At 68.6% G+C, this 54,674-nt stretch carries 63 protein-coding genes (2 of these 63 running past the window's edge); 37 read left to right on the top strand and 26 right to left on the bottom strand.

The window, feature by feature from the left end:
* Positions 1–191: the 3' portion of a zinc-binding dehydrogenase gene (locus B9C43_RS08030; RefSeq protein WP_084425287.1), read on the top strand. Its footprint begins 742 nt before the window's first position; only the last 191 of its 933 coding nucleotides appear in the window; its start codon lies beyond the left edge, outside the window; the stop codon is at positions 189–191.
* Here B9C43_RS08030 and B9C43_RS08025 read toward each other — a convergent pair.
* The gene (locus B9C43_RS08025) at positions 188–1,168 is read right to left on the bottom strand and encodes a sigma-70 family RNA polymerase sigma factor (RefSeq protein ID WP_143446178.1); all 981 of its coding nucleotides are present in this window, start codon (positions 1,166–1,168) and stop codon (positions 188–190) included. The genes B9C43_RS08030 and B9C43_RS08025 overlap by 4 nt on opposite strands.
* Before the next feature lie 144 nt (positions 1,169–1,312).
* On the opposite strand from B9C43_RS08025, the gene B9C43_RS08020 reads away from it, so the two are divergent.
* Entirely contained in the window at positions 1,313–2,044 is a 732-nt protein-coding gene (locus B9C43_RS08020; protein ID WP_084425286.1) for a DUF899 domain-containing protein, read from the top strand.
* A gap of 220 nt (positions 2,045–2,264) precedes the next feature.
* Here B9C43_RS08020 and B9C43_RS08010 read toward each other — a convergent pair whose 3' ends face one another.
* Entirely contained in the window at positions 2,265–3,239 is a 975-nt protein-coding gene (locus tag B9C43_RS08010; protein WP_084425285.1) for a helix-turn-helix transcriptional regulator, read from the bottom strand.
* Positions 3,240–3,315: 76 nt separating this feature from the next.
* Here B9C43_RS08010 and B9C43_RS08005 point away from each other — a divergent pair, with 76 nt between their 5' ends.
* From B9C43_RS08005 to B9C43_RS07990, 4 genes are read left to right on the top strand one after another with little or no spacing between them, the layout of a single operon-like run.
* A complete protein-coding gene (locus tag B9C43_RS08005; RefSeq protein WP_033386546.1) occupies positions 3,316–3,654 on the top strand; it encodes a YybH family protein in 339 nt (112 codons plus the stop codon).
* Between the two features lie 59 nt (positions 3,655–3,713).
* The gene (locus B9C43_RS08000) at positions 3,714–4,199 is read left to right on the top strand and encodes a DUF488 domain-containing protein (RefSeq protein WP_084425284.1); all 486 of its coding nucleotides are present in this window, start codon (positions 3,714–3,716) and stop codon (positions 4,197–4,199) included.
* Positions 4,200–4,247: 48 nt separating this feature from the next.
* On the top strand, positions 4,248–5,531 hold the full coding sequence (locus B9C43_RS07995) for an RNA polymerase sigma factor (RefSeq protein ID WP_084425283.1): 1,284 nt from the start codon (positions 4,248–4,250) through the stop codon (positions 5,529–5,531).
* 30 nt (positions 5,532–5,561) lie between these two features.
* A complete protein-coding gene (locus tag B9C43_RS07990) occupies positions 5,562–6,044 on the top strand; it encodes a GyrI-like domain-containing protein (protein ID WP_143446177.1) in 483 nt (160 codons plus the stop codon).
* A gap of 13 nt (positions 6,045–6,057) precedes the next feature.
* Here the strand turns inward: B9C43_RS07990 and B9C43_RS07985 are convergent, their stop codons facing one another.
* From B9C43_RS07985 to B9C43_RS07975, 3 genes are all read right to left on the bottom strand, one after another.
* Complete coding sequence (locus B9C43_RS07985) at positions 6,058–6,567, bottom strand: DUF3558 family protein (RefSeq protein ID WP_160096400.1); 510 nt, start codon at positions 6,565–6,567, stop codon at positions 6,058–6,060.
* A gap of 82 nt (positions 6,568–6,649) precedes the next feature.
* Positions 6,650–7,471, bottom strand: coding sequence for a pentapeptide repeat-containing protein (locus B9C43_RS07980; RefSeq protein ID WP_200825451.1), 822 nt, complete (start codon positions 7,469–7,471; stop codon positions 6,650–6,652).
* Between the two features lie 40 nt (positions 7,472–7,511).
* On the bottom strand, positions 7,512–7,925 hold the full coding sequence (locus tag B9C43_RS07975) for a VOC family protein (RefSeq protein ID WP_084425280.1): 414 nt from the start codon (positions 7,923–7,925) through the stop codon (positions 7,512–7,514).
* Between the two features lie 89 nt (positions 7,926–8,014).
* On the opposite strand from B9C43_RS07975, the gene B9C43_RS07970 reads away from it, so the two are divergent.
* The 3 genes from B9C43_RS07970 to B9C43_RS07960 are packed head-to-tail and all read left to right on the top strand — an operon-like array spanning position 8,015 to position 10,103.
* Positions 8,015–8,530: a nucleoside/nucleotide kinase family protein gene (locus B9C43_RS07970; RefSeq protein ID WP_084425652.1), complete on the top strand. Its 516-nt coding sequence runs from the start codon at positions 8,015–8,017 to the stop codon at positions 8,528–8,530.
* Positions 8,531–8,565: 35 nt separating this feature from the next.
* Positions 8,566–9,087, top strand: a complete 522-nt coding sequence (locus B9C43_RS07965; protein WP_084425279.1) for a GNAT family N-acetyltransferase — start codon at positions 8,566–8,568, stop codon at positions 9,085–9,087.
* 17 nt (positions 9,088–9,104) lie between these two features.
* Entirely contained in the window at positions 9,105–10,103 is a 999-nt protein-coding gene (locus tag B9C43_RS07960; protein ID WP_084425278.1) for a TetR/AcrR family transcriptional regulator, read from the top strand.
* On the opposite strand, the gene B9C43_RS07955 is transcribed toward B9C43_RS07960, so the two are convergent.
* A complete protein-coding gene (locus B9C43_RS07955; RefSeq protein ID WP_143446176.1) occupies positions 10,080–10,886 on the bottom strand; it encodes an alpha/beta hydrolase family protein in 807 nt (268 codons plus the stop codon). The genes B9C43_RS07960 and B9C43_RS07955 overlap by 24 nt on opposite strands.
* A gap of 92 nt (positions 10,887–10,978) precedes the next feature.
* On the bottom strand, positions 10,979–11,596 hold the full coding sequence (locus B9C43_RS07950; protein WP_084425276.1) for a DsbA family oxidoreductase: 618 nt from the start codon (positions 11,594–11,596) through the stop codon (positions 10,979–10,981).
* A gap of 64 nt (positions 11,597–11,660) precedes the next feature.
* Between B9C43_RS07950 and B9C43_RS07945 the strand changes: the two genes are divergently transcribed.
* Positions 11,661–12,005, top strand: a complete 345-nt coding sequence (locus B9C43_RS07945; RefSeq protein ID WP_327221924.1) for an early set domain-containing protein — start codon at positions 11,661–11,663, stop codon at positions 12,003–12,005.
* On the opposite strand, the gene B9C43_RS07940 is transcribed toward B9C43_RS07945, so the two are convergent.
* Positions 11,994–12,932 (bottom strand): zinc-binding dehydrogenase, encoded by a 939-nt coding sequence (locus B9C43_RS07940; protein ID WP_084425275.1) that lies wholly within the window; start codon positions 12,930–12,932, stop codon positions 11,994–11,996. The genes B9C43_RS07945 and B9C43_RS07940 overlap by 12 nt on opposite strands.
* An 82-nt stretch (positions 12,933–13,014) precedes the next feature.
* On the opposite strand from B9C43_RS07940, the gene B9C43_RS07935 reads away from it, so the two are divergent.
* Genes B9C43_RS07935 through B9C43_RS07925 form a run of 3 tightly spaced genes read left to right on the top strand, consistent with a single transcriptional unit; the run spans position 13,015 to position 15,378 of the window.
* On the top strand, positions 13,015–13,800 hold the full coding sequence (locus B9C43_RS07935; protein WP_084425274.1) for a MerR family transcriptional regulator: 786 nt from the start codon (positions 13,015–13,017) through the stop codon (positions 13,798–13,800).
* On the top strand, positions 13,797–14,654 hold the full coding sequence (locus B9C43_RS07930; protein ID WP_084425273.1) for a hypothetical protein: 858 nt from the start codon (positions 13,797–13,799) through the stop codon (positions 14,652–14,654). The genes B9C43_RS07935 and B9C43_RS07930 overlap by 4 nt, the downstream gene beginning before the upstream one ends.
* Complete coding sequence (locus B9C43_RS07925) at positions 14,647–15,378, top strand: class I SAM-dependent methyltransferase (RefSeq protein ID WP_033386514.1); 732 nt, start codon at positions 14,647–14,649, stop codon at positions 15,376–15,378. Before B9C43_RS07930 ends, B9C43_RS07925 begins: the two co-directional genes overlap by 8 nt.
* A 3-nt stretch (positions 15,379–15,381) precedes the next feature.
* Here B9C43_RS07925 and B9C43_RS07920 read toward each other — a convergent pair whose 3' ends face one another.
* Positions 15,382–15,870, bottom strand: coding sequence for an FBP domain-containing protein (locus tag B9C43_RS07920; RefSeq protein WP_084425272.1), 489 nt, complete (start codon positions 15,868–15,870; stop codon positions 15,382–15,384).
* A gap of 65 nt (positions 15,871–15,935) precedes the next feature.
* On the opposite strand from B9C43_RS07920, the gene B9C43_RS07915 reads away from it, so the two are divergent.
* On the top strand, positions 15,936–16,499 hold the full coding sequence (locus B9C43_RS07915; protein ID WP_033386510.1) for a TetR/AcrR family transcriptional regulator: 564 nt from the start codon (positions 15,936–15,938) through the stop codon (positions 16,497–16,499).
* Here B9C43_RS07915 and B9C43_RS07910 read toward each other — a convergent pair.
* The gene (locus B9C43_RS07910; RefSeq protein WP_084425271.1) at positions 16,483–17,487 is read right to left on the bottom strand and encodes an aldo/keto reductase; all 1,005 of its coding nucleotides are present in this window, start codon (positions 17,485–17,487) and stop codon (positions 16,483–16,485) included. The genes B9C43_RS07915 and B9C43_RS07910 overlap by 17 nt on opposite strands.
* A gap of 84 nt (positions 17,488–17,571) precedes the next feature.
* On the opposite strand from B9C43_RS07910, the gene B9C43_RS07905 reads away from it, so the two are divergent.
* The gene (locus B9C43_RS07905) at positions 17,572–18,384 is read left to right on the top strand and encodes a helix-turn-helix domain-containing protein (protein WP_084425270.1); all 813 of its coding nucleotides are present in this window, start codon (positions 17,572–17,574) and stop codon (positions 18,382–18,384) included.
* Here B9C43_RS07905 and B9C43_RS07900 read toward each other — a convergent pair.
* The 3 genes from B9C43_RS07900 to rox form a co-directional block, all read right to left on the bottom strand.
* The gene (locus tag B9C43_RS07900; protein WP_084425269.1) at positions 18,337–19,362 is read right to left on the bottom strand and encodes a coiled-coil domain-containing protein; all 1,026 of its coding nucleotides are present in this window, start codon (positions 19,360–19,362) and stop codon (positions 18,337–18,339) included. The genes B9C43_RS07905 and B9C43_RS07900 overlap by 48 nt on opposite strands.
* Before the next feature lie 258 nt (positions 19,363–19,620).
* Positions 19,621–20,142 carry a putative immunity protein gene (locus B9C43_RS07895; protein ID WP_084425650.1) on the bottom strand — a complete coding sequence of 174 codons (522 nt, stop codon included), beginning with the start codon at positions 20,140–20,142 and terminating at the stop codon, positions 19,621–19,623.
* Positions 20,143–20,270: 128 nt separating this feature from the next.
* Positions 20,271–21,692 (bottom strand): rifampin monooxygenase, encoded by a 1,422-nt coding sequence (rox, locus tag B9C43_RS07890; RefSeq protein WP_084425268.1) that lies wholly within the window; start codon positions 21,690–21,692, stop codon positions 20,271–20,273.
* Between the two features lie 140 nt (positions 21,693–21,832).
* On the opposite strand from rox, the gene B9C43_RS07885 reads away from it, so the two are divergent.
* Positions 21,833–22,477 carry a class I SAM-dependent methyltransferase gene (locus B9C43_RS07885; RefSeq protein WP_084425267.1) on the top strand — a complete coding sequence of 215 codons (645 nt, stop codon included), beginning with the start codon at positions 21,833–21,835 and terminating at the stop codon, positions 22,475–22,477.
* Between the two features lie 4 nt (positions 22,478–22,481).
* On the opposite strand, the gene B9C43_RS07880 is transcribed toward B9C43_RS07885, so the two are convergent.
* Complete coding sequence (locus B9C43_RS07880) at positions 22,482–23,216, bottom strand: MerR family transcriptional regulator (RefSeq protein WP_084425266.1); 735 nt, start codon at positions 23,214–23,216, stop codon at positions 22,482–22,484.
* A 63-nt stretch (positions 23,217–23,279) separates the two neighbouring features.
* Here B9C43_RS07880 and B9C43_RS07875 point away from each other — a divergent pair, with 63 nt between their 5' ends.
* Both B9C43_RS07875 and B9C43_RS07870 read left to right on the top strand, forming a co-directional pair.
* Entirely contained in the window at positions 23,280–23,756 is a 477-nt protein-coding gene (locus B9C43_RS07875) for a DUF6194 family protein (RefSeq protein ID WP_084425265.1), read from the top strand.
* A gap of 46 nt (positions 23,757–23,802) precedes the next feature.
* Positions 23,803–25,329 carry an FAD-dependent monooxygenase gene (locus B9C43_RS07870; protein WP_235038485.1) on the top strand — a complete coding sequence of 509 codons (1,527 nt, stop codon included), beginning with the start codon at positions 23,803–23,805 and terminating at the stop codon, positions 25,327–25,329.
* Here B9C43_RS07870 and B9C43_RS07865 read toward each other — a convergent pair.
* The gene (locus B9C43_RS07865) at positions 25,322–26,101 is read right to left on the bottom strand and encodes an alpha/beta fold hydrolase (protein ID WP_084425264.1); all 780 of its coding nucleotides are present in this window, start codon (positions 26,099–26,101) and stop codon (positions 25,322–25,324) included. The genes B9C43_RS07870 and B9C43_RS07865 overlap by 8 nt on opposite strands.
* Before the next feature lie 96 nt (positions 26,102–26,197).
* Between B9C43_RS07865 and B9C43_RS07860 the strand changes: the two genes are divergently transcribed.
* Positions 26,198–27,073: an alpha/beta fold hydrolase gene (locus tag B9C43_RS07860; protein ID WP_084425263.1), complete on the top strand. Its 876-nt coding sequence runs from the start codon at positions 26,198–26,200 to the stop codon at positions 27,071–27,073.
* On the opposite strand, the gene B9C43_RS07855 is transcribed toward B9C43_RS07860, so the two are convergent.
* Positions 27,057–27,386 (bottom strand): rhodanese-like domain-containing protein, encoded by a 330-nt coding sequence (locus tag B9C43_RS07855; RefSeq protein WP_235038484.1) that lies wholly within the window; start codon positions 27,384–27,386, stop codon positions 27,057–27,059. The genes B9C43_RS07860 and B9C43_RS07855 overlap by 17 nt on opposite strands.
* A gap of 191 nt (positions 27,387–27,577) precedes the next feature.
* Here B9C43_RS07855 and B9C43_RS07850 point away from each other — a divergent pair, with 191 nt between their 5' ends.
* Positions 27,578–28,051: an Lrp/AsnC family transcriptional regulator gene (locus B9C43_RS07850; protein ID WP_235038483.1), complete on the top strand. Its 474-nt coding sequence runs from the start codon at positions 27,578–27,580 to the stop codon at positions 28,049–28,051.
* Between the two features lie 103 nt (positions 28,052–28,154).
* Here the strand turns inward: B9C43_RS07850 and B9C43_RS07845 are convergent, their stop codons facing one another.
* Positions 28,155–28,520 (bottom strand): ArsR/SmtB family transcription factor, encoded by a 366-nt coding sequence (locus tag B9C43_RS07845; RefSeq protein WP_084425261.1) that lies wholly within the window; start codon positions 28,518–28,520, stop codon positions 28,155–28,157.
* Between the two features lie 295 nt (positions 28,521–28,815).
* Between B9C43_RS07845 and B9C43_RS07840 the strand changes: the two genes are divergently transcribed.
* Positions 28,816–29,808 carry a sodium:calcium antiporter gene (locus B9C43_RS07840; protein ID WP_084425260.1) on the top strand — a complete coding sequence of 331 codons (993 nt, stop codon included), beginning with the start codon at positions 28,816–28,818 and terminating at the stop codon, positions 29,806–29,808.
* On the opposite strand, the gene B9C43_RS07835 is transcribed toward B9C43_RS07840, so the two are convergent.
* The 5 genes from B9C43_RS07835 to B9C43_RS07815 all read right to left on the bottom strand — a co-directional run bounded on the left by B9C43_RS07835 (position 29,763) and on the right by B9C43_RS07815 (position 34,947).
* Entirely contained in the window at positions 29,763–30,791 is a 1,029-nt protein-coding gene (locus tag B9C43_RS07835; RefSeq protein ID WP_084425259.1) for a hypothetical protein, read from the bottom strand. The two genes, B9C43_RS07840 and B9C43_RS07835, sit on opposite strands and share 46 nt — an antisense overlap.
* Before the next feature lie 102 nt (positions 30,792–30,893).
* Positions 30,894–31,748: a hypothetical protein gene (locus B9C43_RS07830; RefSeq protein ID WP_084425258.1), complete on the bottom strand. Its 855-nt coding sequence runs from the start codon at positions 31,746–31,748 to the stop codon at positions 30,894–30,896.
* Positions 31,749–31,750: 2 nt separating this feature from the next.
* Positions 31,751–32,266: a SigE family RNA polymerase sigma factor gene (locus tag B9C43_RS07825; RefSeq protein WP_084425257.1), complete on the bottom strand. Its 516-nt coding sequence runs from the start codon at positions 32,264–32,266 to the stop codon at positions 31,751–31,753.
* 39 nt (positions 32,267–32,305) lie between these two features.
* Complete coding sequence (locus B9C43_RS07820) at positions 32,306–34,195, bottom strand: lyase family protein (RefSeq protein ID WP_084425256.1); 1,890 nt, start codon at positions 34,193–34,195, stop codon at positions 32,306–32,308.
* On the bottom strand, positions 34,192–34,947 hold the full coding sequence (locus B9C43_RS07815) for a class I SAM-dependent methyltransferase (protein WP_084425255.1): 756 nt from the start codon (positions 34,945–34,947) through the stop codon (positions 34,192–34,194). The genes B9C43_RS07820 and B9C43_RS07815 overlap by 4 nt, the downstream gene beginning before the upstream one ends.
* 273 nt (positions 34,948–35,220) lie before the next feature.
* Between B9C43_RS07815 and B9C43_RS07810 the strand changes: the two genes are divergently transcribed.
* From B9C43_RS07810 to B9C43_RS07800, 3 genes are read left to right on the top strand one after another with little or no spacing between them, the layout of a single operon-like run.
* Positions 35,221–35,481 (top strand): hypothetical protein, encoded by a 261-nt coding sequence (locus B9C43_RS07810; RefSeq protein ID WP_033386476.1) that lies wholly within the window; start codon positions 35,221–35,223, stop codon positions 35,479–35,481.
* Between the two features lie 16 nt (positions 35,482–35,497).
* A complete protein-coding gene (glmS, locus tag B9C43_RS07805) occupies positions 35,498–37,294 on the top strand; it encodes a glutamine--fructose-6-phosphate transaminase (isomerizing) (RefSeq protein ID WP_033386458.1) in 1,797 nt (598 codons plus the stop codon).
* Positions 37,295–37,344: 50 nt separating this feature from the next.
* Entirely contained in the window at positions 37,345–37,731 is a 387-nt protein-coding gene (locus tag B9C43_RS07800; RefSeq protein WP_084425254.1) for a VOC family protein, read from the top strand.
* Here B9C43_RS07800 and B9C43_RS07795 read toward each other — a convergent pair.
* Entirely contained in the window at positions 37,728–38,531 is an 804-nt protein-coding gene (locus tag B9C43_RS07795; protein WP_200825450.1) for an alpha/beta hydrolase, read from the bottom strand. The two genes, B9C43_RS07800 and B9C43_RS07795, sit on opposite strands and share 4 nt — an antisense overlap.
* Positions 38,531–39,316, bottom strand: a complete 786-nt coding sequence (locus B9C43_RS07790; protein WP_084425253.1) for a DeoR/GlpR family DNA-binding transcription regulator — start codon at positions 39,314–39,316, stop codon at positions 38,531–38,533. The genes B9C43_RS07795 and B9C43_RS07790 overlap by 1 nt, the downstream gene beginning before the upstream one ends.
* 158 nt (positions 39,317–39,474) lie before the next feature.
* Between B9C43_RS07790 and B9C43_RS07785 the strand changes: the two genes are divergently transcribed.
* From B9C43_RS07785 to B9C43_RS07770, 4 genes are read left to right on the top strand one after another with little or no spacing between them, the layout of a single operon-like run.
* On the top strand, positions 39,475–40,353 hold the full coding sequence (locus tag B9C43_RS07785) for an SIS domain-containing protein (RefSeq protein ID WP_033386453.1): 879 nt from the start codon (positions 39,475–39,477) through the stop codon (positions 40,351–40,353).
* Positions 40,350–41,225, top strand: coding sequence for an ROK family protein (locus tag B9C43_RS07780; protein ID WP_143446175.1), 876 nt, complete (start codon positions 40,350–40,352; stop codon positions 41,223–41,225). Before B9C43_RS07785 ends, B9C43_RS07780 begins: the two co-directional genes overlap by 4 nt.
* Positions 41,222–42,082 carry a 1-phosphofructokinase family hexose kinase gene (locus B9C43_RS07775; RefSeq protein ID WP_084425646.1) on the top strand — a complete coding sequence of 287 codons (861 nt, stop codon included), beginning with the start codon at positions 41,222–41,224 and terminating at the stop codon, positions 42,080–42,082. The genes B9C43_RS07780 and B9C43_RS07775 overlap by 4 nt, the downstream gene beginning before the upstream one ends.
* Entirely contained in the window at positions 42,079–42,909 is an 831-nt protein-coding gene (locus B9C43_RS07770) for a class II fructose-bisphosphate aldolase (RefSeq protein WP_033386451.1), read from the top strand. Before B9C43_RS07775 ends, B9C43_RS07770 begins: the two co-directional genes overlap by 4 nt.
* Here the strand turns inward: B9C43_RS07770 and B9C43_RS07765 are convergent.
* The gene (locus B9C43_RS07765; protein WP_200825449.1) at positions 42,879–44,072 is read right to left on the bottom strand and encodes an MFS transporter; all 1,194 of its coding nucleotides are present in this window, start codon (positions 44,070–44,072) and stop codon (positions 42,879–42,881) included. The genes B9C43_RS07770 and B9C43_RS07765 overlap by 31 nt on opposite strands.
* Positions 44,073–44,122: 50 nt before the next feature.
* Between B9C43_RS07765 and B9C43_RS56635 the strand changes: the two genes are divergently transcribed.
* Positions 44,123–44,290 (top strand): hypothetical protein, encoded by a 168-nt coding sequence (locus B9C43_RS56635; RefSeq protein ID WP_160096397.1) that lies wholly within the window; start codon positions 44,123–44,125, stop codon positions 44,288–44,290.
* Between the two features lie 572 nt (positions 44,291–44,862).
* A complete protein-coding gene (locus tag B9C43_RS07760; protein ID WP_033392187.1) occupies positions 44,863–45,150 on the top strand; it encodes a putative quinol monooxygenase in 288 nt (95 codons plus the stop codon).
* Here B9C43_RS07760 and lspA read toward each other — a convergent pair.
* Positions 45,147–45,659 (bottom strand): signal peptidase II, encoded by a 513-nt coding sequence (lspA, locus tag B9C43_RS07755; protein ID WP_033392188.1) that lies wholly within the window; start codon positions 45,657–45,659, stop codon positions 45,147–45,149. The genes B9C43_RS07760 and lspA overlap by 4 nt on opposite strands.
* 236 nt (positions 45,660–45,895) lie before the next feature.
* On the opposite strand from lspA, the gene B9C43_RS07750 reads away from it, so the two are divergent.
* The 7 genes from B9C43_RS07750 to B9C43_RS07720 all read left to right on the top strand — a co-directional run.
* Positions 45,896–48,271 carry a helix-turn-helix transcriptional regulator gene (locus B9C43_RS07750; RefSeq protein ID WP_084425252.1) on the top strand — a complete coding sequence of 792 codons (2,376 nt, stop codon included), beginning with the start codon at positions 45,896–45,898 and terminating at the stop codon, positions 48,269–48,271.
* Positions 48,268–50,928: an AAA family ATPase gene (locus B9C43_RS59570; RefSeq protein ID WP_084425251.1), complete on the top strand. Its 2,661-nt coding sequence runs from the start codon at positions 48,268–48,270 to the stop codon at positions 50,926–50,928. The genes B9C43_RS07750 and B9C43_RS59570 overlap by 4 nt, the downstream gene beginning before the upstream one ends.
* A gap of 43 nt (positions 50,929–50,971) precedes the next feature.
* On the top strand, positions 50,972–51,745 hold the full coding sequence (locus tag B9C43_RS07740; protein WP_084425250.1) for an RNA ligase family protein: 774 nt from the start codon (positions 50,972–50,974) through the stop codon (positions 51,743–51,745).
* A 76-nt stretch (positions 51,746–51,821) separates the two neighbouring features.
* Positions 51,822–52,853 (top strand): AAA family ATPase, encoded by a 1,032-nt coding sequence (locus tag B9C43_RS07735; protein WP_200825448.1) that lies wholly within the window; start codon positions 51,822–51,824, stop codon positions 52,851–52,853.
* A 191-nt stretch (positions 52,854–53,044) separates the two neighbouring features.
* Entirely contained in the window at positions 53,045–53,539 is a 495-nt protein-coding gene (locus B9C43_RS07730) for a hypothetical protein (protein ID WP_084425248.1), read from the top strand.
* On the top strand, positions 53,532–54,581 hold the full coding sequence (locus B9C43_RS07725; RefSeq protein WP_084425247.1) for a sensor histidine kinase: 1,050 nt from the start codon (positions 53,532–53,534) through the stop codon (positions 54,579–54,581). Before B9C43_RS07730 ends, B9C43_RS07725 begins: the two co-directional genes overlap by 8 nt.
* On the top strand, positions 54,578–54,674 hold the 5' end (the start) of the coding sequence (locus B9C43_RS07720) for a response regulator (RefSeq protein ID WP_084425246.1). It continues 578 nt past the right edge of the window; the window shows 97 of its 675 coding nt (coding positions 1–97); it begins with the start codon at positions 54,578–54,580; its stop codon lies beyond the right edge, outside the window. The genes B9C43_RS07725 and B9C43_RS07720 overlap by 4 nt, the downstream gene beginning before the upstream one ends.

Raw genomic sequence — 54,674 nt, 5'->3', positions numbered from 1 at the left:
ACAACGTCGAGATCGTCGGTTCCAACGCGGGCACCAACGACGAACTGCGCCAGGTACTGGCCATGATCGCCGACAGGTCGCTCAAGCCGCTGCTGACCAGGATCGGCTTCGGGGAGATCCCCGACTCGCTGGACCGCCTGAGCAAGGGCGGCGTCGCGGGCCGGCTCGTCGCCGACATGTCCGCTGGCTAAAGGCAATCCGGCAACCCGAACACCTTGAACAGCCGGGTGTCGAAGAACGACGTCGAATGCCGCACGCCGGTCACGGCCAGCTCCAGCAGTTCGAGCTTCCACGGCACGAACAAGCCGGCCTGGCCGGTACTGAGTACAGAGGCCCGGATGTACGTGGCGAACCCAGGCTGACCGTTGCCCGCGATCGGCACCAGCCGCAGGTCGCCCGCGCTCGCTGGGCACCAGTTGGCGACCAGCCGCGCGATGTCGCGCGGGCCGCGGTACCAGCCGGGGAACGGCGGCATCTCCATCACGGCGTCCTGGGTGAACACCTCGATGATCGCGTGGATGTCCTTGGCCTCGAACGCGGCCACGAACCGGTCAAGCAGGTCACGTTGCTGCGCGGTGGTCGGCTCGGCCACCGCGTCGCGGGTGGGCGCGGCCTGAGAGATCTGAGCATGGGCACGCTGCAACGCGCTGTTGACCGCGGCCGGGGTTGTGCCCAGCATCTCGGCGACCTCGGCCGCGCGCCATTTCAGCACGTCACGCAACACGAGCACGGCCCGCTGCCGGGGCGGCAGGTGCTGTAACGCGGCGATGAACGCCAGCCGCACACTCTCGCGTGACGTCACGATCGACGCCGGGTCCAGCAGCGCGTCCGGAATCGGCTCGAGCCACGGCACTTCCGCCTGCTCGACCGGCGCCACCTCCGGATCGCTGCTCTGAGTGCCCAGCCCGATCGGCAACGGCCTGCGCTCCCGTCCCTCCAGCGCGGTCAGGCACGCGTTGGTCGCGATCCGGTACAGCCACGTGCGGATCGACGCGCGGCCTTCGAACGCCGGATATCCCCGCCATGCGTTCAGGTACGTCTCCTGCACCAGGTCCTCGGCTTCGTGCACCGACCCCAGCATCCGGTAGCAGTGCGCGAGCAACTCGGCCCGGTACGAATCCGCCGCACGCTGGAATTCATCGTCGACCGACGTCAGCGACCTGGTCACACCCGTTCCTCCAGCCTTCGAAACAGCCCGTCACCACTACTGACAGCCGCGGCCGCGAAAACTCATCGCTCGCGCGGCGATGAATTCACCGAGCCGGGCGCCTCTGCCCTAGTAGGTATCCACACTGACCGAACGGAGACGCGGATGACAACCGCACTGCCGCCCGTGGTGTCCCAGCAGGACTGGCTGGTTGCCCGGAAAGCCTTACTGGCCAAGGAAAAGGAGGCGCTCAAGGTCCGTGACCGGCTGAACGCCGAACGGCGCAGGCTGCCGATGGTGCGAGTGGACAAGCAGTACGTGTTCACCGGGCCGGACGGCGAGCTGACCCTGGCGGAGATGTTCGAGGGCCGCAGCCAGCTCTACATCCACCACTTCATGTGGCGCGACGACCTCGACTCGGGCTGCCCGAGCTGCACCGCGACGGCGAACCTGAACTTCACCCCGCCGATGCTGGCCCAGCTGCACAACCGGGACATCACCTTCGCCGCGGTCAGCCGCGCACCGGCGGAGAAAGTCCTGGCGTACAAGGAAAAGAACGGCTGGAACTTCCCGTTTTACTCCTCGTACGGCAGCGACTTCAGCTACGACATGCACGCCTCGCTGGACGAGTCCCGCCAGCCGGTCGAATACAACTACCTGTCCAAAGAGGAACTCAACGCCCGTGGCTTCGCCGACGAGATGCTGACCGGCGACTGGCCGGCCAACAGCGTGTTCCTGCGCGACGGCGACGAGGTCTTCCACACCTACACCGCCTACGCGCGCGGCCTTGACCACCTGTTCACGCCGTACAACTTCATCGATCTGACCCCGTACGGCAGGCAGGAGGCATGGGAGGACTCGCCGGAAGGCTGGCCGAAGCAGGGCGCCACGCTGTAAAACCAGCGGCGCATCGCCGAGGTGGCCAAAGCCACCCCGTTTCAGCTATTTCCCCAGCAAAGAGGCGCTCGCGCTGGAAGGCGTGGGGGATGACGACCTGGCGGGCGTCGTGCAGGACCGCCCGCCAGGCCACACACCGCTGCAAGCGCTGCCGGTGACTGGCGAGGCGCACTGGAAATCGAAGCAGCTTTTCCGGCTTCTAGCCGACGAGGGTGCACTCTCAGGGCGAGGCTCCGTAGCAGGCGGCGACCGCGGCGGCGCGGTCACGCATGCAGGTGCGCAACCACTGCGGGGCCAGGGCTTCCGCGTTCGTGGCGAGCTGCCACAACGCCCATTCGGCGTGTCTGGAATCTTGGAACGTCACTTCCAGCCGCAGCCAGCCGTCGGGGTCGGTTTCTTCGGCGCGGACGGCCAGCGCGGTGCCCACTAGCTCCGCACGCCGCGCCGGGTGCACCCGTACCAGCACGGTGACCTGGTCGCCGCCGGTCCGGAACCGAGTGCTGCGTTCCTGCCAGGCCTGGTCCAGATCGACCCGGTCTGGTCGCTGCGCGGGTTCGGCGAGTTCCTCGGCGGCCAAGATCCGCGACAGCCGGTAAGTGCGGTCCGCGCCAGATCTCGTGGCCAGCAAATAGCCATGGCCGCGTACGGTGACCAGGCCGATCGGGTCCACCGTGCGCCACTTCGGGGTTTGGTCCGTGGCCGCGTAATGGATGCGCAGCTTGTGTCCGGCGAACACCGCACGCCGGACCTCGGCCACGACGGAGTCTGGCACCTCCTCCGCGACCAGCCGCCGCGAGAGCAGGTCGGTCTCCGGGTCGATGAGCAATCGCTGTGCCGCGCCGGCCGCGGTCGCCCGATAACTTTCGGGGAGCGCGTCGACCACCTTGCGCATGGCCGACGTGAGCGCCGAGCCGAGTCCGAATGCCTGTGCGCCGCGCCGCGATCCGGCGACCAGCAGGGCAAGTGCTTCGTCATGGTTCAGTCCGGTGAGCTCGGTCTGAAAACCGGGCAGCAACGCGAACCCGCCGTGCCGGCCGCGTTCGGCGTAGACCGGGACGCCCGCCGCGGACAGCGCCTCGATGTCACGCAGCACAGTACGGGTGGACACCTCCAGCTCGCGCGCCAGCGCGGCCGCCGACAGCCGACCATGCTGGCGCAGCAACAGCACCAGCGACACCAACCGGTCGGCGCGCATGCGAGAACTTTACGGGAATACACGACACAGGATGTCGTGATTTGTTGGAAGGCTCATCGGCATGACAAGCAAGACAGTGGCCACTGAGCCGAACGACCTGGGCAAGTACTTCATCGAGCGCGGCAACGCGGGCGATGTGGACGGGCTGGTGGCGTTGTACGAGCCGGACGCCGTGCTGGCGTTCCCGCCGGGCAACCTCGCGACCGGGCATGCGGAGATCCGCAAGGTGTTCGAGGAGTTCGTCGCGGCTGCGCCGGTGCTCACGCCGGGTAAGCAGCATCCAGCACTGGTGAGCGGCGACCTGGCCCTCACGGTGTCCACGTTGACCACTGGGGAGATGACCGTCGAGATCGCCCGTCGCCAGGCGGACGGATCATGGCTTTGGGTCGTGGATCAGCCGGTACTCGTGCCGTAGCGGGACGGCGGTGGGCCGGCACGTCCGCGCCCACCGCCCACACCGAGTCAGGAGAGGTGATGAGGCGTATCGCGACGATCGGCGTCTACGGCTTCACCGCCGCGGCGTTCGTCGAGACGCTCACCGGCGCGGGCGTGGCGCTGCTGCTCGATCTGCGTCAGCGCCGCGGCGTCCGGGGCCCCGAGTACTCCTGGGCGAACTCGGCGCGGCTCCAGCACGCGCTCGCCGCAGCGGACATCGGCTACCAGCACGTGAAGGACCTAGCGCCGACGACCGAGCTGCGCCAACTCCAGTACCGCGAGGACGACCGCCAGGGCGTGGGCAAGCGCAACCGCATCGCGCTGGCGCCGGAGTACGTCGAGCACTACACCCGCGAGATCCTCGACCCGTTCGATCTCGGCGCGCTCGTGGCCGAGCTACCGAGCCACTCGGTGACCGCGCTGCTCTGCGTCGAGCGCGACCCGGAGGCATGCCACCGCTCACTCGTGGCCGCCCGCCTGCGCGCCGAACACGGCCTGCCAGTCACGGACCTCCGCCCAGGTTAAGCGGTGTTCCACGCACTGGCCGCGAAGGATGCCCAATAATGCGGACTCGTGACGGTAACCGAGACACACCGGGCGATTGACGCGGTCTGGCGGATCGAGTCGGCCAGGGTGATCGCCGGCCTCGCGCGGATCGTCCGTGACGTCGGCCGCGCCGAGGAACTCGCCCAGGACGCGCTGGTCGCCGCGCTGGAGCAGTGGCCGCAGCAGGGCGTGCCGAAAAACCCGGGTGCCTGGCTGATGGCAACGGCCAAGCACCGCGCGATCGACCACGTCCGGCGTGAACAGGTACTGGCCCGCAAGGTCCAGGAACTCGGGCACGAGATCGAGACCGGCGGGGTCAACCCGGAACCGGACATCGACGCCGCGCTGGACGACGACATCGGCGACGACGTGCTGCGGCTGGTGTTCACCGCGTGCCACCCGGTGCTGTCCACCGAGGCCCAGGTCGCGTTGACGCTGCGGATGCTCGGCGGGCTGACCACCAAGGAGATCGCCCGGGCGTTCCTGGTCGGCGAAACGACCATCCAGCAACGCATCGTGCGCGCGAAGAAGACCCTCGCGGACAAGAAGGTCCCGTTCGAGATCCCACCGGCGGGCGAACGCGCCGAGCGGCTGGCGTCCGTGCTCGAGGTCATCTACCTGATCTTCAATGAGGGCTACTCGGCCACCGCGGGCGACGACTGGTTACGCCCCACCCTGTGCGAGGAGGCGTTACGGCTCGGCCGCGTGCTCGCCGGGCTGGCGCCGCGCGACGCCGAGGTGCACGGCCTGGTCGCGCTGCTCGAAATTCAGGCCTCCCGGTCGAAAGCACGCACCGACGCCAACGGCGAGCCGATCCTGCTGCTGGAGCAGAACCGGTCCAGGTGGGACCAGATGCTGATCCGCCGTGGCCTGGCCGCGCTGGACAAGGCTATGGAACTCAGCGACGGCGCACCCGGCCCGTACACCGTGCAGGCCGCGATCGCGGCGTGCCACGCGCGTGCCCGCGTCGCCGAGGACACCGACTGGGCGCAGATCGCCGCGCTGTACGCGACCTTGTCCGACCTGATGAGCTCGCCGATCGTCGAGCTCAACCGGGCGGTCGCGCTGTCGATGGCGTTCGGCCCGGACGTCGGCCTGCAGCTGGTCGACATGATCGTCGACGAACCCAGCCTGAAGAACTACCACCTGCTGCCGAGCGTGCGCGGCGACCTGCTGGCCAAACTGGGTCGCTACGAGGAAGCGAAGGCCGAGTTCGACCGGGCCGCGTCGCTGACCGGCAACGAACGGGAACGAGCCCTGTTGCAGGATCGCGCGGCGGCCTGTGCCAGGGGCGAAGCGCCCGAGCGATGAGTTTCGCCCGGCTGTCTCGTCCTAGGAGACGTGAGCATCAAACCTGAGATTGTCGAGCGGGCCGAGCAGCCCTACGTGGGCGTGCGCGGCACCGTGACCATGGAGACGTTCGGCAAGATCGCCGACCGGATGCCGGAGCTGATCGGCTCGCTGCTGCAGCGCGGCGTCGAGCTGGCCGGGGCGCCGTTCTTCCGCTACACGCGCATCGACATGGCCAACGAACTGGAGGTCGAGGCAGGCGTGCCGGTCAACGCCGCCATCCCCGAGCAGGGCGAGCAGTTCAACGGCGTGCTGCCCGCCGGCCGGTATGTCTGCCTGACCCACATCGGTCATCCCGACGAGCTGGTCGACGTCACCGGCCAGCTGCTGACATGGGCCGCCGAGCAGGGTCTGACCTGGGACAACACCGGTCAACAGTGGGGCTGCCGGCTGGAGATCCTGAAAACCAACCCCACCGTCGAACCCGACATGACCAAGTGGGAGACCGAACTGGCCTTCCGGCTGGCCGATTAACCGGCCGCCTGGCCTACCACTTGAGGTTGGCGATGACCTTCGACACCAGTTGCATCGACCGCTCGCATTCGAAGGTCTTCGCCACCTCACGCCCGGTGTCCGCGCTCTGGCTGCTGAACTGCAGCCAGGGTGTGCCGCCGTTGACGTACACCAGGCAGTAGGTGCCGTCGTCGGCCAGCACCGCGGCCTTCTTGCCGGCGACGTCCACCGTCCGCTGCGAGCTGGTCGTGATGTCCGGGAACGCGGGCGTGTTGAGGATGACGCTGAGATACGCCGCGCCGCCCGGCGCCTCCCACCGGCAGCCACGCCCGACGTTGGGCAGGTCGTCCGGTGTGCCGTTGACCTGGGCGCCGACGTGCGCGCTGGCGTCGGAGTCGGTCAGCAGGGTGCACGGGTCGGTCGCCACTTGGACCTGGGCGGGCGGGGGTTCCGCGGGCGCGGGAGGCGGAGCGGAGGACGAGTCGCCGCTACAACCAGCTGCCAGCAGAAGGGCGGCCATGGCCGCCGTGAGTCGTGTGATCACCAGGAGTCCTTGCGTGCAGGGGGTGCAGGGATGGTGTGTTGTCCAGACCATTCTGCACGCGGGGAAAGCACGGTCAACACGATCACCGGCGGCGTTTTCCACTCGGTGCGCGTTTCCAATGAGCCGGTCGCGTCAGCGTCGGCGGCAGCTGGGTCGACGCATCGCCACGCGCCGCGTTGACCTGCGACTGCGTCAGGAAGATGCTGCCGGTCAGGTCGGCACCGGCGAGGTCGGCGTCCCGGACGTCCGCACCGATCAGGTCCGCCAGCCGCAGGTCCGCGCCGCGCAGATCGGCTCCGATCAGCAGCGCACCCCGCAAGCTCGCGCCGCGCAGGTCGGCCTTGCGCAGCTTGGCGCCGATCAGGTCGGCACCGCGCCGGTTCTTGCCCCCGATGCCCGCCCTGACCAGCTCGCTGGCCCGCAGCAGCACGGTGTTGACCTTCTCGCGGTGCGCGGGCACGTCCAGCTCGATGATCGACTCGGCGGAGCCGTGCGTGATCTTCTCGGTCTCCTCGATCAACGCTCTGACCTGGTCGTGCACCGCACGCGCGGCGTCCAGCGCCAGCACCTCGGTCAAGTACCACAGCAGTTCGTGCAGCTGCCGCATCACCGGGAAGACCTGGAACATCCGCTTGGCGCTGCCCGGGGACTGGCGCCAGTCGTTGCCCGCGAAGGTCACCTGCGAGACCTTCTGGCCCGCGCCGAAGCAGTCGAACACGGTGCAGCCGGGAAAGCCCCGCTCACGCAACGTGCTGTGGATCCCGCACCGGTAGTCCGCCAGCAAGTTGGGGCAGGGCTGCCCGCCGTCCTTGGTGATCGCGAAGTCCGCCGAGGCCGCGAACGGCAATGCCACACAGCACAGCCCGAAGCAGCTGGAACAGTCGGCGATGAGGCCGTCGCGCACTGGTCTCCTCAGTCTGGAATTCACTTCGCGAGACGAAAGGTTAGCTCCAGTCCTGCTGTGGCTCGCCGGGACGGTGGAGGCCGAACGTCCATTCGTAGCCCTCGGGGTCCTGCACCCGGCACCGGTAGTTCCACTCCGAGCGACCCGGCTGCCAGATGGTGACCGCGCCTTCGGCCGTGGCCTGCTGGTGGATCCGGTCGACGGCCGCCTCGCTGTCGACGACCAGGTACGTGCCGTGCCCGCAGGTATCGCCCTTGCGCGGGGACCGCTCGTACCCGTCGCGGTCGCTGAACACTATGATCACCGCGTCACCCAGGCGAAGCTCGGCGTGCCCGACACCGCCTTGCTCGTCCGGGAAATGCATGGTCGTCTCGAAGCCGAAGGCCTTGGTCAGGAAGTCGATGGCCGCCTGGCCGTCGCGATAGCCGAAGTACGGCGTCACCTGTGTGGTCATGCGATTAGCCTTCCGGCAATTCAGGCCACTTTCCGACCGTAAAAGAAAATGAGGTGCCCGCGGATCTGGCCGCTGCCAGAGTTCGCCTGATGTACGACGTGTTGCTGATCGGCGGGCCCGCGGGTGTCGGGAAGTCCAGTGTGGGCTGGGAGATCTCAGCCCTGTTGAAGGCGCGCGAGGTCGCGCACTGCTTCATCGAGGGCGACATCATGGACCAGATCCACCCGGCCCCGCCCGGCGACCCGCACCGCTCCCAGATCACCGAACGCAACATCGCCGCAGTGTGGGCCAACTACGCCGCGGTGGGACAGACGCGGCTGATCTACACCAACACCGTCAGCATCCTGGAAGCCCCGATGATCGTTCGCGCGATGGGCGGCCGTGGCACGCGAGTCATGTGCGTACTGCTCACCGCCAGCGAGGACATCGTGCGGCAACGGCTGGCGGAGCGGGAGATCGGCTCCGAGCTCGATTGGCACATCGAACGCAGCGCGTTGATGGCGCGCCGCCTGGACGCCCAAGCACCCGAGGGCACGATCCGGATCCTCACCGACGGGATGACCGTCACGCAGGTAGCTCAAGACATCTGCGCCAAATGGCTGTAACACCGGTGTTTCATCCGCCGTGCACGATGTGAATCATGAAGGTCCGAGACGCAACCGAACTGGACGCCGACGCCTGCGCCGCGATCTACGCCCCATACGTCCGCGACACCGCGATCACGTTCGAAAGCGACCCGCCGACCCCCGCGGAGATGGCCGTGCGGATCGCTACGGCGAGCAAGACCCACGCGTGGCTCGTACTGGAAGACGACGACGGCCGGATCATCGGCTACGCGTACGGCGGGCCGTTCAAAGCGCGCGAGGCGTACCGGTGGTCCTGCGAGGTCAGCGTGTACCTCGAACTGGGCCGACGACGCTCCGGCGGCGGACGCGCGTTGTACACAGCGTTGCTCCAACGGCTCGCACAGCGCGGCTACCGGACGGTCGCTGCCGGGATGACGCTGCCGAACGACGCGAGCGTCGGCCTGCACAAGGCAATGGGCTTCGAGCCCGTCGGCACCTACAAGCGGATCGGGTGGAAACTCGGCGCGTGGCACGACGTCGCCTGGGTCCAGCGTTCAATCTCCACCGGCGACGACCCGCCAGCGCAACCCCGCTGACTCGATATCGTGGACCAATGAGGTTGACGCGTGCTGAGGCGCAGGAACGGACCCGCGCCAAAGTGCTCGCCGCGGCGCGGGACGAGTTCGCCGAACGCGGCTTCCGGGACGCCAAGATCGACGAGATCGCCAACCGTGCCGAGCTGACCCGCGGCGCGGTCTACTCCAACTTCCCCGGCAAACGCGCCCTCTACTTCGCCGTCCTCGCCGAAGCTGCGGCCGGCCAGATCGACCCGGAGCACCCGGACACGGCAACCACGCCACGCGACGCGCTCGGCCGCCTGGCCCGTGCGTGGGTCACGCGGCTGCCGTTGAGCACTGACGAAGCCAGGCTCGGTGTCGACCTGGTGCCGGAGATCATCGCGGCGGACAGCACGCGTAAACCGTTCGCCCAGCTGATGTGGCTGCAGGCGATCCAACTCGGGCTGGCACTGGAGAATCTGCGGCCCGGTGGCCGTCAGGTGCGCCTCGCGCAGACCGTGCTCACCACCTTGCAGGGCGCCAGCCAGCTCGCCGCCGCGGCGCCCGGGTTCGGCGAGCCGTTCACCGTGGTCACCGCGTGCGAAGAACTGGCCGACGCGCCGTTCGACGACACATGGCTGACACCGACGACCAACCCGGACATCCAGACGCTCGAACAGCCGTGGTCGTTGACCGGCGACGGAGTGGTCGCGGTCCTGGGGATGCACCGGCTGTCGGGCGTCGAGGAGGCGCTGCGGGCCGGAGCGGACGTCACCCTGGTGATCGTCACTGCCGACCCGGGTGAGCTGATTCCGCTGGCCCGCTTGATGGTCACCGAGTTCACCGGATTGCTGCGGCACGCGTTCCCACCCGCCGCCAGACCACGCCTGACGATCGTCCTCGACGACACCACCACGTTCACCTCGGCCGCGGGCATCGACACCGTCACCGACATGACCGAGGTCGCCTTGCGCGTGGAGTCCAGCAAGGTCGTGCTGCGCGCGGACGGGTTCGGCGCCTGTCACGCCGCGTCAGGCCTGAAGACGCCGCGCTAGCGCGTCCGGCAGGCCGGGCAGGTCCAAGTGCTTGGCCAGGAACCGGGCGCGGTCGGCATAGGCGGTGACGTCGTTGACGACGTGCCCGGAGTCGTACCAGCGTTGCTCTTTCGGTTCGCTGGCCATCGCGTAGAACTCGGCGGACTCCGCAGCGGTCACGCCGATGTCGAACCGCGCGAACTGGAAGAACACCGGTTGTTCGACGTCGCCGACGAAGTGCTCGGCATCATAGGGCGCCATCGCGTCCAAAGTGGACTCGAACAGGTCCTTCGGCAGCGCCGAGCGCATCCGGACGATGTTCGGGTGGCTGGTGTCGCGCCAGTGATGGGTCAGTCCCGCCATCGGCACCTCCAGCACGAAACACCGGAACCGCCGGTCGATCCCGGCCACCACCGTGGTCATCAACGCCCCGCCGCTGTGCCCGACCGCCGCGATGGTGTCCGTGCGCTGCAGGAGCAGATCCGCGCCGCGGCGAATCGACTGGACCGACTGCCGGATCGAGGCGACCTGGTCGTCGACGTAGTGAAACCCCAGGCACAGCCCGAGCCCACCGGCTTCGGCCAGCTGGATCGCCTCGGGCAGGAAGCCCTCGGCGAAGCTGGTCGTGTGCATGTAGACCACGCCCGCCGCGGGCGTGCCCTCCGGTTCGACGAGGTAACCGACAACCCGATCGCCTTCGGCGTTGTCGAACTCGCAGCGGGAGATCGTCACGCCGGGACGTTCGGCGAGACGGTCGACGGACAGGTTGAGGGGCGCGGCGGAGTCGTAGCTCAGGTCGGGCATGGTTGCGAGTGTGCCCGCACCGGCGCCGCTTGACGCGTTGTCCGCCCAACAGGGAACGTGATCACGCACGTTGAGGTGGTGACGTTCCGCAGCTAGGCATCCCACGCTTGGCGCAATGCCCGCGCGAACACCTCAGTCGGCTGCCCGCCGGACACACCGACCTTGCGGTCCAGCACGAAGAACGGAACACCACGCGCGCCGAGCTGCGCCGCTTCCCGTTCCTCGGCACGCACATCGTCGGCGTACGCGGTCTTGTCCTCCAGCACCCGCAGCACGTCCGCCTTGTCCAAGCCGACGCCGACCGCGACATCCACGACCGTGTCCACGGTGAAGATCGGGCGTGCCTGCGCGAAGTTCGCCTCGAACAACGCGGTCAGCATCTCGTGGTCCAAGCCCTTGTCCCTGGCCAGAAGCAGCACGCGGTGCAGGTCGAACGTATTGCCGACTTCGCGGTCCGTGCGATACCCGAGGCCTTCACCCTGGGCCAGCGCGGCGACCTGCTTCTCCATCTCGCTGGCCTGCTGGCCGTATCGCGCCGCGAGCATGTCCTCGACCGGTTCGACGCCCGCCCGGCTCGGGTCGAGCTCGAAGGACCGGTAGACCACCTCGACCTGGTCACGGTGCTCGAAATCGGCGAGGGCCTGCTCGAAGCGGGCTTTGCCGATGTAGCACCACGGACAGATGACGTCGCTCCAGATCTCCACTCGCACGTTCGCAAGTCTACGAATTTGAGGGCGGGTGGGGGAGTACGCACTCGCAGGTAAGGGACCCAGCGTGAGCATCCGGGTAACCCGATCGGGCAAGCCGGGCGTGTGCTTCGCTGAGGCCGTGATCAGAAAGCGTCGGCAGAAGAACGGCATGGTGACCGTCACGTGGGTCCTGCCCGCGGACGTGCATGACGGCCCGGTGAGCGTGGTGGGCTGCTTCAACAACTGGACGCCCGGCATGCACGTGCTGGGCAAGCGGTCCAACGGCACCCGCTCGGTGTCCTGGACCGCGGAACCCGGCACGCAGACCAAATTCCGCTACCTCGGCCACGGCGGCCGCTGGTTCAACGACCCCGACGTGCTGAGGTTCGGCGACGACAGCGTGGTCGTCGCCGACCTGTCACGGGATTAGCACGACCTTGCCCGTGGTCGCCCTGGACTCCAGCGCGGCATGGGCAGCGGCGGCCTCGGCGAGGGGAAAACTCTGGAACGCGGGCACGAGCGTGCCCGCGCCCGCCGCCGCGATCGCCTCGGCCTCGAAATCGAAGTCGGCGGGCGAAGCGATCATCAGCCCCAGTGCGTCGATCGACGTGACCTTCGGGTTGTCCTGCGCGAACTGTTGCTGCGAGGCGTTGCCGATGGTGACGTACCGGCCGTGGTCGACGATCCGGTCGTAGGCCTGCTTCGCCTTGTCACCGCCCACCCCGTCGAGCACGAGCGTGACGCCGTGAATGTCGTCGGCCCAGCCAGGTTCGTTGTAGTCCACCGCGTCGACGCCGAGAGCGCGTACAGCCGCCACCTTCTCCGGACCACCAGCGGCACCGATGACCGTCGCGCCCAGGTCGCGCAGGTACTGCACGACCAAACGGCCGATTCCACCGGCCGCTGAGGTCACCAGCACGACATCGTCCGGGGTCGGTTGGGCGGCGTGCAGCAGACCCAACGCCGTGTTGCCGGTGATCACCATGGTCACGGCAGCCGCGTAGTCCAGGCTGTCCGGGATGGGATGGACGTTCTGCGCGGGCGCGACGGTGAGTTCGGCGTATCCGCCTGGCTCGCTGCGGGCGACCACCACGTTGCGGCCGATCCACGCAGGATCTACATCCGGGCCGACCGACTCCACGACCCCGGCCACCTCACCGCCGAAGATGAACGGCAGATCCGGCACCGGCGGGGTCATCACGCCCGGCGTGCCCTGGCGCATGACGGTCTCCACGTGATGGACACCCGCGGCTTTGACCGCGATCCTCAGCTGTCCGGGACCAGGCACCGGGTCGGGGACGATCTCGTACGTCAGGTTGTCGGCCGGGCCGAACTCGTGCAGAACAACAGCGTGCATGCCCTCAACCCTGCAACCTCATGCCGGGTTGAGGTCAACTGTTGACCCTCTCACTGTGTCAAGGCCTGTACTGGGAGGCGTCATGTTCAGCATCGGAGACTTCGCCAAGCACGGCCGCGTGTCGGTGCGCATGCTGCGCCACTACGACGCCATCGGGCTGCTCCGGCCGGCACACGTCGACCAGGCCAGCAACTACCGGTACTACGCCGCGGAGCAGCTCACGCGGCTCAACCGGATCATCGCGCTGAAGGACCTCGGGTTCAGCCTGCAGCAGGTCGGGGTCATCCTCGGCGAGCAGGTCAGCGCCGAGCAGTTGCGCGGCATGCTGCGGCTGCGGCAGATGGAACTGCAGGCCGCCGTCCAGGAGACGGCCGCGCGGCTGGCCAGGGTCGAGGCGAGGCTCCGCAGTATCGAAACCGAGGAATCGATGGCCGACAACATCGTCGTCAAAAGCCTGCCCGCGATGCGGCTGGCGTCGCTGTCCGCGACCGCGCACAGCTTTGAGCCGCAGGACATCGGGCCGGTCGTCGGGCCGTTGTTCGACAAGCTCTGCGGTCTGGTCGAGCCGATCGGGCCAGGGCTCGCGTGGTACGAGGAGGCCGCTGAGGGCAGCATCGTGGTGCACGCCGGTTTTCCGGTCGCGACGGATGTCTCTGGCGTCGAGATGGTCGACGTGCCCGCGGTCGAGCGCGCCGCGACGATCGTGCACCACGGCAGCATGGACGACGTGCTGCCGACCGTTCAGGCGCTGGCGCGGTGGATCGACGCCAACGGCTACCGCTCGACCGGGCTGCCCCGGGAACTGACGCTCGCCTGTCCCGAGGACCGCAGCCAGTGGGTCACCGAATTGCAGGAACCGATCGCGTGACCAGGTACATCGGTTCTGGCCCGTACTGCTACGCCAACTGCCTGGCGATGCTCACCGGTGCCACGCCCGCGGTGATCGAGACGCTGACCGGTTCGCCGTTCGGTGCCCAGATCGAAGGGACCCAGCCGTACTTCGACCCGTGCGGCTGGCATCCGGAGATCGGCGTGGACGCCGCGCTGTCGCTGCTGGGCTGGTCGTGCCGCCGTGAGACCGGGGGAGACCCGCTTGCCCGGCTTCGTGCCGTGACCGGGCCGGTCATGGTCGGGCCGGTGGACATGGAGTTGCTGTCGTACCAGACCGCGGGTGGCGGTGATCATTACGTGCTGCTGCTGGAGGCCACCGAGGACATTGTGGTGCTGCATGATCCGCACGGTCATCCGTACGCGACCCTGCCTGTGGCGGGGTTTGTCGCGGCGTGGGAAGGGAAAGCCGTCACATACTGCGATGAGCCGTTCGTGACGCGGTCGGCGTTCGTGCGCGATCGGGTGGTGTCCGAAGTGGACGCTCTGGCCGCGTCGATACCGCAAGCGATCCGTTGGCTCGACGGCGCAACGGAGGCCGTGCGCAGCATGGCGTCTCAGGTCCTCACACCTGACGCGCGTTCCCTGTTGGCGGTGTTCGGCATCCGGCTCGGCGCGCGCAGGCTGGCCGACGCCGCACTGAGCTTGCGGATGCTGGGTTTCGCGCAGGCCGCCGAGATCGCCGACATTCAGGCCCGGTTGGTCGGCAGCCTGCAGTATCCGCTGGTCACCGGGAACGACCCGGCGGTGCTCGACGGTCTTCGTCGCCTCGCGCCGACGTATAACCAGCTGCGCGAGGCACTGCAGGCTCAGTACGTTGCGTCGGGTGGCTGACGCGTTATTCGAACACCCGCGGCTGGCGGCGATCTACGACCCGCTCGACGGCGACCGGTCCGACCTCGACACCTATCTGGCCATCACCACCGAGCTCGGCGCGACCCGGGTGCTGGATATTGGTTGTGGCACAGGCACTTTCGCGTTGATGCTGGCCGAGCGCGGCATCGAGGTGACCGGGGTCGACCCGGCCGGTGCTTCCCTGGCGGTCGCCAAGGCGAAGCCGGGCGCGGCACGTGTTCGCTGGATCCACGGTGACGCGAGTGATCTGCCCGCGATGCAGGTGGATCTGGCGACCATGACGGCGAATGTCGCGCAAGCCATCGTGGATCCTGCGGCGTGGGCGGGCACGTTGTGGGGTGCCCACCGCGCGCTGCGGCCCGGCGGGCACCTCGTGTTCGAAACGCGGGTTCCCGCGCGGCAGGCGTGGTTGGAGTGGAACCGTGCCGCCTCGCATCGGGTCAGCCACATCGACGGCCTCGGCACGGTCGAGAACTGGGTCGAGCTGATCGACGTCAGCCTGCCGCTGGTGACGTTCCGCTGGACATACGTGTTCCAGTCGGATGGTCAGACGCTGACCTCGGACTCCACATTGCGGTTCCGGGAACGCGACGAGATCGAAGCCGACCTCGTCGCGCACGGCTACACCGTCACCGACGTGCGCGACGCACCCGACCGGCCCGGCCTGGAGTACGTGTTCCTCGCGTGCACCGGCCAGGCGTGATCATCAGGCTCTGACCTTCGCGAGAAACCCAGCCAGGTTCGTCATGGTGCGCTCGACCTGCATGTCCAAGGTCAGCGACTCCTGCAGCCGCGCACCGGGACCGGCGTCCTTCTTGCCACGCATGTACAGCGAACACGCCAGGTCGGAGCACATGTACGCGCCAGCCGAGTTGCCGTTCTGGCCGCTCTTGCCCGCCTTACGCGCGGTCATCAGCGCCACGCCGTCGTGCGTGGTCAGGCACAGCGAGCACATCGTGCGACGGGTCTGACCGCCGGTCTGCGCCGCACGCCGCAGCGCGATCCCGACGAGGCCATCGCCGTCCGGGGCGACGAGGTAGGCGCGTTCCGGGGACGCGGGATCCTGCCAACCGAAGAAGTCCAGGTCGTCCCACGGCTTGCCGGCCAGGTCACGGGGCACGGTCATCCGCTTGGTCTCGCCCTTGGTGCAGTTGACGAACGACGCGCGGATCTCGCTCTCGGTGACGGGTCTCATGACTGCGACGGTAGATTTCCTAGAGGCATTAGGCAAATAATTAAGGCCTCTAGGAAGGGTGATGAATGGCACGAGCGGGACTGACCGCGCAGCGTCTGGTCGACGCGGCCGCGGAGATGGCCGACGAGGTCGGCTTCGACAACGTGACCATCTCCGCGCTCGCGCGGCGGTTCGGCGTAAAGGACGCCAGCCTCTACTCGCACGTGAAGAACGCCCAGGACCTGCGGGAACGCGTCGCGATGCACGCGCTGGCCGAGATGGCCGACCGGGTCGGCGAGGCGCTGGCCGGCCGGGCGGGCAAGGACGCGCTGGTGGCGTTCGCCAACGCCTACCGCACCTACGCCAAGACGCATCCCGGCCGGTACGCCGCCGCGCAGATGCAGTTGCGCCCTGAGGCACTGCACGCCAGCGCGGCCCGCAAACACTCCGACATGACCCGCGCGATCCTGCGTGGCTACGGACTGGACGAGCCCGACCAGACCGACGCGATCCGCATGCTGCACAGCACATTCCACGGGTATGTCAGCCTGGAAACCGCGGGCGCGTTCCACCACACCCCCAGGGAAGTGGACGCGTCCTGGTCACGCACCCTCGACGCGCTGGACGCGGTGCTCAAGGCCTGGCCGTGACCCGTTTCGTGCCGTAGACGCCCGGATGGTCCTCACACTCGGCGAGGAAGTCGTACGGGTAGCCCCTTTTGAAGTCGGTACCCGCTTCCAGCCTGCGCATCAACTCGTCGGACAGATCCACGTTCGTTGCCCCCAGGTTGTCCTTGACCTGGGCGACGCTGGTGGCGCCGATGATCGGATGCACGAGCGGCGACTTGTGCCACAGCCACGCCAGTGCGACCTGCGCCGGTGAAGCACCCAGCTCGTCGGCGACTTCCTGAACGGCTTGCGCGACGGTGTGCTCGCGGAGTGTGGCGGTGCTGGTGTCGATCCGCGCGTCCGACCCGGCAGCGCCGGACCCGGTGAGCTTGCCCGCCAACACGCCACGCGCCAGCGGCGCCCAGGCCGCGACCGTGATGCCCAGCGCCTCGGCCATCGGCAGCAGTTCGCGCTCGATGTCGCGCTGCAGAAGGTTGTACTGCACCTGCAGACCCGTGAACGCCGTCCAGCCACGCCACTCGGCGAGGGTGTTGGCGCGGCTGACCAGCCACGCGGGCGCGTTGGAGATGCCGACGTAGCGGATCTTGCCCGCCCGCACGGCGTCGTCCAGCGCGCGCAAGGTCTCCTCGATCGGCGTGTGCCGGTCCCAGCTGTGCACCCAGTACAGGTCGATGTAGTCGGTGCGCAGCCGCCGCAGGCTCTGCTCAAGGGTGAGGATCATGTTCTTGCGGTGGTTGCCCGCCGCGTTCGGGTCGTCCTGGTCACGCGAGAGCGTGTACTTCGTCGCCAGTACGAAGCTGTCACGGCGCTTTCCCAGCAGCTCGCCGAGGATCGCCTCGCTCTCGCCGTACGCCGAGGCCGTGTCGATGACGTTGCCGCCCCCGTCGGCGTACGCGTCGAGCATCGCGCGGAACTCCGGCTCCCCGGCGCCGCGCTCGTAGAAGGTCATGGCGCCAAAGAACACCTCGGACACCCGCAGCCCGGTCCGGCCCAATAGTCGGTAACGCATGCGCCCAGCGTGCCGGTCTGACGGTCAGGCAGGGAGGCCGTGACAAGGGTGGTCCCCAGGGGGCTAGGCAATACACTGCAGGTCATGAACGAACTGGGGGCGTTCTTGCGGGCACGGCGCGAGTCGATCGCACCGTCGGACGCGGGCCTGCCGCAAGGACCGCGCCGCCGCACACCCGGATTGCGGCGCGCGGAGCTGGCGACACTGGCGGGCATCAGCGTCGAGTACCTCACGCGCCTGGAACAGGGACGCGACCGTAACCCGTCGACCGAGATCCTCGGGGCACTGGCCGACGCGCTGAGCCTGACCGTGGACGAACGCGTGTACCTGCACCGCCTGCTCAAGGCCACGACCGGCGGCGTATGCCAAGGCACCGCAGCCCCGGCGCGCTCGGTACGCCCGACGGTGACCGCGGTGCTGGCACGGCTGGAACCGACCCCGGCGCTGGTGACCAACCAGGTCGGCGACGTGCTCGCGTACACCTCGACCTACGGGCGGCTGATGGATCCGGTGCCGGAGAACCTCGCGTGGTTCGTGTTCACCGACCCGCGCGCTCGCGAGGTGTTTCCCGACTGGGACCAGGTGGCCGACGAGTGGGCGGCGGAGTTGCGGGCCGCCGCGTCGCTGGGCGACAGCTACGCGGCGTTCATGGCCGAGGAGTTGCGGGTGGCGGGCGGCGCGGAGTTTCACCGCCGCTACGAGTCGTCCGCGAAGCTGGCCAGCCGCACCGGAGTCGAGCGGTGGCGGCATCCGCGAGCAGGTGACGTGCGGCTGGCGTTCGAGACGTTGATGCTGCCGGACGCCGACGAGCAGCGGCTGGTCGTCTACCTGCCCGCGGACGAGTCGTCGTCAGCCGCCCTCGACCTGCTTGCCGTGCGCGACAACGTTCTCCAGTAGCACCCGTTCGCGCTCGCGGGCATCGTGCAGTTGCCGGGTCAGCTCGCGGATGGTCACCTCATGCCCGGCAAGCTGCTGGGCGGCGGTGTTGTACCGCGCCAGCGCCTGCGCCGATTCGTTCGCCGAGCTGGCTTGAGCGTTGCGCGCGGCCTCGGTCTCCTTACGCGCTTGAGCCAGGTCTTCCAGTGCGCGTTGCGCGCTCAGCTCGGCCAGCCGCGCGGCCTCGCCAGCCAGGCGCGCCCGTTCCTCGGCGCTGGCGATCTTGGTTTCGGCGAGGGTCTTGGCGGCCTCCGCCCGGTCGGCGGCCGAGAACGCTTGGGCCAGCGCCTGCTGGGTCTCCTGGTGCCGCTCGGTCAGCTCCCGCAGTTCACGCCGCGTCGCCTCAAGCCGGGTGACCGCGTCGAGCTGGGCTTGTTCGGCCGCGGCGGCACGGGTCTCGGCCTGGCCGCGGGCACGTTCGTGCTCGGCGGTCTGCGCCCACGCGGCTTTCTTGACCTGCTCGGCCTCGTGAATGGCCTGCTCGGCGGCCTCTTCGGCGGCTTTACGGCGTTGCTGGTCCTTCGCCGCCGCCGACAGCGCCTCCGCACGAACCCGCACAGCATCGTCCAGTTCTCGGCGCGCCTGCTCGACCTTCAGCAGCGCCTCGGCGGTCTCGGCCCTGTCCTTCGCCGAACGCGCCACGGCACCGGCGTCGATCTCGTCCCAGCGGCGCCGGATCTCCGCCAGTTCCCGCAGCGCCGCGTCCATCGCATCGCGGGTCTGCCCACCCAGTTCCCGCAGCACATGCAGCGGCTCGTCGACGCCGACTGACTCCAGCGCCCGCCGCCGTCGTGAGGCTTCGTCCGCGTGGGCCTTTCCGCAGTAGCGGGTCGGCTTGCCGCCTTTCAGACGTCCCCGCTCGTCGCGCGCCGGTGGGGGCAAGGGGTTGTCGCATCCGTCCAGTGCGCATGTCGCGGTTTCGGCCGCCTCATCTTCCACTTGACCAGCATATCTCATTAGCTTACGCATACGCTTTAGTGGTATCGCGTATCAAATACGCTTAACTAGGCAGAACGGATAGTTCAGTGATAATGACTGTTATCACGGTGTGTCCGCCTGGAACTCCGAGGTAGCGCGCGAGGGTGGTTCTGTGGCGGCTCTGTGGGCCTGGAAGAACCAGGAGGTCGTCACCGTGACGAAATTCGCCGGTATCTCCGGGGCCGGACGTGAGGGCTTGGGAAGGCGATCCGGGTCGTTCTAGTGGCTCAGCGGACGACGCAACGATGCGTCCAATTCCCGCACCAACTCTCCGACACGGCCACGCCCACCCGGGGCAAGCGGGTACCGCACCAGGACACTGATCACGACAGGACCGGCCAGAGCGCGCGACTTCTCGATGTAGGCGGCGCCCACCTCATGGTCGTCGCCGGCGTCGAGCTCGAATGCCCGGGCGGCGTGGGCGGCTGGGCCGAGGATGTGCAGGACCTGGGTCGCTTTCGCCAAGGGGTGCAGGAACGCCGCACTGGCTGCGGCGACGGCCGCGCGTGCGACGTCGCTGGCCGCCGCCTGTCCGGCATCGCGGGCTTCTTGATATGCCCGGTGCGCCGCCCATGCGTGGTCGCGGATCACTTTGGTGCGCTTGGCTCCGTCCGCGAATGCCTGGGCGGCGTCGATCGCGGCTCGTGGGCGTGGATCGTGCGGGCGGGCCCGTTCGAAGATCGCCAGGGCGGGCTGCGCGCAGGCCACAGCGTAGCCCGCGATTTCGCGCAGTTCAGCCATGCTGAGCTCGATCGTGAGGGGGTCATCGGCCACGGCTTCGACCGTATCGTTGAACCGCCGGTTGAAACTTTTCCGGCGACAACGACCGACGGTGTGCGGCCCCAGGTTCGGGGCCGCACACCGTGCGCTCAGTTCACTGCGGCGCCGAACCACCTGGGCAGGTGGGCGACCAGATCCTGCTGATCGTCACCGGCCCACGCCACGTGGCCGTCCGGCCGCAGCAGCACACCGGGCACGTCCAGCTCCTCGCTGACATCCACGACGTGATCGATCCGGTCCGCCCAGCCCTCGACCGACAGCCGGCCGGTTTGGTCCAGCAGCAACCCGCGGCCGCGGTGCATCAGCTCGTAGAGACGTCCTCGCTTGAGACCCACATCCCGCAGCCGGCGGCCGAGCAGCTCGTGCCCTTCGCCGAAGTCGTAACGGATCCCGATCGCGATGATCTTCTCGGTCAGATACCTGCTGACCACCTCGAAATCCATCAGTTCGGCCAGCAGCCGCCGTACCGACTGCGGACCCGGTTCGGTGGACAACAGCTCCATCTGCGCGCGCGTGTTGTCCAGCACGTCGGCGGCCACCGGGTGCCGTTCGGTGTGGTAGGTCTCCAGCAGGCCCTCCGGCGCCCAGCCCGCGATCGTCGCGGCCAGTTTCCAGCCGAGGTTGACCGAGTCCTGGACGCCGAGGTTGAGGCCCTGGCCACCGACCGGCGGGTGGATGTGTGCCGCGTCGCCGGCCAGCAGCACCCGGCCGACCTGGTAACGCTCGGCCAGCCGGGTGGCGTCGCCGAAACGCGACAGCCAGCGCGGTGAGTGCACGCCGAAGTCCGTACCGGCGATCACCCGCAGCTGCTCCTGGAACTCCTCGAACGTCGGCGGGACCGAACGATCTTCGGCCACCGCGGCGGCGGGCACGCCAACGCGGTACACGCCGTCCTTGAGCGGCATCGCGCCGAACCGCTTCTGTGTCTTGCGGATTTCCTCCATCGCGCTCATCAGCTCTTCCGGCGCGCCCACGATCATCTCGCCCAGCAACGTGTCGACCCTCGAGGGCTCACCGGGGAACGCGACGCCGAGCAGCTTGCGCACGGTGCTGCGGCCGCCGTCGCAGCCGACGAGGTAGCGCGAGCGCAACTGCGTGCCGTCGGCCAGCTCGACGGTCACCCCGTCGTCGTCCTGGCTGAGCCCGACGAGCTCACACCCGCGGCGGACCTCGGCACCGAGCTCGGCCGCCCGCTCGGCCAGCAGGCGATCGATGGTGGGTTGCGGGATGCCCAGGACGTACCCGTGTGCGGTGTCCAGTTCGGGTGCGGGTTTGGGGATACCGGCGAAGAATCCGCCGACCGGGTGCTGCGTGCCGAGTGCGAGGAACCGGTCCAGCAGGCCGCGCTGGTCCATGATCTCAATGCTGCGCGCGTGCAGGCCAAGCGCGCGGACAACCTTGGTCGGTTCGGTTTCCTTGTCCAGCACGAGCACGCGCACGTCGTGCAGGCGCAGTTCACTGGCGAGCATCAAGCCGGTCGGTCCACAACCGGCCACGATCACGTCAAACATCGACCGCCCATTCATTTCCGCTGGTCTTGGCTTCGGCTGGGAGATTCTGCGGCACAACCCGGGGCTTGCCGCAAGACCCCCGGTGCGCTATATGTTGAAGTGGGAGGGGAACAGTTTTCGTGCGGACTAGGGTTTCCGCCGTGACCGAACCATCCGTGCTGAACGACACGAAGACTGCCTACGACTCCGTCGCGACTCTCTACGCCGAGCTTTTCGGTGACGTGCTCAAGATCAAACCGATGGAACGCGCGCTGCTGGCCGTGTTCGCCGAACTCGTGCAGGCCCACGGTGCCGGACCGGTCGCGGACATCGGGTGCGGCCCTGGCCACGTGACGGCGCACATGCACGCACTCGGGTCGGTCACCTTCGGCATCGACCTGTCCTCCGAGATGATCTCCCTCGCCCGCCACGCTCATCCAGGCCTGCGGTTCGACGAGGGCTCGATGACCGCTCTGGACATCGCCGACGGCGTTCTCGGTGGCATTCTCGCGCTGTACTCCGTCATCCACACACCACCGGCGCAAGTGCCGGCCGTGTTCACCGAGTTCGAGCGGGTGCTGGCGCCGGGCGGGCATCTGCTGCTCGGGTTCTTCGCCGGCGACGATGCGCTGCCGCAGGAGTTCGACCACAAGGTCACGCTCGCCTACCGATGGTCACCCGACAGTCTCGCGAACCTGTTGCGCCAGGCCGGTTTCGTCGAAGTCGCGCGGTTGCTGCGCGAGCCTCAGGAGGGCGAGCGGTTCCAACAGGCACACCTGCTGGTCCGCAAACACCAGGAACCCTGACCGCTCAACGGTTTTGTTGTGTGTCCTCCGCTGCGGCGAGCGAGATCACCGCGCTGAGCGCGGCGGCAGCATCCAGCAGTGCCTTCGAGCGCGTCGTGATGCTGTCGTGTCTGGCCGCCAACGCGGCGGCGACATCTTCGAGCCGACGGCCGTGCCGCAGATCCGGCATGAGGCCGCGCAACGGCGTGATGCGATATCCGGCTTCGCGCAGCTGGTGCACGATCCGGGCGTCGCGTACCTGGGCCGGCGTGTAGCGACGTGTTCCCCGCGCGGGATCCCGGTCCGGGACGACAAGTTCTTCCGCGTCCCAGTGCCGCAAGGTCGACGGACGTACGCCAAGAGCCGCGGCGAGTTCGGAAACGCTCATCGAGTCCGACGCCCGCACGTCCTGGATCGGCTCGGTGGAGATCGCCTCGGCGGCCTGTTCGGCCAGCCGCAGCTCGGTGCGCTCGGTGTCCAGCCGGGCGTGCACCGCGTCCAGCAGGGCAAGCACGTGCGCGACCGGGGATCGGTGCACGGCCCGGACGATCTTCTTGGCCTCGATCGGGCCCGCACCTGCCGCGAGAGCCCGGTAGGCCAGCGCGGACTGGACGTGGATCTCGCCGTAGATCCGGTATCCGGTGTCGGTGCGGGTCGCCGGCGGCAGCACGCCGTCACGTTCGAGATTGCGCACCTGCTGAACCGAATACCCGGCCCGCCCCGCGACATCGGCCGTACGATGCGATTTGAGACTTTGCACCCCGAATCCCCTTGGTATCGGCCTGGAAGTCTCCACAAACACTTTAAGCTGATGCTAGAGCACATGACGATGGACGAGATCATTGGCTTCGTGGCGGGACTCGACGGTGTGCTGACGCTCAAGCCGGGGCCTGGCGACGGCTCGCCGGAGCTGAGCTGGGGCGACACGTTCTTCTACTACGCGCCAGACGGCGTCACCCCGACGAAGACACAGCCGTTCGCGACGGTGGTGACCAAGAACTATCCCGGCGACGAGTCGTCACGCCTTGATCGGCCGGACACCTTCCGGGTGAACATGTTCGCCGGTAAGGACGCGTTCGTTCAATGGACCGGTCACGCACCACGCGACGCAGCCAGCATCGAGGGCGACGCCAGCGCCGCGGACACCGTGATCGCGCATCCGGTGTACGGCACCGTCGGCTGGCTGGCCGTGGTGAACCCGGGCCCGCGCACCGAAGCGGCCGTCCGGGAGTTGCTGACGTCGGCCTATGAGATCGCACGCTCGCGTTACGAGCGACGCGCGGAATCCCAGGCCCGCTGACACAAAGCAGCCGCTGGGCGGCCCTGGCGTAGTGCCCTGAGGGGAAGTGGGCGAGGAGCGATCGGCCGCCTTCGTTGACCGGGCGATCACTGACAGCGTCACGCTACCGTGGCTCATGATCACCGTGCTCGTGGTCGGCGCCGGACCGACCGGTCTCACGCTCGCCTGCGACCTCGCGCGCCGTGGCCTGTCGGTCCGGATCATCGACCGGGCCTCACGGTTCCCGGACAGTTCACGCGGCAAGGGCCTGCAGCCGCGCAGTATCGAGGTCTTCGACGACCTCGGGGTGGCCGAGCAGATCCTCCAGGCCGGTACCCAGAACGTGGTGTTCCGGCACTACGAGCGGGATCGCGTGCTCCGCGATGTCGCCCTCTACGGCCACCTGAAGCCGGCGCCCGACGTGCCGTATCTCGGCACGCTGCTGATTCCGCAGTGGGCGATCGAGCGGGTGTTGCGTGCCCGGCTGGCGGAGTTCGGTGTGCGGGTGGAGCTGGGCAGTGAGCTGACCGAGTTCAGCCAGGACGACACCGCGGTGAGTGCGACCATCGTGTCCGACCGTGGCACTGAGCGGGTCGAGGTGGACTACCTGGTTGGTTGCGATGGCGGCAAGAGCGGGATCCGCAAAAGCCTCGGTGTGCGTTTCGAAGGTGACACGAACGCGACGCAGGTGATGTTGTGCGGCGACGTGGAGGTGGACGGGTTGTCGGCCGACGCGTGGCACCAATGGTTGGGTGACGGTCATATCGTGCTGATCTGTCCGTTGCCGGGCACCAAGGCGTGGCAGTTCCAGGCGTCCCCGGTCGACGACTCGCCGCCGTCGCTGGAGACCTTCCAGCGGATCGTGGACGAGCGCACCGGCCTGCCGATCCGGTTGTCCAACCCGACCTGGCTGTCGATCTACCGGATCAACATCCGGGTGGCAGACCGGCTGCGGGTCGGGCGGGTGTTCCTCGCCGGCGACTCCGCGCACGTGCATCCGATCGCGGGCGGGCTGGGCATGAACACCGGTATCCAGGACGCCTACAACCTCGGCTGGAAACTGGCGTCCGCGTCCGACAGCCTGCTGGATACCTATCAGGAGGAGCGGCTGCCGATCGCCGAGTGGACCCTGCGTACGAGTTCGCGGTCGAGCGCGGCGGTCCTTGCCGGCTCACGGGAGCGCAGCGCCGGTGTGGACGCCGGGATGACCGATGACGTGCGGCAGTTGGGCCTGCACTACCGCTGGAGCTCACTGTCGCGGGACTTGGTCGACCGCGCCGACCGGCTGCAGGCAGGCGATCGCGCACCGGATGCGCGGTTGACGACGCCCGACGGTGGCCAGGTCCGGCTGTTCGACGTTTTTCGCGGACCTGGGTTCACGTTGCTGGGGTTCGGTGCGGGATGCGCGGAGGCCCTCGCGCGGCTCACCGACCGCATCCATACCCACCTCGTGACGCAGGACGCGGATGCGTTCCAGACCTACGGAATCGACACCGACACCCTCGTTCTGGTCCGCCCGGACGGTTACGTCGCCTTGACAGCTGACGGCGACGACTCCGACGCCGTGCTCGCCTACATCAAAGCCATCATGTGACGGCCAGGGTACGGAGGAACTCGGTCAGTGCGGCCAGGGTCGGCTCGGGATCCTCGAAGATGGCCGCGTGCCCGCCGGGCACCTCGACCAGGCGCGCCTTGCGGATCCCGGCGGCGATCTCCGCGGAGTGTTCGGGAGCGGCGAACCGGTCGTCGGTGGCCACCACGACCAGGGTGTCCGCGTTGACGGCGGCGAGATCGTCGCGGACGTCGATGCCCAGGGTGAAGGCGATCTGTTCGGCCGTGCCCGGTGCCAGCTGCTTGCCGAACTGTTTGACGATCTGGTCCACCGCGGCGGGCGGGAGAACGGCCAGGTATTGCTCGGCGAAACACAGACTGGTCAGCAGCCTGCTGGTGGTGACGACGTCGCCGTGCGCGGTCAAGGACGCCCAGAGCTCCAGGTTGAGCCGAAGGGTCACGCGGGGGTGGGCGAAGCCGACGACCGTGGCAAGGCCGCGCACCCGTACGGGCCAGCGTGCGGCTGTTTTGATGGCGATCGCGGCACCCACGTTGACCCCGCAGACGACGAATTCACTCAGCCCGGCTGCGTGCGCGGTGGCCACGATCTGATCGGCGATGGTCTCGATGGCCATCGGCCCGTTCGGCAACGGGCTGTCGCCCGACCCTGGCAGATCGGGAAGCACAACGGTGTATTTGACCGCGAGCTGCTCCACCACGGGCGACCAGGTGGTGGTGCCGCGGCTGCCGATGCCGTGCAGCAGCACCAGCCCCGGGCCGTACCCGTGGACTTCGTAGGAGAGCGCGTCGATCATGCGGTCAACGTATCCGGCTTTCCCACGCGGCCCGTGTGACACGCATGATCGCGGCAGAACGTCGCCGAAACCGTTTGGGTGCATCAGAATCGGGGAGTGGCAGAGCAGAGTGCGGACATCAACGGGGTGCGGATCTGTTACGAGACCATCGGCGACCCGGGCGGCCGGCCGTTGCTGCTCATCATGGGTCTCGGCGGGCCGATGATCTGGTGGGACGACGACCTGTGCGGGTTGCTGGCCGACCGCGGCTTCCACGTGATCCGCTTCGACAACCGCGACTGCGGCCGGTCACAGGCGATGAGTGGCCGTGTGTCGCTGATCGGGTCGTTTCTGCGGCAGCCCCCGCCGTATTCGCTCGATGACATGGCCGATGACGCCGCTGGGCTGCTCGATCACCTGGGCATCGAGTCCGCGCACGTCACCGGCGTGTCCTTGGGCGGGATGATCTCGCAGACGCTGGCGATCCGGCATCCGGCGAGGGTCCGGTCGCTGGTGTCGGTGATGTCCACGACCGGCGACAAGCGCGTCGGCTGGCCCAATCCGCGGGTGCTGCCGTCGTTGCTGGGCAAGCCACCGAAGGGACGCGACGGCTACGTCGAGGCGGTGCTCTCGACGTTCAAGCTGATCGGCTCGCCGGGGTTCACCTTCGACGAGGACCGGATGCGCACGCGGGCAGCACGGACGTTCGACCGTGGCGTCAACCGTGCCGGGACGATGCGCCAACTGGTCGCGATCACCTCGGCGGCCAACCGGACGTCCCAGTTGCGGCGGCTGCGGATCCCGGCGCTGGTGATCCACGGGAAGGCCGACCCGTTGGTGCACGTCTCGGGCGGAAAGGCGACCGCGCGGGCGATTCCCGGCGCGGAGCTGATCCTGGTGCCGGGCATGGGCCACGACTTGCCGCGCGCGGTGTGGCCGACGCTGGTCGACGGCATCGACCGCACCGCGCGGCGGGCTAACAGTCACACGTGATGGCGTGCAGCGGAGCGGTGAGCGGATCGGCGGGCTGCCGGGTTGTGCCGTCGGCGGTCTGCACGGGGAAGCCCTCGCGGATCCAGTACTCGATGCCGCCGAGCATTTCCTTGACCGCGTAGCCGAGTTTGGCGAACTCGAGCGCGGCCCGGGTGGCGCCGTTGCAGCCCGGTCCCCAGCAGTAGGTGACCACCGGCGTGGCGGGATCGATGGTCGACGGGGCGTGCCGCGGGATGTCGGCGGTGGGCATGTGCAGTGCGCCGGGGATGTGGCCTTGGTGCCAGCCCGCGTCGCCGCGTGAGTCGATGAGCACGAACCCGGGTGTGGTTTCCAGTGCCGGCGTGCACGTCGGAGACGTCGGTCTGGAACTGCAGGCGGGCGGCGAAGAATCCGAGGGCGTCCATGCCTGGAAACGGTATTGACCTGCGGGTTTGCCGTGAAGTGGTGATCCACGGCGTTACGGCTGAGCGGCCGGGTTTTCCACGGCGTTTAAGCTACGCAGCCGTGGAAACCTTGGACGCCACGGATTGGCGCATCCTGGAGGAACTCCAGCGGGACGGCCGGGCCAGCTATGCCGAACTGGCCAGGGCGGTGTCGATGTCGGCATCCGCGGTGACCGAGCGAGTCCGCAGGCTCGAGCAGGCCGGGATCATCCGCGGCTACACCGCGGTGGTGGACGCGGACCGGCTGGGGTTCACGATCCTCGCACTGGTGCGGCTGCGTTATCCGACGGGCAACTACAAGCCGTTCCACGAACTGCTGGCCGGCACGCCGGAGATCGTCGAGGCGCATCACGTGACCGGCGACGACTGCTTCGTGCTCAAGGTGATCGCGCGTTCGATGCGCCACCTCGAGCAGACCACCGGCCGGATCAGCGGCCTGGGCCCGGTCACCACGAGCGTGGTGTACTCCAGCCCGCTGCCGCGCAGGGACCTGACGGCTGACCTCAGCGATCGCCAGGCCGCGGGATCCGGCTGACGGCCTTGGCGCCATTGCCGGTCCGTACTCAACGCGAACCGGCTGGTCACCGGCACCGTTCGGTATATCCGCCGCCGCGTTCGACAGACCGAGCTGCGGGTTCTTATGTCGCGGGCCGGTTCGGGTGCCGTGGGGTGGGCGGGTCGGGCGCGAGCGTGCCGTCGGGGGCGATGTGCTCGAAGATCTGCTCGACCAGGGTGAGCACGTGCGGGTCTTCCACGGCGTAGATCTGCCGTCGGCCGTCGCGGCGGGCGGCGACCAGGCCGGCGAGGCGGAGCTTGGCCAAGTGCTGACTGACCGCGGCGACCGTCGTGCCGATGCGCTCCGCCAGGGTGCCGACGTCGTACTCGTGACGGGCCAGCAGCCAGACGACGTGCAGCCGGGTCGGGGCGGAGAGCAGGGCGAATGTGGCCGCCGCCGATTGCAGTTGCGGGCGGGTCGGCTCGTCGGTCGGTGTCGGTTCGCTCATGGCGCGTTGGATTCTTCCCGAACGAGGCCCGCGCCACAGTCTGACGCTTGCGCAATTGATTGACAATTAGCTTCGCTTACGGCAGGGTTGGTGCCGAACGAAGGGGAGTAGCCCCCAACGTCGCGGTCGACACACTGGTTCTCGCGCGAGCGTGAGCCCGGCCCGGCGGCCTTCTCGTGCAGGAAGGCGGGCGAGACCTTCGACCCACAACGGACGCATGACTTGATGCGCGCCGTGGGTCGAGGTCGCCGGTGCGCTCCCGGGGAGTTCGGCCCGCGGTGCGGGAGGATCCCCAGTGATTCATTTCGCCTTGCTGATCGGCTGCGCGGTCGCGATCTACTTGTCCTGCGAGTGGTTCGTCAACGCCGTGGAGTGGCTCGGCCGTCGCCTGAAAGTCGGCACGGTCGCGGTCGGCACTGTGCTCGCGGCGATCGGTACCGCGTTGCCGGAAAGTGTCGTGACGTTCGTGGCGGTGGCCTTCGGTGACACGCCCGAGCAGCGTGATCTCGGTGTCGGCGCGGCGATGGGCGGGCCGTTGGCGCTGGCCACGGTGGCCTACGGCGTGATCGGGTGGAGTCTGCTGGCCAGCAGGCGCCGTGGCGCGCCGCAGGACTGGGGCGACGTCGACAAGCTCGCCAAGGACCAGACGTGGTTCATCGCCGTGTTCGTGGTCAAGGTCGGGCTGGGGCTGGTGGCGTTCGCGATCAAACCGTGGCTGGGGTTCCTGTTCTTCGCCGTGTACGCCGCTTACTGCGTGCGCGAGATGCGCCAGCAGGACACCGACAGCACGCCGGAGGATCTGGAGCCGTTGAAGCTGCAGCGCCGCCGGGCCGAGCCGGCGACCTGGGCGGTGGTGGCGCAGACGCTGGGCGCGCTGGCGGTGATCTTCACGGCGTCGCGGTTGTTCGTGCTGCAACTGGACGCGGTCGGGCCGATGCTCGGGTTGCCCGCGACGTTGACGGCGTTGCTGCTGGCGCCGATCGCGACCGAGCTGCCGGAGATCATGAACGCGGTGATCTGGGTGCGGCAGGGCAAGACCAAGCTGGCGCTGGCGAACGTGTCCGGGTCGATGATGATCCAGGCGACCGTGCCGAGCGGGTTCGGTCTGCTGTTCACGCCGTGGCGGCTGGATTCCCCGCTGCTGATCGCCGGCGGGGTGACCATGCTCGCGGTGGTGTACCTGCTGATCACGTTGCGGTCCGGGCGGTTGAGCGTGCGCAGGCTGTCGATCGTCGGCGCGTTCTACGGGCTGTTCGCGGTCGCGTTGGTGCCGGTGTTCAGCAGCTGAGCCAGCAGATCCGCGTTGTCGCCCAGCAGGTCCCGCCGGGTGAACAGGTCCTCGGCGTGGTCGTCGATCAGGATGTGCGGGGTGTCGAGCATGCCGCCGGTGCCCCGCACGTCGATCGCGGTGGTGGACGGCAGCAGTGCCAGCAGGCGGTCGATCTCGGCCTGCAGCGCGGCGGGTTCGCGCACGTGGAAGGTGTAGATCCGCACGTGCCCGACGCGCCCGACGACACGGGCGCGCAGCACGCCGGGCATGTGCGTGGGGATATCGCCGTCGGCCACGGCGACGGGTTTGTCCAGCCGGACGGCGGTGTGGCCGCCTTCCGCGGCGACCACGTCCGGGCGGAACAGCAGTTTGCGGGCACGTAGCCGGGCGTCCGCGTCGAGGTCGATGTCCTGGCGTGCGGTGGCCGGTGCGGGGATTTCGCCGACGCGCCACGGTACGCGCAGCGAATGCGGGCTGCCGTCGGGACTGAGGTAGGTCATGGCGACGGTGTCGTCACCGGGCGGCAGCCAGGTCATCAGCGGACGCAGGGTCAGTGAGTCCAGTCCTCGGGCGAGGTTGGCGGTGGGTGTCGGGCCGCAGGCCTGGGCGCCGATGAGCGCGACGGCCCAGCCGATGGGAGTGCCGTTCCAGTGCGTGACTTGCGCGCCTGGCTGCACGGCGGCGTACCCGGCGACGACTTTGGTGATCAGGTACTCGCTGGCGCCGGTGCGTTCCAGGCGGAACGGCAGATAGGCGAACCGGCTCGCGTACGGTTCCGGCAGCAGGTAGGTCTGGCCTTGTGAGCGGTGCACGGCGGCCAGCTCGCGGTGGAAGGCGCGTTCGTCGGTCATGTGCACGCAGGAACGCAAGGTGCGCAACCGGTGCACGGCGTCGGTGTGTCCGAACTGGACCAGCGCCCGTTCGACGATCGCGACCCGCTGCGGCACGGTCAGCGGGGTGATGGCCGCGGTGAACTCGGCCAGACTCATCGCCTCGGGCATACGCGCTCCCTTCCGTCTCAGCTGAGCAGAGCGGCGAGAGCGTGTCCTGATACGTGGCTTTGGTGACCTCGGGAGCGAGGGGCGCTCCCGAGGTACGGGGAATCACTGCACTTTGAACGAGGGAGTGAGCACCAGCGCGGCGAGCTGATCGACGGTCAGCGGCGCCGTGGCCATGGAGCTGCCCTTGCCCGGGCCTTCGTTGTTGGATTGCTTGGACTGGGCGACGAACACCACGGTGCCGTCGTCGTAGCGGTAGCCGACGATGCCGTCGATGCCGGTGTCCTCGGGCTGGGCGACCACACCGACGGTCTTGCCCTGCACGACCATGGTCTGGCACGCCCCACCCGCGCCCCAGAACCTCGGCGCGAGCTCGCAGACGTCGGCCGGATAGCTGTTGCCGGGCGTGTACACCAAGGCCATGACGCGGCCGGTGCCGTCGTTCGGGGCGGATTTCCTGGTGACCGCCGCGGTAGCCAGGTACTGCCAGACCTCTTTCTTGTCCGGGCCGGTGTACTTGTCGAAGGACGCCTGCGAGCCGGTGACTTTGTCCCCGGAGCCCGGGTAGGCGGCTTCCTCGTCGACCTTCACCGTGTCGGGCAGCGCGGCTTTGAGCGCGGTGAGCACGCCGTCGGCGGTGTTGGCGCGGGGACCGCTGCGTGCGGTGCGGTCGACCTGGCCGTTGGGCCAGGAGGTTTTGGTGCTGTCCGGGTTGCTGGTTGTCGTGGGGGCTGCGGCGGGGCCGATGGGCAGTGACTCGCCGGCGGGGGCCAGCGCGAAGGCGGTGCCCGCGGCCAGTGCGACCACAGCGGCGCCGGCGGCGACGCCTGCCCAGCTGGCGCGGCGGCGTTTGTGGGCGCGTTTGGCGGCGTCCAGTGCGGTGTTGGGGTTCATCGGGGGCGGTTGGCTGCTGACCGCCATGATCTCTCGCAGGCCGTCGCGCAGTTCCTGCTCGTTCATCGCTAGGAGATCCTCTTTCGATCAAAGGTCGGGGTCATCTGGTCGGTGAGCAGGTCGCGCAGCGTCTGCAGCCCCCGCGCGGCCTGGCTTTTCACCGTCCCGGTGGAACAGTTGAGGGTGCCGGCGGTCTCGTCGACCGACATGTCCTCCCAGTAGCGCAGCACCAGCACCGCTCGCTGGCCGGGTGGTACCTGCTTGAGTGCCTCCTGCAGGACCATCCGGTCTTCCGGGCCCGCCTTGGTGATCGGGATGTCGGCGGGCTCGTCGGAGACGCTTTCCTTGCGGAACCAGCCGAGGCGCCGCTCGGACAGGAACGTCCGCACCAACGTCTTGCGGGCGTAGGCGTCCAACGCGTCGTGCCTGGTGATGCGCTGCCAAGCCAGGTAGAGCTTGGTGAACGTCACTTGCACGAGGTCCTCGGCACGGTGCCAGTCACCGCACAGCAGGTATGCCGTGCGGCGCATGGCATCCGACCGCGCCGCGAAATAATCCGCGAACGCGGTGTCCCGATCGGTCATCGATCCCCCGGGTGTCGGTGCTTTGCGTTACTGCGTTAGTCACGCCCGTTGCAGCTCGGCGGGTTGCACGAGCCGGGCCAAAAGATCGCCGAATTCCTCCCACCAGGGCAGGTGCTCGGATCGTGGCAGGTAGCGGCGTCGCTGGGCGCGCAGGGTGTCGACTTTGGCCTGCATGGCCGCGGCGGTGTCGCGGTCGAGGGCCAGTGCTTCGCGCAGCGCGTTGAGCAGGGTGGCTTCGGCGTCGTCGGTGACCGAGTCGGCGCCGGCCAGCCAGGCGGCGCAGCCGTAGGTCAGTGCGCGTTCGCCGATGGTGAGTTTCGCGGGGTCGGGCAGGCCGTCGGGGACGCTGTCCAGGTGCAGTGCCTCGGCCACCACGTCGAGTGCTTGTTGTTCGGCGTGGTTGATCTCGTTGTCGGCGCGGGCCACGGCGCTGGTGGCTTCGTAGATCGCGGCGCGGGCAGCCGGTGACAGGCCGCGGACCAGTGCGGCGGTGCGGGCTTGCTGGTCGGCGACCATGTCGTCGAGCAAGGTGGCGCCGCGGGTGGCGTCGGTGAGCACGACCGGGTCCAGAAGTCGCTCGGCGGTGGCCGGTGGCGCGATGCCCAGCTGGACGACGGCGTCTTTGATGGTGGTGTCGTGGTCGCGGGCGTGGTGGGCCGCGCGGGCGCCCGCGTCGTAGCCGTAGACGCCGCCGACCACGGTGGACAGTCCGAGGGAGCGTTCGGCGGTGCGCCGGTTGTGGTCGGTGTCGATGTCCATGCCGCGCAGGCACTTGTCGGCGAACAGCGGCATGGTGTTGGTCAGCAGCCGGATGGACTCGAAGAGGTTCTTCACGATCACCGCGGTCCAGGCGTTGAAATCCAGTTCGGCGCCTTCCACGGCCATGGTGACCACGGTGTCGTTGCCGCAGACCTGCAGCCCGACTTGGACGACCAGCTCGGCCATGACGGGGTTGACCTTGCCGGGCATGAACGACGATCCGGCCTGCACGGCCGGCAGCCGGATCTCGCCGAGGCCCGCGCGGTTGCCGCTGGCCAGCAGCCGCAGGTCTTTGGCGATCTTGATCAGGCCGCAGGCCAGTGCCTTGAAGATGGTGGAGATGTACTGGAAGACGTCGCCGTTCTGGAAGGCGTCGAAGAAGTCGGGGTGTCTTCGTAACGGCAGCCCGGTGGTCTCACACAGCCGGGGGTAGATCGCGTCGACGTACCCGGCGCCGACCCCCAGCCCGGTGCCCACGACGGTGCCGCCCATGGGCACGTCCAGACAGGCCTCGGCCGCGGCGGTCAGCCGCAGCACGCCGCGGCGTGCGACGGCGAGGTAGGCGCCGAAGGCCTGCCCGAAGGTGACCGGGACGGCGTCTTGCAGGCAGGTGCGCGACAGCTTCACGGTGTCGTGGTGTCGGATCACCTTCTCTTCCAGCACGACGGCGAGGTGCTCGACCGCGTCGCGCAGCCGCAGGATGTCACGGTGCAGCGCGACGTTGACCGCGGTGGCCATGGCGTCGGATGTCGACTGCCCGGCGTTGACGTGGTTGTTCGGGTGAACGAACTCGTAGCCGCGTTTACCGGACAGCAGTTCGTTGGCGCGGTTGGCGATGACCTCGTTGACGTTCATGTTCGGCGACACGCCGCCGCCGGCGGACAGCACGTCGACGGGGAACTGGTCGGGGCCGATGGTGCCGTCGACGATCTCGTCGGCGGCCTGGCCGATGGCGGAGGCGACCGGTTCGCGCAGCACGCCGATGTCCATGTTGGCCAGTGCGGCGGCTTTCTTGACCTGGGCGATGGCGTGCAGCAGCGCGGTCTGCCCGCCGAGGGTCTGGCCGGAGACGGCGAAGTTGCCGCGGGCGCGTTCGGTCTGCACGCCGTAGTAGGCCTCGGCGGGCAGGGTGACCGGGCCGAGGGAGTCGTGTTCGACCCGGGTGGTCATGGTTGCTCTCCTCGGTAGCGGGCGGCGACGAACGCGCTGGCGGCGTTGAGTTTCTCGGGCAGTTCGTAGGCGCCGAGGATTTCGAAGTGGTGGTTGTCCAGGTAGTACTCGAGCTCTTTGGGGTACAGCAGCCGGTAGTTGACGTGGTCGTGCACGAGGCCCTGGGCGCGGCGCCAGGTGCGCTGGCGTTCCAGCAGTTGCTGGGCGGGGTGGTGGCGGTACTCGGCGATGGCGTCGGCGCGCAGGTCGGGGATGTCGATGTGGAAGCCGCGCGGGAGTTTGTCGGTGCGCAGCGGGTCGATCATCTCGAGGATGAGCACGGTGCCGGGGTGGCTGTGCGCGGCGTAGGTGGCCATGACCTTGTCGATGTCGCGGTTGGCGTGGACGTTGGCCAGTGCGTAGCCGAAGCAGGTGATCGCCTCGAACGTGCGCCCGAGCCGCAGGGTACGCATGTCCTCGACACGGAACTCGATCTCCGGGCGGCGACGGCGGGCGTAGTCGATCATGGCCTGCTGGTGGTCGACGCCGACGACGTCGGTGATGTGCTTGGCGAGGTATTCGAGGTCTCTGCCGGTGCCGCAGCCGATGTCGAGCAGGCTCTCGGGCTGGCGGCCGAGGTGGTCGTGCAGGATGGTCTCGGCGAGCCGGGCGACGGCGTGGTTGGCGCCGTCGTAGACCACTTCGTAGAGCTCGGGGTGGCGGTAGAGCAGGTTGCTGACGTCGCTGACATCATTGTCGGTCTGCCTGTCCATGCTCTTTGATGGTCCTCACCCGCTCGATCCACATCCAGCACGCAAGGTGAAGTTCACCCGATCCAGACCGTGTGCCCAGGTCGTGCGGTTGACCTGCGGAAGTATCTCGACAGTCGGCAAAAGATCGGGATCGGCGACGTGCTTGCTCTGGTGTGCCATGTGTAAAGGGCTGGCTGCACACTCCTAAGACTCCTCGTGAGTAACCTCGCAGCTGTGCCCGATTTCGGGCATGGAAGTTGAGTTTGGGGGTGGGTGGTGCCAGGCTCGGACGCCATGACGCAGACGGAGCTGGTGCGGCACGTGGTCGCGTCGACCGGGCTGGCTCCGGAGACAGCGGCGCGGCTGATCGCGGATGTGGTCGCGTACTTCGGGGAGACGACCGAGCAGTTCGTGCGCCGCAGGCATGCGGAGTTGCGGCGGCGGCACTACGGCAACGCGAGCATCTGGCCGGTGATCGCGGCCGAGCTGGCCGAGCGGCGGGTCGCGGCTCCGGAGTTGTCCGAGCGTCAGCTGCGGCGGATTGTGTACGGCTGAAAGGACCTGGCTATTCATGTGCGGCATCGTCGGCTATGTGGGGCATCGGGAGGCGGTTCCGGTGCTGCTGGAGGGTTTGCAGCGGCTGGAGTACCGCGGTTATGACTCGGCGGGTTTGGCGTTGGTGCATCGTGGCCGGCTCAAGACGCACAAGGCCGCGGTGCGGGTGCGTGAGCTCAAGGAACAGGTGGGCAAGGCGCCGGGCGTGGTCGGCATCGCGCACACGCGGTGGGCGACGCACGGTGAGGTGACGGATGTCAACGCGCATCCGCACACCGACACGTCGGGCCGGTTCGCGGTGGTGCACAACGGGATCGTGGAGAACTCCGACGAGTTGCGCGCGAAGCTGACCGCGCAGGGCGTGCCGCTGGTGTCGGAGACCGACACCGAGGCGTTGGCGCATTTGATCGCGGCGGCCGCTGAGCAGCACGAGACGCTCGAGGAGGCGGTGCGGGCGGCGCTGCGGGGCGTGGAGGGCACCTACGGTCTGGTGGTGCTGGACGCGCGGCGCCCGAACGAGCTGGTGGTGGCGCGCAACGGCAGCCCGATCGTGCTGGGTGTGGGTGAGGGCGAGATGTTCATCGCCTCGGACGTGGCCGCGCTGGTGCGTCACACCCAGCGGGTGGTGTACCTGGAGGACGGTGAGATCGCGACCGTGCGCGCCGGGGACTTCGAGACCAGTGGCCGCGCGGAGACGGTGGACCTGGCTGACGAGGACTACCAGCTGGGCGAGTTCCCGGACTTCATGCGCAAGGAGATGGCCGAGCAGCCCGAGGCGGTGCGCCGGGCGCTGCGGGGCCGCCTTGACACCCGGTTCGCCACGGCGCGGCTGGGTGGTCTGCGGCTGGATCCGCGGGATCTGCGTGCGGTGCGGCGGGTGAAGTTCCTGGGGTGCGGCACGGCGTATTACGCGGGGCAGGTCGGCGCGAACCTGGTGGAGGAGCTGGCGCGGATCCCGGCGGACGCCGAACCGGCGTCGGAGTTCCGCTACCGCAACCCGGTGGTGGATCCGGACACCCTGTACGTGGCGATCTCGCAGTCCGGCGAGACCCTGGACACCCTCGCGGCGGTGCAGGAGCTCAAACGCAAGGGCGGCAACGTGATCGGCGCGGTGAACGTGGTCGGCTCGGCGGTGGCGCGCGAGTGCGGCAGTGGTGTGTTCCTGCACGCCGGGCCGGAGGTGTCGGTCGCGTCGACCAAGGCGTACACGAACATGGCGGTGTCGTTCGCGATGCTGGCGTTGTGGCTGGGCCGGGTGCGTGACCTCTCCGCGGCGCACGGGACGCGGCTGGTGTCGGCGTTGCAGCAGCTGCCGGACCAGATCGCCTCGATCCTGGAGACCGACTACGAGGTCGCGGCGATCGCGCGCAAGTACGCGCAGGCCAAGCACATGTTCTTCATCGGGAGGGTGCGGGGCTGGCCGGTGGCGCGGGAGGGTGCGCAGAAGCTCAAGGAGATCTCCTACGTGCACGCCGAGGCCTATCAGGCGGCGGAGCTCAAGCACGGGCCGCTGGCGTTGATCGACGCGGAGATGCCGAGCGTGGTCGTGGTTCCGCAGGATGAGTTGCTGGCCAAGAACATCGGCACGATCGAGCAGATCAAGGCGCGTGGTGGCCCGGTGATCGCGGTGACGAACGCGGATCTGCCGGACGGTTTGGCCGACGCGGTACTGCGGGTGCCGCGCAACGAGCCGGAGCTGGACCCGATCCTGTTGACCATCCCGTTGCAGATGCTGGCCTACCACGTGGCGTCGGCGTTGGGCCGGGACATCGACAAGCCGCGCAACCTGGCCAAGAGCGTCACGGTCGAGTAGGTCCGTTTCGTTCAAGACCGGTGTCGGTGGGCGCTTCTAGGGTTCGGCCCATGACTGTTGCATTGAATGCGATCTCGATCGTGGTCGCGGACATGGGCCGTTCCCTGGCGTTCTACCGGCTGCTGGGTCTGGACATCCCGGCGTCGGCGGACACTGAGCCGCACGTGGAGGTGGCGTTGCCGGGCGGGATGCGGCTGTTGTGGGACACCGAGGAGACGATCCGCTCGTTCGACCCGGAGTGGCAGCGCCGCGGCAGTGACGGGATGTCGCTGGCGTTTCTGGCCGAGAGCCCGGCCGGAGTGGACAAGGTGTACGCCGAGCTGGTCGGCGCGGGGTATCACGGTGAGAAGGAGCCGTGGGACGCGTTCTGGGGTCAGCGCTACGCGGTGGTGCTGGATCCGGACGGCAACGGCGTGGACCTGTTCGCCGCGCTCTAGAGGTGGATGGCGTCGATCAGCTGCGGGCCGTCGAGCAGGACGCGGTCGTTGTGGTCGGCGCCGGGGATCTCGATGAGGGTGGCGTTGCCCGCGCGGGCGACGTCGCGGCTCTGTTCGGGCGGGATGATGCTGTCCTGTGCGCCGAGTACGACCGTGATGGGGGCTTTGACGCGCGGAATGGTCTCGGCGACGGGGAATCGGTCGCGCAGCAGCAGCCGTACGGGCAGGAACGGGTAGTGCTCGCTGCCCGCGGCCGCCAGGTCGGTGAACGGTGAGCGCAGCACGAGTGCGGCGGGTGGGTGTTCGGCGGCGAGGTCGGTGACGACGGCCGAGCCGAGGCTTTCGCCGTAGTAGACCAGTTGCGTGGGCGGGACTTGCAGCTCTTCGGTGAGGAATCGGTGCGCCGCGCGGATGTCGTGGCCTAGTCCCTCCTCGCTCGGGCTGCCCGGGTTGCCGCCGTATCCGCGGTAGTCCACCAGCAGTACGGCCATGCCGCGTGCGGCGAGCGCGGCGGCCAAGGGTGCGCGGTTGGCGCGGTTTCCGGCGTTGCCGGGGGCGACGAGCACGACGGCGTAGGGCCCGGGTTGTGTGGGTGGGATGAGCCAGGCGCCGAGGGACAGGCCGTCGCTGGTGCGCAGTTCGACGTCGGCCGCGCCGGGCAGGACGTCCGCGGCGGGTGGGACGGCGCTGCTGTCGGGCAGGTAGATCAGTGTGCGTTGGAACAGCCAGATCAGCCCGAGCAGCAGCACAATCACGATGACGATCGCGATCAGCACACGGACCAGCCTGGCACGCAGCATCAGGCGCGGATGACCTGGACGCCGGCGTCGGTGAACGCGGCCACCGCGGCGGGGTCGGCTCCGGAGTCGGTGATGAGCACGTCGACCTGGCGGATCTCGCAGATGCGGGCGAAGGCGTGGCGGGCGAGTTTGGAGGAGTCGGCGACCACGATGACCTGCCGGGCGCGGGCGACCATCAGCTGGTTGATGCTGGCTTCGCCTTCGTTGTACGCGGTCGCGCCCTCGGTGGCGCTGATGGCGTCGACGCCGAGGAACAGGTGATCGAGGGTGAGCTGTTCGAGCACCAGGGTGCCCAGCGGGCCGGTGAGCTCGTAGGACTGGGGCCGCACCACGCCGCCGGTGACCACGATCTTGACGTGCTGGCGCACGGTCAGTTCGTTGGCGATGTTCAGTGCGTTGGTCACGACTGTGAGTGCCGCTTCGCCGCCTGCTGCGAGCAGGTCTGCGCGGGTGGCCAGGGCGCGGGCGACTTCGGTGGTGGTGGTCCCGCCATTGAGGCCGACGACGCCGCCGGGGCGGATGAGCGCGGAGGCGGCGCGGGCGATGCGGTCCTTCTCGGTGGCGTGGCGTGCGGTTTTGTAGCGCAGCGGCAGGTCGTAGGAGACGTTGTTGGCGGTCGCGCCGCCACGGGTGCGGGTGACCATCTGCTGCTGGGCCAGGCGGTCGAGGTCGCGGCGGATGGTCGCGGTGGACACGTCCAGTTCCTGCGCGGCGGTCTCGACATCCAGGCGCCCGTCGCGAGCGATGATCTCCAGCAAGGCGTTCCATCGCTCGTGCGACGCCATCGTTGCCCCCTTCTGGTGCGGAATCGGTGCAGATCGTCACAGTAAACGGGCGTCAACGCCAACAACCACGCCCAGTGTTGCGTGAAAGTGCATGCTCTGACCTAGTATGAAGCAGAATTGCTCAGTACCGTTCACTTCGTGCGAGTAGTCGAGGTCCTATGAGTCACGCGTCGGAGGAGATCGCCAGCCAGCCCGCGTGCTGGCGCACGGCCATCGAGGTGGCCGCGGCCAAACCGGCCGGGTTGCCCGAGCCGGGTGAGCGGGTGGCGGTGATCGGGTGCGGCACGTCGTGGTTCGTCGCGCAGTCCTACGCGGTGCTGCGGGAACGCTCCGGCCAGGGCGAAACCGACGCGTTCACCGCTTCGGAGTTCCCGCTGTCGCGCCGCTACGACCGGGTCGTGGCGATCTCCCGCTCGGGCACCACCACCGAGATCCTGCGCGCGTTGTCGCAGATCGGCCGGGTGTCGCGGACGACCGCGATCACCGCGGTGGGCGCGAGCCCGGTGCGGGATCTGACCGACGATGTGCTCACGCTGGGGTTCGCCGATGAGCAGTCGGTTGTGCAAACACGATTCCCCACGACATTGCTCACGCTGCTTCGCGCACACCTGGGCGAGGACGTGTCGCGGCTGCCCGGTCAGGCGGAGCGAGCGTTGGGCATGCCGCTGCCGGAGGACTTCGACGGGTTCCGCCAGTTCACGTTCCTCGGCGCCGGGTGGACGGTCGGGCTGGCCAACGAGGCGGCGTTGAAGATCCGTGAGGCCGCGCAGGCGTGGGCGGAGTCGTATTCGGGCATGGAGTACCGGCACGGGCCGATCGCGGTCGCCGACATCGCCTCGCTGGTGTGGGTGTTCGGCGACGCGCCGCACGGCCTGCTGGACGAGGTGCGTGCGACGGGTGCGCATGTGGAGGTGTCGTTGCTGGATCCGCTGGCCGAGCTGGTGCGGGCGCAGCGGATGGCGGTGAGCCTGGCTGACCGGCGCGGGCTGGATGTGGACGCGCCGCGGCATCTGACCCGGTCAGTCATCCTGACGTGAACAGCGTCGTCGCGCTGGATGTCGGCGGGACGCTGATGAAGGGCGCGGTCGTTGATCGCGACGGCACCGCCAGGGCTGTCGAGCAGCGGCCGACCCTGCGCCAGCCCGACACCGTCGAGGGGATCCTGGCGTTCGCCGCGGACCTGGTGGCCAGCGCGGGATCTCCTGCGGCGGTGGGGCTCGCGGTGCCCGGGATCGTGGACGAGGCCCGGGGCGTCGCGCGGTATTCGAGCAATCTCGGGTGGCGTGACCTGCCGTTGCGGGACATCGCCACCGATCGGCTGGCAGTGCCGGTGGCCTTGACGCACGACGTGCGAGCGGGCGGGGTGGCCGAGCACGAGTTCGGTGCGGCACGCGGGGTCGATGACTTCCTGTTCCTACCGATCGGGACCGGTATCGCGGGCACGGTGTTCGCCGGTGGGCGGCCGTATCGCGGCGCGGACGGGATGGCCGGGGAGATCGGGCACGCGCCGGTGCCGATCGGCGAGGAGTTATGTGCGTGCGGGCAGCGCGGGTGCCTGGAGACCTACGCCTCGGCCGCGGCGCTCGTGCGCCGCTACGGCGACCCGGGGTTGAGCGCGGCCGATGTGGTGGCGCGCGCTGCGGATGATCCGCGCGCGGCACAGGTGTTCGGCGACGCGGTGCGCGCGTTGGGGTTCGCGCTCACGACGTACACGATGCTGCTGGATCCGGCGCTGATCGTGCTCGGTGGCGGGTTGGCCGAAGCGGGCGAGACGCTGCTGGCGCCGGTGCGCGCCGAGTTGTGCGCGCGCGTGACCTGGCGGGTGCCGCCGCGCGTGGTGCGCGCACAGCTGGGGTCCTCGGCGGGACGGTTGGGTGCGGCGATCTGCGCGTGGGGGCTGGTGTCGTGATCCTGACCATCACGCTCAACGCCGCGCTGGACGTGACCTACCAGGTGGACGGTCTGCGGCCAGGCGCGACGCATCGTGTGCAGGACGTGCGGGTACGGCCGGGCGGTAAGGGCGTGAACGTCGCCGCGGTGCTCGAGCAGCTGGGTGAGCCGGTGACCGCGACCGGGTTCGCGGGCCCGGAGCTGGGTGCGCGGCTGCCGGGGTTCGTGCCGATCGCCGCGGAAAGCCGCCGCACGGTGACGGTCGTGTCCGGCGGCGAGGCGACGTTGTTCAACGAGCCTGGCCCGCTGATCAGTCCAGGGGAGTGGGACGCGCTGCTGGGCGAGTTCGACCGGCTCGCGGCCGGGGCACGGGTGGTGGTGTTGTCCGGGAGCCTGCCCCCGGGGTTGCCGGACGACGCGTACGCGCGGCTGATCGAACGCTCGCCGGCGCCGGTGGTGCTGGACACCGACGGCGAGCCACTGCGGCACGGCATCGCGGCCGGCCCCGCCCTGGTGAAACCCAATGTCGACGAGCTGGCCAGGCTGCTTGGCCGAAAACCTGACCTCCCGGCCGACTGTCTCACGCTCGGCGTTCCCGTCGCCGCGACGCTGGGCGCGCACGGCGCGGTGCTGGCCACGCCGGACGGGGTGTGGCGAGCACGGCCGCCGGGTGCGCTGGCGGGTAACCCCACGGGTGCGGGTGACGCGTTCACCGCCGCCGTGGCGCGCGGCCTGGCACAGGGCCGTGACTGGCCAGTGGTACTGGCCGACGCGGTGGCGTTGTCGGCCGCAGCGGTACTCAGCCCGGTCGCCGGCGGCTATGACGCGGCGGCGTACCGGGATTTCGCTGGTGTGGTGACCGTGGAGGAGGGCTGATGCTGGTACCGACGTCGGCGATCATCGAACAGGCGGTGCAGGGCGGCACGGGAGTCGGCGCGTTCAACGTGATCACGCTGGAGCACGCGGAAGGCGTCGTCACCGGCGCGGAGACCGTGGGCCAGCCGGTGGTGCTGCAGGTGAGCCAGAACTGCGTGAAGTTCCACGGCGGGCATCTGCTGCCGATCGCCCGGGCCGCGGCGGCGGTGGCCGCGGAGTCCTCGGTGCCGGTCGCGCTGCACCTGGATCACGTCGAGGACGAGGTGCTGCTGCGGCAGGCCGCGGACGCCGGGTTCGCCTCGGTCATGGTGGACGCCTCGAAGCTGCCGTACGCGCAGAACGTGCAGGCCACGCGGGAGGCCGCGCGATGGGCGCACCGCTCGGGCCTGTGGGTCGAGGCCGAGCTGGGCGAGGTGGGAGGAAAGGACGGTGCACACGCGCCCGGTGTGCGGACCGATCCGAAGGACGCGGCGCGGTTCGTGGCCGAGACCGGCGTGGACGCGCTGGCCGTCGCGGTCGGCAGCTCGCACGCGATGACCACCCAGACCGCGTCGCTGGATCTGGAGCTGATCTCGCGGATCCGTTCGTGCGTGCCGGTTCCGCTGGTGCTGCACGGCTCGTCGGGCGTGCCGGACGATCAGCTGCGGGACGCGGTGCGGCACGGCATGGTGAAGATCAACATCGGGACGGCGTTGAACGTGGCGTTCACCCAGACCATTCAGGCCGCCGACCTGCGCATCAGTGACCCGCGTAAGTACCTGGCGCCCGCGCGGGAGGCGATCGCGCACACCGTGGCTCACTTGCTCGGCGTGCTCTCCAGCGCCTGAACCGGCATGCGCTTGAGCACCAGCACCGCGCCGATGCCGATCACGCACAACCCGGTCAGCAGCAGGAAACCGGCGTCGAACCCGCCGGTGGCGTCCTTGAGCGCGCCCAGCGCCCACACCGCGGTGAACCCGCCGAGGTTGGCCCAGAAGTTGCCGAACCCGCTGATCGCCCCGGCCACCGAGCGGCCGAGGTACTGGATCGGGATGGAGAACAGGGGCCCGAAGTAGAGCTGGATGACGATCGAGTTGACCGCGACCACGGCGATGATCACCGGCAGCGAGTCGGCCAGCACCAGCCCGACCAGCGAGCCGGCGACGACCGTCAACGACACCCCGACCACGGCTAAGGGCTTGCCGGTTTTGTCCGCGACGTACCCGCCCATGATGTTCGACGGTGCGGTGAGCGCGGCGCCCAACGCGACCAGCAACCCGGCGGTCTGAATCGAATAGCCCTTCTCCACCACGACAAAGCTGGGCAGCCACGTGATCACCCCGTGGGTGGCGGCCAGCCGCACGAACTGGATCACCGAGGTCACCGCGACCACCGGGTGCTTGAGCAGTTTCGGCAACTCCCTGAGGGGCGGCTGCCGACGCTTCTCGGTGTCGGCGCCGTTGTTGCCGACCAGCCAGTACGCGATCAGCGTGACCACACCCAAACCCGCGCACACCAGGAACACCCCCTGCCACCCCAACGGCCCGACCAGCAGCGGCCCGACGAGGTTGAGCACGATGCTGGAGGAAAACCCGCCCGCCACGTACAGGCCCATCGCGGTGGCCTGCTTGGTCGAGGAGAACTGGCGGCTGATCAGGATCAGGCCCGGCGCGAACGCCATCGAACGCAGCACCCCGGACACCGCCTGGTTGGCCACCAGCCAGCCGTAGGAGTCGATCAGCGCGAACCCGCAAGCGAGGATGTTCACGCCAAGCAGGCCGGTCAGGAACATCTTCTTGGTGTCGATCCGGTCGGCCAGCACCCCCACCGGCACCTGCATCAGCGCGTAAGTGAACGTGGACGCCGCAGCGAGGGTGCCCCCTTGGGCGAACGTCAGGGAAAGATCATCGCGGATCAACGGCAGAAACAGCGCGATACCCCCGGTGACCAGCGCCTGCGAACTCTGACACAGCACGATCAGCACAATCGTGATTCCCCGCCGCTTGATCACCCGGCCAGCTTGCCGTACCCGCGGGGCGCGGCGACAGTACGTTTGATCTCATGCCCAGCGTGCTCCTGATCGGTGGCGGGATCCGCAAGACCGACGACCTGGTGGAACTGCTCGAGCAGGTCGTCAACCTGGCCCACCGCCATGCGCCGCAAGCGGCGATCGCGTTCAACACCAACCCCGCCGACAGCGTGCAGGCCGCTCAACGCCAACTGCGGTGAGTCCCGGCAACGGCGCTTAAACCAAAAGCGAAGGCGCCCAAGCCCAAGTGAAGGCGCGCCCAAGCCACGAAAAAGGCGCGCCCTAACCAACAGCGAAGGCGCGCCCCAAGTCACAGTGGAGGCGCGCCCCAGCCCACCAACAAGGCGCGCCCGGAGCACGAAGAGGCGCGCCAAAAGTGGTAGTCGGCGCGATTTTGTGTGGAGTGGCGCCGCAAATAAGCTTGTCGGCGGGGCAGGGCCGCAGGCCTGCCCGCTTTCCCTGTCCTTTGCGGCGCAGAGGCTCCACACCAAATCGCGCCGACCCCGACACAGGGGCGCGCCGAAAGCAACCACAGCGCGCGCCGCGGTGAGCCAAAGCGCGCCGCAGCGAGCCAAAACTGAGTTCTGACCGCGTTGATTCCCCTGAGGCGGAATTCCCTGGGGCGGCCTCCGGCCCCCAACACCAGCCTACCGGCGAGCACCGACACGTCCCCGCGGTGAAGATCCACAACACCAGAGTTGTCCACACCCAGCACGTGTCCACAACAGGGCCGCCAACGATGAATTCCGGCGGCCTGGCCCGTCATAGGAGCATGCTGATTATCGCCGGATACATCACAACCGACCCCAATGAGCGCGACACCTACGTCGAAGCCCACCGTGACCTGCTGCGCCGAGCCCGCGAAGCCCCCGGCTGCCTGGACGCGGCCATCAGCGCCGATCCCGTCGACCCCGCCCGAATCAACAACTACGAGCGCTGGCAATCCCGCGAGCACCTCGACGCCTGGCGAGCCGTGGCCAACGCCCCCGACACCGGTATCACCATCACCCTCGGCCCGATGAGCATGTTCACCGCGACCGACGAACGCCCGCCGTTCTAGTTCTCGTCGTCGGCCTTCTTGGCCTGATCGCCGCCGAACAACGCGGGGATCAGCAACAGCACCGCGCCGCAGAACAACGCGATGTCCGCGACGTTGCCGACGAACCAGCCGTTGTAGTCGATGAAGTCGACCACGTGCCCGCGCGCGAAGCCCGGCTCGCGGAACAACCGGTCGAGCAGGTGCGTCACCGCGCCACCCAGCAGCAGCGACAACGCCAGCGTCTGCACCCGCGGGGCCGGTTTGACCGCGAACCAGATCAACACCACCACCGCCACCGCGGTGATGATCGTGAAGATCCATGTCGCGCCCGCGCCGATGGAGAACGCCGCGCCCGGGTTGTACAGCAGCCGCAGCTGCAGGAACTCACCGAGCACCGGGACCGGCGCACGGCCGGGCAACGCCGATTCGGCCCAGAACTTCGTCGCCTGGTCCACCGCGACGATCAACACGGCCACAGCGAGCACCAACGGCACGCGGGCGACAACCGGGCGGGAAGCTGAGGTCTCCATCGCCGCCCACCCTATGTGCCCGGCTCATGGCAGATGTCAGAGACCTGCCCGTGGATCAGGCATGGACATGCTGGATCGTTGCGCGCCAACCGGACTGAACGCCCTCAGATCGCCGACGGGTTTGCTCCAACACCCCGACCTGCGGTGATTCTTCGTCGTACGCTCTGCTCCCAACACGGGAAACGAGGGCGAGGGCGTTGGGGCGCGGTCACCGGTTGCATGGACGGCACGCCGAATTGGCTGCCGTACTGACGGCTGCCCGCACGCGCACCGGCCGTCTCGTGGTCGTCAGGGGAGCACCCGGCACTGGCCGCACCGCCCTGCTCACCGCCGCCGGACACGCCCTGCGCGACACCGGCATGCCCGTCACGGCCATCACCGACCCCACCGAACTGTCCCGGTTACGGCCCCGCCGCACCGCGCTGCTCATCGACGACGCGGACGCCGTGCCGATCCAGGACCTGCTCGCTTGCCGCCGCAACGGCTGCCTGGTCATCGCCACCTGCCGCGACATCTCCACCAGCGAACTGTCCGCCGCCGCCGACCACACCCTCGACCTCGGCCCGCTGCCCGACGAGGACGTCCTGACCCTGCTGAAAGACGTCGGCCCGCTCGACCAACCGGTCATCGACGCGCTGCGCACCGCGCTCGGCCCCCTGTTCGGCAACCCCGGCACAGTCCTGGCCACCGTCGAGCACCTGCGCGACCGCCTGATCACCGTCGCCGAGCGGCTCTGCCTGCGCGAGCTGCACATCGCCCTGCCGCCGCACCACTGGCTGTGCACCCGCGACGATCCACTGCTGACCGCCGTGGCGATCCTGGGCGAACTGCGCATCGACGACCTGCCCATGCTCGCCGCCGCCCTCAGCGAACCCGTCGCCGACTGCGGCCGCCGGATCGACGCACTGGTCGAAGCCGACGTGCTGACCGTGGACACCACCGGCAAACTCCGCTGCGTCTGCCCGGCACTGGCCGCCGCACTCGCCGACGACGCCGGCCCACACCACGCCCAACGCCTGCACCACGCCCTGGCCGTCCAACTCATGCGCCGCAACGGCGACCCCACCACCATCGCCGACCACCTCACCGCCTCCGGCCTGAGCACACCCACCGCGCGACTGCTGCGCCTGGCCGACCGGGCCCACACCCAGCAGCCACACCGCGCCGCGCACTGGTACGCCGCCGCCCTGCGCGACCTGCCCCGCGACCGGCAAGAACACGCCAACGTGCTGCGGTCACTGCTGAAGCTGCTGGTCCAGAACGGACAATACGACCTGCTCAGCAGCGTGCTCGCCGATCAGGCCACGATGCCGAGCGCGGACCCCGCCGTACGCGACGACCTGGAGGCCGCGGCGATGCTCACGGCCTTCCACACCGGCCACCCGGTCAAAGTCGCCCATGAACCACGCACCGGCGGCCCGCTCGACCTGTACGCGTGGTGGACCGGCGAACACCGCACCCACATCCCGGACCCGACCGCCACCCCCGACGACGCCCTGCTCACCACCGCCGAACTGCGCCTGATCCACTGCGCCCTGTCGGTCGACCACGCCGGATGCGCCCGCGAAGTCGGCGCCATCCGCAACCCCGCCGCCCGTCAACGCCTGGAAGACCTCATGGAAGCCGGCGCCGCCGGCGACCCGACCGCCGTGTTCGAAATCGTCCTCGGTGCCGGCTACCGCGCACCCACCGACGGGCCACTCGCCCTGGGCCGCACCGTCATACGCGGCTACGCCGCCGCCAACTGGTCCGACGCGCTGCCCGCCGCGCGACGCCTGGAACTCACCGGCACCCCCGACAGCCCCATCCACCAAATGAGCCGCATCTACGCCGCGGCCATCCATGTCTCCCGCGGCGAATACGCCACCGCCTCTACCTGGCTGGCCACCGTCTCCCACGACCCGCGCTTCGCCGCCGGCCGCGCCACCGTCGAATGCACCCTGCTGCACCGCGCGGGTGACTCACTCGGCGCGGTCCACCTCGCCTGGCGCACCTACCGGCGAGTCCGCCGCGCAGGCACCCTCGCCGGTGTGGAGCGGCTGCTGCTGATCGCCCTGCAGATCGCGCTGCGCAGCGGCGACCGCGAAATGGCCACCGCACTGCACGAGGAAATCGAACAGCTCTACGTCCGCGCGCCCTGGCGCTGCGCCCGCCAAGTCGTGCTGCTCGGCCGCGGCCTGATCCACCGCGACCCCGCCGCCGCGGCCGAAGGCGCCACCGTCTGCCGCATCCGCGCACACCGGCCCGACCTGCTGTGGGCCTGCCGCATCCTGGCCCAGTTCTGCGACCAACCGGGCCCGCTGATCGACCAGATCAACACCCTGGCCGCCGACCCCACCGGCACGTTCCTGCTGCCCACCCAGCTCACCGCGATGATGCGCCGCTTCGGCGTGCCCGAACCACCACCCGAAGGCTTCACCACCACCGAGCTGCGCATGATCGACCTGATCCGCACCGGCCACACCAACCGGCAGATCGCCGCACTGCTGCACCTGAGCGTCAACACCATCGAGAACCACCTGACCCAGCTGTTCGCCCGCACCGGCTACAGCTCCCGCGTCGAGCTGGCCGCGGCGAGCAGCGACGGCAGGCTCACCGGAGGCGTGACATGACCGAGCTGGCCACCTCGGCTGACACCCAGCCGCGCCTCGCCGGCCGCGACGAGGCACTCGACCAAGTCTGCCGCGCGGCCACCACACCCGGCCGCAGCCTCGTCGTGGTCACCGGCCCCGCCGGCATCGGCCGCAGCAGCGTGCTCGACCGCGCCCGCGCCCGCCTCACCACCCAAGGCGTACGCACCATCACCGTCCCGGTCCTGCCCAGCGAACGCGACCGCCCACACGCCCTGACCTCCCGCATCTGCGACGAACTCGACGCACCCAGCGACCCCGACGCACATCAGCGCCTGACCACCACACTGCAGCAGCACACCACCCCGCTCGTGGTCATCCTCGACGACCTGCAATGGGCCGACCCCGACTCCCTGCGCGCCCTGTCCCGGCAACCCGCCTCAGCGGTGACGTTCGTATGCGCCCACCACACCACGACCACCCAGACCCTCCCGCCGCTGCCCTCGGTCGAACTGGTCCGCCTGCACCCGCTGCAACCCCACGAGACCAGCCTGATGATCGCCGGCCTGCTGCAGGCCAAACCCACCCCGGCGATGATCGACACCCTGCAGCACGGCAGCGCGGGCATCCCCGCCATCATCCGGCTGGCCATCGACGGCTACCGCCGCGCTGGCAGCCTGCGCATCGTCGACCGCACCGCCTACCTGGTACCGAGCACCCAACCGCCGACACCCGCACCACGGCACCCCGGCTTCGACTCGTTACGCCGCCTGGGCAGCACCGCATGGCCCGTGCTGAAAGCCCTCGCCGTGCTGCACCCGCTCGGCGACCACGCACCCGCCCTGATCGCCGCCGCCACCGGCAACACCGAAATCGACGTCGAACACATCCTCACCGGCCTGGAAGCCGACGAACTGCTCTACGCCAGACCCTGGCGATTCCGCACCCCACTGCTGGCCACCTGCCTGACCTCGTGCCTCGGCCCGTACGAACGCCACGAACTGGCCCGCCTGGCCGTCACCGCACTCTGGGACGGCACCGCCACCTGCGAGGACCCCCGGTTCCTGCCCGAACAACTGGTCAACGCGGGCACCCTGATCGACCCCGACCGCGCAGGCACCACCCTGCTCGAACACGGCACCGCCGCCATCGTCGACGACGAATACTTCGCCATCCGCTGGCTCGAAGCCGCCGCCGAACGCGTCACCGACCCCCAGCAACGCGCCAACGCCCTGTTCCTGCACGCCGTGGCCTGCGGCTACCACGCCGACTTCACCGCCGCCAACGACAGCATCAACACCGTCATCACCAGCTACACCGACCGGCTGAGCCCCGAAGCGGTCCAGGAAACCCAGATCGTCAGACTCATCGGCCTCGGCGCCACCGGCGACCGCCGCACACTGCACGAAATCGCCGACTACCGCTACCACGCCCTGCTCGGCGACGACGCCGACCAGATCATCGGCCGCGCCTTCGCCCTGTGCTTCATCGACCGCTGGGCCGAAGCGGAAACCCTGCTGGACACCACCCGGCACATCTGGTCGCACGGCAACGACTCCGCCGTCACCTACGGCAACGTGATCGCCTTCGGCACCGCCTTGGTCCGCGGCCGCCCGAGCACGTACTTCGACCTCGTCGACGACATCGAAGGCCACTGCCCGCTGTTCGCCGAACAACGCCACCAACCCGGCCTGCTCAACGCCATGGCCCGCGCACTGCTGCTGATCGGCGAAGCCACCCGCGCCGATCAACTCATGGCCGCCCACAACCTCGCCCCCGAACACACCATGACCGCCACCCGCGCACTGCAAGCCAGCGCCGTGGGCCACTGGGACGACGCCCTCACCCTCGCCCGGCTCAGCCTCGCCACCGGATCCACCCTCGGCCACCTGCTGTGCCACACCGTCCTGTGCCGCGAAATGGCCACCATCCTCACCGCCCGCGGCACCATCAACGCCGCCCGCGACATGATCGACTCGGCCCGGATCGCCGAAACCTGCCTGCCCCACCTGCTCGCCCTGGCCGAAGCCGACCTCGAACACGCACTGGGCAACCACTCCCGCGCCCGGCTGCTGCTCGACGACGGCCTGTCCACCGCCGAAGAACAAGGCATCGTCGTCGGCACCGACGAACTCTGGCTGCGCATCGCCGTGCACAACCTCACCGCCGGCGCCCACGCCGACGCCAGCGACGCGGTCACCGAACTCAAACAACTCGCCGAACGCCTCGGCACCGGCCGCGCCCGCCGTAACCACCTACTGGCCACCGCCCTCGTGCACGACGACTACACCGCCGCAGGCGAAGCCATCGCCACCGCCCGCAACCGCGGTCAAACACCCGAAATCGCCGACACCCTGATGCACCTGCTGCAGCACACCATGGGCACCCCAGCACTCATGCGCGAGGCCTACGACCTCTACGGCGACATGGACGCCCTGCTGCCACGCGCCAAACTGCGCCGCCTCATGCGCGACCAAGGCATCGCGGTGCCCGGCCGCAGCGTCACCAACAGCGAGAACGAACGCCTGCTCGCCTCACTGGTCGCCGACGGACTGACCAACCGGGAACTGGCCACCGTGCTGGCCACCACGGAAAAAAACGTCGAAGCCAGGCTGTCACGATTGTTCCAACGCACCGGATACCGCACCCGCGTCGAACTGGCCACCGCGATCCTCACCGGCGAATACCACCCAGCCTGAAAACCCGTCGACACTTTCACAGCACTCAGGCTATAAATGCGACGTGTTACGCAAGTACCCCCGAACCCATCACCTGGAATCGTCCCGGCTGCAACCAGGCGACGAAGACATGCACTCGGTCGCCTTCACCCAGATCCGGAACCGACACCTGGTCGTTGAGGAAAAACTCGACGGGGCGAACGCGGCCATCAGCTTCACCCCGGACGGCACACTGCAGCTGCAAAGCCGCGGCCACTACCTCACCGGCGGCCCACGAGAACGACAATTCGGCCCATTCAAAGCATGGGCGGCGACAATCCAGCACGCATTGTTCGACCGAATCGGCGACCGCTACATCGTCTACGGCGAATGGATGTACGCGAAACACACAGTGTTCTACGACGCACTGCCGCACTATTTCTGCGAATTCGACATCCTCGACACAACCACGGGAGATTTTCTCTCGAGCGAGCGGCGGGCCAACCTGCTGTCCGGACTGCCGATCAGCTCAGTCCCCATCCTGCACACCGGCCCGGTCGCGTCCCTGTCCACACTGCTGTCGTTCGTCGGCCCCTCGACCTGCCGCACCGCGCGCTGGCGCGACGCTTTGCATTCCGCAGCACAGGGGAGTGCCACGGTCCTCGCCGAGACCGACATGAACGAAGACATGGAAGGCCTGTACATCAAGGTCGAGGAGAACGGGGTAGTGGCCGAACGGTACAAGTGGGTGCGGCCCACATTCCTGACCGCGGTCCTGGACTCCGGCTCGCACTGGGCCGACCGGCCCATCGTGCCGAACCAACTGGCCAACCCGGCGGTGATGTATGGAGGTGTTTGAGCAACTCTGCCCAACCAGTCCACCATGGACAGTCTCGTGGCCCGACATCCGGGAGGCGTTCTGGTGGATCCGCCGGATGACCGACGTACCCCAGGACTGCGTGCACCACGCGGAAGGCGACGTCGAAACCCACACCCGCATGGCCTGCGAAGCCCTCGTGTCGCTACCGGAATGGCGGGCCTTGCCACGCGACGCGCAAGTGCGGATGTTCGCCACGGTACTGCTGCACGACGTAGCCAAACCCGACTGCACACAACACATCGACGGACGCATCACCGCACACGGCCACTCCCGCCGCGGCGACCTACTGGTCCGACGCATCCTCTGGGAACTGGACGCGCCCATCGCATGGCGCGAACACGTCGCGGCATTGGTGCGCCACCACCAGATTCCGTTCTGGGCACTGGAGCGTCCCGACATCGAACAGATCGCGTTCCGCGCGAGCCTGCTCGCCTCCAACACCGACCTGGTCATGCTCGCGACCGCCGACATCCTCGGCCGGATCTGCTCGGACGTCACCGAAGTACTCGACAACATCGCCCTCTACCGCGAATACTGCGACGAAATGTCCTGCTTGGGCCGTCCACGCGCGTTTTCCTCAGACCACGCCCGGTTCATGTACTTCCGCACGCCCGGCCGTGACCCCAACTACGACGCCTACGACGACACCCGCCTGACCGTCACAATCATGTCCGGGCTACCCGGCGTCGGCAAAGACACCTGGATCGCCGCTCACCGCTCGGGCCTACCAGTGATCAGCCTGGACACCCTGCGCACCGAACTGCGCGTCAAACCCACCGACGACCAACGCCCGGTGATCAGCGCAGCACAAGAACAGGCACGCAGGTACCTACGCGCCGGACAACCGTTCGTGTGGAACGGAACCAACGTATCCAGGCAGATCAGGCAACAGTCCATCGGACTCGCCGCGGCCTACAAAGCACGGGTGGAAGTAGTCGCACTAGAGGCACCACCGGCGGTGATCACATCACGCAACGCCGCCCGCCCAGAACCCGTACCCGCCACGGTCATCGACCGCCTGGCGAACAAATGGGAAGCCCCCGACCCCACCGAAGCGCACAGCGTGCACTGGTTGAGCACGAAGTAGGGGAGAACCACTCGGGTTCGGTGGTCAGCAGCTCGAAAACCTCGTCGGGTAAGCCCGTCGAACTCCACCACAACCGGGGCCCGACCGCCCTCACCTGCGGAAACATCGATCTTGGTACTCCCACGGGAGTACCCGTAACTGCCATCCCCAGCCGGACGAAACCACTGCCCCCAACGACCACAGTCGACCCTATGAGCACCCTCAAAGACCGTTGGGCAACCATCGTCCTAGCCATCGCCACCGCGCTCGCCGCCGCCAACGTCGGCCAGATCCTCCTCACCCACGCGCACTACCAATCCTGGCAACACATATCCCCACACGACATGACCGCCGTACACGACAACTGGGCGTCCGTCGTCGACACCGTCATCATGCCACTGGCCATCGCATCCGCCGCCTGCACGCTCGCCCTGCTCGTCCTACGACACTCACGAGTGCCGTGGTGGACCGTCGGCACCGCCGCCGCCATCCACGCCGCCGTCTTCATCACCTCGTTCACCATGTGGGCGAAATGGCAGCACCAGATCGGCAACGGCGGCTATGTTCGCGATACCGACAACACCTTCAGCGTCCCCTACGAGCGGATCATGGACACCCACTGGCTACGCATCACCCTCATGACCATCCTCGCCCTGGTCACCCTCGCCATGCTCCTGCGCGCCACCACCCGCAAAACCCATGCGTAACAAGGACATCCTGCTCGGCCTCGGACTCACCGCACTCGTCCTCACCTGGGGCTACCTCGCACCGGAAAACCGGGCCCTCGACGCCCAAGGCATCACACTCGCCATCGCCGCCACACTCCCGATCACCGCACGCCGACGCTGGCCCATCCCCGTCCTGGCCGTCCACATCGTCCTATCCACCATCTACAACACCCTCGACTACCCGCACGACGCACTCATGCCACCCGCGCTCGTCGCCCTCTACACCGTCGTCTCCACCAGCACCCGCATCTGGTCCATCACCGCCACCACATTCACCTGCGTCTACGTCCTCGCCGCGCGCGCCATCGACGACCAAGGCCTCGGCATCGACGCACTCGGCACGCTCGGCTGGCTCACCGCCGCCATCGTCCTCGGCGAACACGCCCGCCAACGAAACGCCAACCACGCCAAGCAAACCCGCCAACAGGTCACCGAAGAACGCCTCCGCATCGCCCGCGACCTGCACGACCTGCTCGCCCACACCATCACCACCATCCGCGTCCAAGCCAGCGTCGCCGCACACCTCATCACCGAAACCACCCAGCCACTCGACCGCGCCACCGTCGCGAAAACACTCGACACCATCACCGACGCCTGCGACCAAGCCCGCACCGAACTCCGCTCCACCGTCGAAGTCCTCCGCGACCCCATCCCCGTCCTGCCCAACATCACCGACCTCGGCAGCGTCACCCACGCCGCCGGCATCGACATCACCTTCCAGAACACCGGAACCGAACGCCCACTGCCACCACACGTCGAAATCGCCGCCTACCGGATCGTCCAGGAAAGCCTCACCAACATCGTCAAGCACTCCAACGCCACCACCGCGGCCGTCAGCCTCGACTACGGTGCCGACATGCTCACCGTGACCATCACCGACAACGGCACCACCACCAACCCCGGCGAAGGCCACGGCATCATCGGCATGACCGAACGCGCCCGCAGCATCGGCGGCCACCTCACCATCCACACCGACAACGGCTACACCGTCACCGCCGAACTGCCGACAGGGAAGTCATGACCATCCGCGTCCTGCTCGCCGACGACCAAGCACTCGTCCGCGGCGCGTTCGCCATGCTCATCGACTCCGCACCAGACATCGAATGCGTCGGCG

The sequence above is a fragment of the Kibdelosporangium aridum genome, from assembly GCF_900176515.1.
Classification (GTDB): domain Bacteria; phylum Actinomycetota; class Actinomycetes; order Mycobacteriales; family Pseudonocardiaceae; genus Kibdelosporangium; species Kibdelosporangium aridum.
This window is presented reverse-complemented; position numbering and strand designations above follow the sequence as displayed.

What these genes read in the sequence shown, in the direction of transcription:
- B9C43_RS08020 (WP_084425286.1), top strand. Translation starts at nt 1,313, where the DNA reads ATGACAACCGCACTGCCGCCCGTGGTGTCCCAGCAGGACTGGCTGGTT.
- B9C43_RS08010 (WP_084425285.1), bottom strand. Translation starts at nt 3,239, where the DNA reads ATGCGCGCCGACCGGTTGGTGTCGCTGGTGCTGTTGCTGCGCCAGCAT.
- B9C43_RS08000 (WP_084425284.1), top strand. Translation starts at nt 3,714, where the DNA reads ATGAGGCGTATCGCGACGATCGGCGTCTACGGCTTCACCGCCGCGGCG.
- B9C43_RS07975 (WP_084425280.1), bottom strand. Translation starts at nt 7,925, where the DNA reads ATGACCACACAGGTGACGCCGTACTTCGGCTATCGCGACGGCCAGGCG.
- B9C43_RS07970 (WP_084425652.1), top strand. Translation starts at nt 8,015, where the DNA reads ATGTACGACGTGTTGCTGATCGGCGGGCCCGCGGGTGTCGGGAAGTCC.
- B9C43_RS07965 (WP_084425279.1), top strand. Translation starts at nt 8,566, where the DNA reads ATGAAGGTCCGAGACGCAACCGAACTGGACGCCGACGCCTGCGCCGCG.
- B9C43_RS07960 (WP_084425278.1), top strand. Translation starts at nt 9,105, where the DNA reads ATGAGGTTGACGCGTGCTGAGGCGCAGGAACGGACCCGCGCCAAAGTG.
- B9C43_RS07955 (WP_143446176.1), bottom strand. Translation starts at nt 10,886, where the DNA reads ATGCCCGACCTGAGCTACGACTCCGCCGCGCCCCTCAACCTGTCCGTC.
- B9C43_RS07940 (WP_084425275.1), bottom strand. Translation starts at nt 12,932, where the DNA reads ATGCACGCTGTTGTTCTGCACGAGTTCGGCCCGGCCGACAACCTGACG.
- B9C43_RS07935 (WP_084425274.1), top strand. Translation starts at nt 13,015, where the DNA reads ATGTTCAGCATCGGAGACTTCGCCAAGCACGGCCGCGTGTCGGTGCGC.
- B9C43_RS07920 (WP_084425272.1), bottom strand. Translation starts at nt 15,870, where the DNA reads ATGAGACCCGTCACCGAGAGCGAGATCCGCGCGTCGTTCGTCAACTGC.
- B9C43_RS07915 (WP_033386510.1), top strand. Translation starts at nt 15,936, where the DNA reads ATGGCACGAGCGGGACTGACCGCGCAGCGTCTGGTCGACGCGGCCGCG.
- B9C43_RS07910 (WP_084425271.1), bottom strand. Translation starts at nt 17,487, where the DNA reads ATGCGTTACCGACTATTGGGCCGGACCGGGCTGCGGGTGTCCGAGGTG.
- B9C43_RS07905 (WP_084425270.1), top strand. Translation starts at nt 17,572, where the DNA reads ATGAACGAACTGGGGGCGTTCTTGCGGGCACGGCGCGAGTCGATCGCA.
- B9C43_RS07895 (WP_084425650.1), bottom strand. Translation starts at nt 20,142, where the DNA reads ATGGCTGAACTGCGCGAAATCGCGGGCTACGCTGTGGCCTGCGCGCAG.
- rox (WP_084425268.1), bottom strand. Translation starts at nt 21,692, where the DNA reads ATGTTTGACGTGATCGTGGCCGGTTGTGGACCGACCGGCTTGATGCTC.
- B9C43_RS07875 (WP_084425265.1), top strand. Translation starts at nt 23,280, where the DNA reads ATGACGATGGACGAGATCATTGGCTTCGTGGCGGGACTCGACGGTGTG.
- B9C43_RS07865 (WP_084425264.1), bottom strand. Translation starts at nt 26,101, where the DNA reads ATGATCGACGCGCTCTCCTACGAAGTCCACGGGTACGGCCCGGGGCTG.
- B9C43_RS07845 (WP_084425261.1), bottom strand. Translation starts at nt 28,520, where the DNA reads ATGAGCGAACCGACACCGACCGACGAGCCGACCCGCCCGCAACTGCAA.
- B9C43_RS07835 (WP_084425259.1), bottom strand. Translation starts at nt 30,791, where the DNA reads ATGCCCGAGGCGATGAGTCTGGCCGAGTTCACCGCGGCCATCACCCCG.
- B9C43_RS07830 (WP_084425258.1), bottom strand. Translation starts at nt 31,748, where the DNA reads ATGAACGAGCAGGAACTGCGCGACGGCCTGCGAGAGATCATGGCGGTC.
- B9C43_RS07825 (WP_084425257.1), bottom strand. Translation starts at nt 32,266, where the DNA reads ATGACCGATCGGGACACCGCGTTCGCGGATTATTTCGCGGCGCGGTCG.
- B9C43_RS07820 (WP_084425256.1), bottom strand. Translation starts at nt 34,195, where the DNA reads ATGACCACCCGGGTCGAACACGACTCCCTCGGCCCGGTCACCCTGCCC.
- B9C43_RS07815 (WP_084425255.1), bottom strand. Translation starts at nt 34,947, where the DNA reads ATGGACAGGCAGACCGACAATGATGTCAGCGACGTCAGCAACCTGCTC.
- B9C43_RS07810 (WP_033386476.1), top strand. Translation starts at nt 35,221, where the DNA reads ATGACGCAGACGGAGCTGGTGCGGCACGTGGTCGCGTCGACCGGGCTG.
- glmS (WP_033386458.1), top strand. Translation starts at nt 35,498, where the DNA reads ATGTGCGGCATCGTCGGCTATGTGGGGCATCGGGAGGCGGTTCCGGTG.
- B9C43_RS07800 (WP_084425254.1), top strand. Translation starts at nt 37,345, where the DNA reads ATGACTGTTGCATTGAATGCGATCTCGATCGTGGTCGCGGACATGGGC.
- B9C43_RS07795 (WP_200825450.1), bottom strand. Translation starts at nt 38,531, where the DNA reads ATGCTGCGTGCCAGGCTGGTCCGTGTGCTGATCGCGATCGTCATCGTG.
- B9C43_RS07790 (WP_084425253.1), bottom strand. Translation starts at nt 39,316, where the DNA reads ATGGCGTCGCACGAGCGATGGAACGCCTTGCTGGAGATCATCGCTCGC.
- B9C43_RS07785 (WP_033386453.1), top strand. Translation starts at nt 39,475, where the DNA reads ATGAGTCACGCGTCGGAGGAGATCGCCAGCCAGCCCGCGTGCTGGCGC.
- B9C43_RS56635 (WP_160096397.1), top strand. Translation starts at nt 44,123, where the DNA reads ATGCCCAGCGTGCTCCTGATCGGTGGCGGGATCCGCAAGACCGACGAC.
- B9C43_RS07760 (WP_033392187.1), top strand. Translation starts at nt 44,863, where the DNA reads ATGCTGATTATCGCCGGATACATCACAACCGACCCCAATGAGCGCGAC.
- lspA (WP_033392188.1), bottom strand. Translation starts at nt 45,659, where the DNA reads ATGGAGACCTCAGCTTCCCGCCCGGTTGTCGCCCGCGTGCCGTTGGTG.
- B9C43_RS59570 (WP_084425251.1), top strand. Translation starts at nt 48,268, where the DNA reads ATGACCGAGCTGGCCACCTCGGCTGACACCCAGCCGCGCCTCGCCGGC.
- B9C43_RS07735 (WP_200825448.1), top strand. Translation starts at nt 51,822, where the DNA reads ATGACCGACGTACCCCAGGACTGCGTGCACCACGCGGAAGGCGACGTC.
- B9C43_RS07730 (WP_084425248.1), top strand. Translation starts at nt 53,045, where the DNA reads ATGAGCACCCTCAAAGACCGTTGGGCAACCATCGTCCTAGCCATCGCC.
- B9C43_RS07725 (WP_084425247.1), top strand. Translation starts at nt 53,532, where the DNA reads ATGCGTAACAAGGACATCCTGCTCGGCCTCGGACTCACCGCACTCGTC.